The organism is Pseudovibrio sp. W64 (assembly GCF_001623145.1).
In the GTDB taxonomy this organism is placed as follows: Bacteria; Pseudomonadota; Alphaproteobacteria; order Rhizobiales; family Stappiaceae; genus Pseudovibrio.
The window spans coordinates 1-57,380 of sequence record NZ_LMCI01000005.1; the positions used below are offsets into that span (position 1 = coordinate 1).

Sequence of the window (57,380 nt, forward strand, 5' to 3'; positions counted from 1 at the left end):
CTGATGGACGGTCCACCAGCTGCCCGAATACGTGAGCACAACACTGAGAATAAGCGTGGTTGAGGGTAGGGGGATAAGTTTTATCAGATTTTTGCGCAGGACAGGCCGCACACGACTAAGCATAAAACGAACACCAGCTGTGCGAGACAGAGCAAACTCTAGGACACCGACCGTCATATGAGTTTGAAACTCTTTTGTGTGCCTGCTATACCCCTCCACACTATAATTTGAGGGGCTTTCGTAGGCTTGGGGGACGTGATGAGTGACATGCGACTGGTTGTTGTAGGCGCAGCAGGCCGAATGGGGCGTGCACTGGTACGCACAGTGACCGAAATGGACGGGGTTGTGGTGTCAGCCGCGATCGAGCGCAAGCACTCTCAGTTTCTGGGTGCAGATGCTGGCGAACTGGCAGAATGCGGTAAACTCGGCGTTGCAATCACGGACGATCTTGAGGCGGCATTTGCAAACGCAGATGGTGTGCTGGACTTCACCGTACCAGAGGCAACTGTTGGATTTGCAGAAGCTGCAGCGCGTCATTCTATTGCGCACATTATCGGCACAACCGGAATGACGTCTGCCCAATCTACCGAACTTGCTCACGCCGCGACATCAGCCCGCATTGTAAAATCAGGCAATATGAGCCTAGGTGTTAACCTGCTCGCATGCCTCATTAAAAAGGCCGCTGCAGCTCTGGATGAAGATTTCGATATCGAAGTCCTGGAAATGCATCATCGGCATAAAGTTGATGCCCCATCAGGAACAGCATTGCTGTTGGGTGAGGCAGCAGCTGAAGGCCGGGGGATTGATCTTGAAACCCATAGTGTTCGCACACGAGACGGCATTACGGGTGAACGGAAAAGAGGCGACATCGGCTTTGCAACATTGCGAGGTGGATCTGTCGTAGGTGAACATACGGTGATGTTTGCGAGCGAAGGAGAGCGTATAGATCTCTCACATATCGCAACGGATAGACAACTGTTTGCTCGCGGTGCCGTGAAAGCAGCCCTCTGGGCGCACAATCAGCAACCGGGCCTGTACTCAATGGCTGATGTTCTCGGCCTGAATGATGAGTGACACACAATGCATGCTTGCTAGAGCGTGTTCCGCTTGATTGGGTTCAATCAAACGACAAGACTTCGCTCCAACAAAGATGTTGGAGCGCGATGCGCAAACGTACATGAACGCGACGTGCTCTGATGAGCGATGAGCAAGACATGTGAAATGAGACTTGAAACAGTCCTTCCAAGACAACTGTTTTAAGCAAACATAACCTCCTTAGGAGAGCTTAATGGAACGCCTTTTGGTTCTCGTCCGTCACGGACAAAGCGAATGGAACTTGAAAAACCTGTTCACCGGCTGGAAAAACCCAGACCTGACAGAACAGGGTGTTGAAGAAGCAACAACTGCTGGTAAAAAACTAAAAGAAATGAACCTGACATTTGATCTGGCGTTCACTTCTGACCTGCTGCGCGCTCAGCACACTCTTAAGCTGATCCTTGGTGAGCTTGGTCAGGAAGACCTGCCAACATCAAAAGATCAGGCTCTTAACGAGCGTGACTACGGTGACATCACCGGCATGAACAAAGACGAAGCTCGTCAGAAATTTGGTGAAGAGCAGGTTCACATCTGGCGTCGTTCTTTCGACGTTCCTCCTCCAGGCGGTGAAAGCCTGAAGATGACTGCAGAGCGCACCCTGCCTTACTACCGTTCTGACATTCTTCCAAAAGTTCTCGAAGGCAATCGCGTGATTGTTGCTGCACACGGCAACTCCCTGCGTTCCCTCATCATGGAACTTGAAGGACTTTCACCTGAAGAAATCCTCAAGCGCGAGCTTGGCACAGGTAAGCCTGTTGTTTATCGCCTTGATGAAGAAGGTAAGGTTCTTTCTGTTGAGGACTTGGCAGAAGTTTAAGCCACCCTCAAAATTCAGAATCATAAAAAGCGGCTCTTCGGGCCGCTTTTTTATTTGGCTGAGTTGAGCTGCTCTGGAATGGCTGAATTTGAATTGTAAAAATATAAATATTATTCACACAAATAGTCTTTGTTAAAATACTAAGTATGTGAAATTAAATACACTTAAAATTATCAATAATAGATAATGCATGCGTCATTATTATTTGCCTTGCGCTACGTAAGATTCGATGCAAGCCTCTCCATGCATACAGAAAATGTATGACCGCATTAATATATTAATTGAGAGGACAACCTATGAAGTTTTCAGTAGCAAACGACGGTCGCCCAGCATCTGCTCAAGCAAAGCCAGCAAAGTTGAATGGTGGCCTTGCTCCAAAAGATGAAGAGAAAAAACCAAAATAATTTAATGTGTGAGGCAGTTTAGGCTGCCTCGCTTCATTTTTGCAGAGTGTTTTATCTGCGAGGGAATTCCTGTGAAGTTTGTAAGAATGGTCAAATCTGCCCCGGACGTTGTTAAGGCAGATGGAACGAACCTTGGCATGATGCCAGCCCGGGCAATGAAGTATTGTGAACCCCTCCTTACTGCTTCTCGTCAGGGCTACTATGTTTACCCGCCAGTAGATTTTTATCTGATGTGGACCGGATCTGAGGTCCTCTATCGGCTTGGCGCCGACGGCGAGTGGACCCTGCTGGATCGGTTGTATCTTACAGACTTCGTGGAAGACTACCAAAACTCCTGTCCGGAAGGGCTAGAGGACTACTACCCCCCATTTCTGGATGTGTTCCCTGAAGGTGACATCGTTCAGATCGGCGCTGGCTACAGCCTGATCGGTGATGAAGGCCAGTGCCATTGGGTCCGCGGCCCAATCAACCTGCCGTCCAATGCAGGCTATGATTGCTTTGAAGCGATGATTGACTCCAGCTGGTTCTGTTCACCGCTGTTCATCAATATAAAGCTGCGCAAACAGGACGTCCCAATCAGCTTCCCACGCCACCGGCCTTTGTTGCAGGTTTTACAATTGCCCAACACGATCTTGCCGAAAACACCGATTGTCCAACCGGAAATCACCGAGATGGACGGCAGCTCCCAAGAGTTCTGGCAGGCCTGGGCAAGAAGTTACGACAAACGCAATGGCGGACGTTCTGGCAGCTACGCCAGCGAACAGCGCCGCATCAACACCCAATATGCAGTCGCCGACTAGTCGCTCCTGAAAAGGCATCAGAAAGCCGATGATCGTAGCCAAAAAACTGAACCGCAGATTTCGTCAGCACATCGAAGAGCAATCAATGTTCTTCGTCGCAACAGCTGCTGCCACAGGGCACATCAACCTGTCCCCCAAAGGCATGGATACGCTCAGAGTTTTAAGTGACGAGCGCATCATCTGGCTGAACCTGACCGGTATTGGCAATGAGACAGCCACCCACGTGCAAGATGATGGCCGCATGACGCTCATGTTCTGTTCGTTTGGCGAGCAGCGCCTCACGCTTCGGGTGTTCGGAACGGCAAAGGTCATTCATCCAAGAGATGAGGACTGGGCCAAACTGGTCGCTCAGTTCCCCGACCTGCCGGGGTGCAGACAAATCTTCGACCTTGATATCGAACTCATTCAGACCTCATGCGGCTCAACAGTCCCGCGCATGGATTTGGTTGATACGCGCGTTGAAAAAGAATTCCTGCCCTACTACGAGACGATGGATCGTGACGAGTTGGAGAACTACTGGCGCAAGCACAACGCCACAAGCCTGGACGGCCTGCCCACCAACATTCTGGAGCCGGCCTGAAATCATCATTGGATGTTTTAACGAAAGTCGGGTTTAGAGCTGCAATTGAACCTATATAAGACACGCACACAAAGAAGATCTGAGAGGCGTGTTTTATGGGATTGTTGGTGTTGGTGCGCCACGGGCAAAGCGAATGGAATGCGCTGAAGGTTTTCTCAGGACAGGCCAATCCTGAGCTGAGTGCCAAGGGCATCGATGAAGCCCGAAACGCAGGTCGTACTCTCAACTCTCAGGCAATCCAGTTCGATCTGGCCTATTCATCAGGCCTTAGGCGCGCCCGCAAAACACTGGATCTCATCCTTGAAGAAGCTGAGCAATCTCATCTGCATGTCATTGAGGACAAGCTCTTCAATGAAAGGGCCTACGGTGATCTCACAGGCCTTCCTATCGAAAGCGCAGTTCAGGAACACGGCGTGGAGCAAGTGCACCAATGGCGCCATTCATTGCACGCTGTGCCACCCGGTGGTGAAAGTGTGGAGATGACGGCCAACAGAGCCCATGGTGTGTTCAAGCACCGTGTTCTGCCTCAGCTGATGAATGGAAAAAACGTCATCATCTCCTCGCACAGAAATACAATCCGGGGACTGATCTCTAAGATCTGCAAGCTTAATCAAAAAGAGACCGAGCGCATGCACATCGGCACCGCACAGCCGCTCTTCTTTCAGATAAACAGCGCAGAAGATATTCAGCAGTTCTTCCTTTAAAAAAGCAACGGTGTTGCAGGTCAAGCGTTTTCAGCGAGATGGTCTCTCATTTTGGCATTGAGGATGATGATCATCTTTCTCATGACGGCGACCACAGCCACTTTACCCAGTTTGCCGTTGCTTTTGAGCTTTTGATAAAAGGCTTTCATGTTGGGATCAAACCGGATTGCAGGCAGAGCGGCGATGAACAAGGCGTCCCTGATCTGTCGCCTGCCGCCTGCAATCATCTGTTTGCCGCGCATCTGCCCGCTGTCGCGGTTTTAGGGAGCCACTCCAACGAGTTTGGCGATTTGGCCTTTGTTTAAAGTGCCCAGCTCCGGCAGGTCAGCCAAGATAAAACAGGCCGTTTTCAGGCCAACGCCTTTGACAGCTGTGAGCACATCTGCCTTCAAGGCCAGCTCAGCATGATCCTTGAGGCAGCACTCCATGTGCTGAACCACTTGCTCGCGCTGACCTTGCAAAAATGTCAGGGTCTCTTTGATCCACTCTCTTGCCTGTCCTGCAAGCTTCTCCCACCGGTTCTTCTCCTGGACAATCATGTGCGAGAGCTGGCGGTATCGCAGGACAAGTTGTTTTAGCTTTACAAGACCTTCTGAGAGGGAGGGCTGCAGGCGTGTTGGCAGGCGACGACCATAATCGGCGAGAATAAAAGCATCGACCCGATCCGTTTTGGCCAGCTGACCGCACGCGCGGGCAAAGTCGCGCACTTGTCTGGCGTAGACCTTGGCAACCGGCAGGCCAGCCCCCTGCAATGCAATGAGCACACCGTTCTCATAACCACCGGTTGGCTCAAGGATAAGCCGCTCAATGTGCTCATAAGAAGATAAGAAGGCGAGAAAATCGGCAATCCCTTTAGCGCTGTTGGCAAAGGATCTGTACTGCCTTTCAGGTAAGACACAAACGTCAAATGAAGATTTTGATATGTCAATGCCGACAAAACAACTAGTATAAGTCACAGGCTCGGTCCCTCTTATACGCGAGCGTTGCAGCTCTCTCAACGGTTCGACTAAGCCTCAAATGACCAAAGGGTTATGCTTTTTTCCGAACGAGAGTTCAGGGCGGCAAGGCCCAACCACTTTGGTCACCCCATTGCGGTGCGCGATCACCTCAATGAGAAAGAGGCGGGAACATACTACACGATGTTCCCGCCTCTCAATGTATAAGGCCGACCCGCAAGCCGCCTGAATTAATATTTTCAGTTCGCTCGAGCGTATTCCCGAAAAGTGGTCCCGGTTTTCGGATAAGAATACGCATGAAAATAAAGGGCTAGACCTTGAGCGTGAAGCCAGTCTGCTCTGCAATCTGATTAAGCGGCTTTTCAGGGCGCGCACCAACGTGGCTGATAACCTCACCAGCACATAGGCAACCCAGCTCCGCACAATCGCTCAGGCTGAAATCACGCGCCAGACCAAACAGGAAGCCAGACGCAAACAGGTCTCCAGCGCCTGTCAAGTCACGCACACCGCCAATAATAGCGGAAGCTGGCACATGTACAGTTTCCTCGCGAGAAATCGCCATAGCGCCTTCTGAGCCCAATGTCAGCGCGGTCAGTGTGCAATCCTCGCGCACCATCGCAATCGCAGTTTCAATGTCAGAGGTCTGGTAGAGCGCTTTGAGCTCATGCTCATTGGCAAACAGAATATCGACCTTGTCTTCGCGGATCAGTTCCAGAAACTCATCCCGGAAACGATCAACGCAGAAGCTGTCTGACAACGAAAGCGACACCAGCTGCCCTGCTTCATGGGCAACCTTGGAAGCTTCAAGAAACGCATTTTTCGCCGCTTCTTCGTCCCAAAGATAACCTTCCATGTAGGTGATCGCAGAATTGGCAACCACGTCGCGGTCGATATCAAACGCAGTCAGCTTGGTCGCTGCACCCAGATAGGTGTTCATGGTCCGCTCACCGTCCGGGGTGATCAGGATCATGGAGCGGCCAGATGCAAGATCATCACGCAGCGGGCCTGTGTTGAAGTGCGCGCCAATGCTGTTCATGTCATGGCGATAAACGTCTCCAACTTCATCAGCTGCGACTTTGCCGATAAAGGCAGGCGCACCACCAAGCGAAGCGATACCAGCAGCAGTATTGCCTGCACTGCCACCGGAGATGCGGGTTGTTTGACCCATCAGGTCATAAAGGCGCAGCGCTTCGTCTGTATCGACCAGGCGCATGGAGCCCTTTACCAAAGACTGCTCAACGAGAAAGCTATCTTCTACATGAGAGAAGACGTCAGTGATTGCATTGCCGATGCACAATGCATCAAACTTGAATTCAGACATGTAAAGTCCTTGTAACTAGCCCGGATCACAAGCGCCCGGAACGATACATAGGTGACTCACCGTTGGAGCAAGGCCTACAACTGTTATTTCCCTGGTGTAGGACGCAAAGCACGGTTAGCCTCAGGTTCCCGAATTTTTTCGCGGAACGGGCTAGCGTTGTACACCCCAAGAATATTCAGTTCAGTCGAATAAAACGCCAGCTCCTCAAGTGCAAGGGCTACGTTGGGTTCTTCTGGGTGCCCTTCAATATCTGCGTAAAACATGGACGCGAAAAACTGACCTTCAAGCTGATAGGATTCCAGCTTCATCATGTTGACGTTGTTGGTCGCGAAACCGCCTAACCCTTTGTAAAGAGCAGCAGAAACGTTTCGAACACGGAAAATGAAGGTCGTGATGATCGGCTGGCCAGTGTTCGCAGTCTGCTTTTTCTCGCGAGAGAGGATCACGAAACGGGTCGTGTTATGGGCAGCGTCTTCACAATCACGTGCGAGGATATCCAGACCATATACATCAGCCGCAAGTTCTGGCGCAAAGGCCCCGATTGTTTTGTCGCCACCTTCAACAACCTGGCGTGCGGATCCAGCTGTGTCAGCGCCAATAATCGGCTTAAGGTTATGATCGCGAATGAAGTTTCGGCATTGTCCAAGTCCCATGATGTGGCTTTGAACACTCTTCAGCTCTTCCAGCTTGGTGCCTTTGATGCCCATCAGCTGAAACCGAATCGGCATGAAGTATTCGCCGATAATGTGCAGATTGCTGCGAGGAAGCAGGTGGTGAATGTCTGCAACGCGTCCCGCAACCGAATTTTCGATCGGGATCATGCCAAGTTCTGCTTCTCCGGTCTCGATCGCGTGGAAGCAGTCTTCAAAAGTCGCGCAAGGGATAGCTTGGTACTCTGGGTAAACGGCGTTGCACGCCATATGGGAGTTAGCTCCCACTTCTCCTTGAAACACGACTTTGCGCTGATCTGACATCACTATACTCACGGCAATTTAGAAACCTGACACATTTGAGGCTTCGCCAACAGTCGCGAAAAAGCCCCTCGCACAAATTGCCCTAGATGTGAGGGATTGCAAACCTTAATAATACTCAGAGGCGAAACTTAAGGTGAAAAGACCTCAAGAATGAACGCGTTTGCGGTCCTGTTGAGCGCTCTGCAATGAAATCCCCAGATCTAAAAGCGCTTTGGTGTGATATTTTGTCGCATTCTCTTGAGTTCAGGTAAATTGGTTGCGCTGCGCCTTCACTGCAATCTGAATTGGCCTGAGCGGGATATCCTCGAATAAATCAGTAGTTTATAGCCATTTTAAACTGCTGACCGGCGAGAGTTGTTGTGTTCCTTGGTTTTTTGAGCTCTCAAACATCAACCTGTGGTTCACATCACTGCAAAAGACCTAGGAAAAACACTAATTAAATTATGGACAAGTGCCCGAAAATAACTGTAGTTTCCCAGCAAAATACACATATCGAGTTAGGTGCCGTGCCTGCTGCATGAAGGCTAGCCTAACCAAATATTCGGAGCGTGTGAGCTATGAATTCGTTTGAACTGAACAAAATTGCCGGCGCAATTCTGTTCGCCTTGGTTGTATTCATGGGCCTGAATGTTTTGACGGAAGTCATCTTTGCGCCTCATGGAAACGAGAAACGCGGTTTTGAGATTGAAGTCGCTGGTGCCGACAACGGCGCAGGTGATGAAGCTGCGGAAGAAGTCAAGGTCGTCTCAATTGAAGAGCTGCTCACCACTGCTTCTGCGGATGCTGGTGCGAAACAAGCTAAAAAATGTGCAGCTTGTCACACCTTCGATCAGGGTGGAAAAAACAAAGTTGGCCCGGGTCTCTGGGGTGTTGTAGGTCGCGCACCTGCATCTCATGATGGCTTCTCTTATTCCTCAGCGATGCAGGAATTTGCGGCAAACAATCCTGAGTGGTCCTTTGAGCAGCTCAACGAGTTCATCAAAGCCCCTAAGAAACATGTTTCTGGTACATCCATGGGCTACGCTGGTCTGAAAAAAGACAAGCCACGTGCTGACCTGATCGCTTACCTGCGTTCACTTTCAGACAACCCAGTACCGATCAATTAATATTGAATTGATATCCCTCCCGCATATGTGAGGGTAGAATTGTTAAAGAGCCGGGATTTGATCCCGGCTTTTTTATTGTCTGAATTTGCGTGAATGCTAACCTTTTCCTCGTTTCTTCCAGTTAAATTTTTGTCATCTTGGCAAAAGACGTTGTAGCGGAAGTGTTTTCAGCCGTAATCTTAGTTTAAGTTTGGCTGAAAGCTGCAAGAAAAGTTCAATTTTCAGCGCGTGGTGTTTTTTCTACGCTAGAACTACTGATTGTATTTATGGAGGAATGCTGTGCGTACCAGACTATATAGCTCACTGACGGGTTTGGCGCTTGCCATCGCAAGCCTGACATCCTCCGCAGCAATTGCTGAAACCAGTGAGCCTGAATGGCGGTATGCAGACTCCCTCATCAGTGCTCCTCAGATGCCGGAAGGTTTCGCGCACTTCCCCTATGTCAATCCGGACGCTCCCAAAGGGGGCAGGGTGCGGCTCTCGGCAACGGGCACCTTTGACAGTTTGAACCTTGTGGCATCAAAGGGCATTCGTGCAGGTGGACTGGGCCTCATCTACGATACCCTGATGACCCCATCAATGAGCGAGTCCTCGACTGAATATGGCTTGATCGCTGATGCGATGAAATATCCCGAGGACTTTGCGTGGGTGGTCTATCGCTTACGCCCTGATGCACGCTGGCACGATGGCAAGCCAATCACAACAGAAGATGTGGGATGGTCATTCGATCAATGGACCACGCAAGATCCTTCCAGAAAATACTATTATCGTCATGTTACGGGCTACGACATTCTGAGCCCGACAGAGATCCGCTTCAACTTCGATAAACCGGGTAACAGAGAAGCCCCGCAAATCCTTGGTTCGCTCTACATCATGCCAAAGCATTGGTGGAATGAGAAAAATGCCTCTGGAAATGCGCGTGACATTTCCAGAAGTACCTTGGAAGTGCCTCTCGGCTCTGGTCCGTACCGTATTGGAGAAGTCGTACCAGGGCGTTCAATCTCATTTGAGCGCGTTGACGACTATTGGGGGCAAGATCTGAATGTGAATGTTGGCTCCAACAACTTCGACACAATCGCCTACGATTACTACCGCGACGAAACCGTGCAACTTGAAGCCTTTAAGGCTGACCGTTTTGACTGGCGCACGGAAACCACGGCAAAGAACTGGGCAACGGCCTATGATATTCCTGCCGTAAAAGCCAACCATGTCGTGCTGGAAAAATTCCCGCAGACGTATCGTGGTAGTGGCTTGATGCTGGGCTTTATTCTCAACACCCGCAAAGAGAAGTTTCAGGATCGCCGCGTGCGCCGGGCATTGAACTATGCTTTGAATTTCCAGGAAATGAACCGCACGATCTTCTTTGATCAATACAGCCGTTTCACCAGCTACTTCGACGGAACAAAGCTCGCATCTGCAGGCCTGCCAGAAGGGCGTGAGCTGGAAATTCTGAAGTCTTTGAAAGCGCCAGTGCCTGAAGCCGTCTTTACAGAGCCCTACGAGAACCCGGTATCCGAAGATTCCCGTCAGGAGCGTGCCAACCTGAGAAAGGCAATCGGCCTTCTTAGAGACGCTGGCTACGTGCAAAAGCAAGGTAAGCTTGTCAACAAAGAGACTGGCGAACCATTTACAATCGAATACCTGATGAATGGTGGCCGTTTTGAGCGTGTAGCTCTTCGTTATCAGGCCTCGCTGAAGAAGCTGGGCATTGACCTGCAGCTGCGCGTCGTCGATAGCTCACAATATGTCAACCGCGTCCGCAGCCGTGATTTCGGCATGATTTACACCGGCTGGGCGCAGTCTCTTTCTCCGGGCAATGAGCAGAGAGAGTATTGGGGCTCAAATGCAGCAGACAGCGAAGCCTCTCAAAACTATGCGGGTATCAAAAACCCTGCCATCGACGAGCTGATTGATATCATCATCAACTCTGATGATCGTGACGAGCTGGTTGCTGCAACTAAGGCTTTGGACCGTATCCTGATGTGGGAGCAATACGTTGTTCCTGGTTGGACATCTCCATTCAGCCGCGTTGCGCGGTGGGATCGTTTCGCACACCCAAAACAGCTTCCTGAATTCTCCATAGGTTTCCCAACCGTTTGGTGGTGGGACGAAGAAAAAGCCAAGAAGATAGAGGAGGCCAATTGATGACGCTTAGCCAAATCAGTAGACGTAGCTTCCTGCACTTCAGCGCGGCCACTGCGGCAGCCTTTCTGGTGCCCGGTGGAGCCCTGCCGGTTCAGGCGGGAACCTTAAGCCACGGCCTCTCTGTCTTTGGTGATCTGAAGTACCCAAAGGATTTCACGGCGTTTGACTACGTCAATCCGCAAGCTCCGGTTGGTGGCAAAATCGCCATGACTGCGCCGAGCTGGGGCTACAATCAGAACCCGCAGACCTTCAACACGTTCAACACCTTCATCCTCAAAGGAGATGCCCCACCGCGTATGGAGCTCTGTTTTGATAGCCTGATGGTGCGTGCCTATGATGAGCCGGATGCCGTATATGGTCTGGTGGCCGAAAGCGCTCTGGTCTCAGAAGACGGCAACTTCGTCACCTTCAAAATTAGGCCAGAAGCCCGGTTCCACGATGGGTCGATGCTCAATGCAGAAGATGTTGCCTTCAGTCTGAACCTTCTGAAGGAAAAAGGGCACCCGATTATCAGCCAGTCCATCAAGGAAATGGTCTCTGCAACCGCACCGGATGAACACACTGTCACGGTCGCTTTTTCAGGTAATCACAGCAGGCAACTTCCCTTATTGATAGCAACTCTCCCTATCCTCTCAAAAGCGTACTACACCCGCTACAACTTCGAGGCGTCAACACTGACACCGCCGTTGTCCTCGGGGCCATATATGGTCGGACGCTATGAGATTGGCCGGTACATCGAGTACAAAAAGGTAGAGAATTACTGGGCAAAAGACCTGCCGGTCAACAATGGCCACCACAATTTCGAGATCATTCGCCTCGACTTCTTCCGCGATCGACAAGCAACATTTGAAGCCTTCAAGAAAGGCCGCTTAACGTTTCACGAGGAGTTTTCCTCCAAGACCTGGGCGACGGAATACAACTTCCCTGCATTGACAGAGGGACGTGTTGCCAAGAAGGAATTTGCTATCCGCCTCCCATCAGGAGCGCAAGGCTGGTTCCTCAACACGCGCAAAGAAAAGTTCTCCAATCCCAAGGTCCGTGAAGCGCTCGGCTATGCCTTCGATTTTGAGTGGTCAAATTCCGCGCTGTTTTATGATCTGTACACCAGAACCCAGTCGTTCTTCGAAAACTCGGAGATGAAGGCTGTTGGTCTGCCAAGCGATGCCGAACTGGCCCTGCTTGAGCCTTACAAGAAAGACCTGCCAGATGGGGTCTTTGGCGAAGCGATCACGCAACCAGTTTCCAATGGTTCAGGTCAGGATCGCAAACTTCTCAGAGAAGCCTCGCTTCTGCTCAAAGAGGCAGGCTACTACAGACGCGGCGAGCAATTGATCGGGCCTGACGGAAAGCAGCTGCAAATGGAATTCCTTTCCAACTCGCCTGCTTTCGAACGAATTGTACTGCCATATGTCAAGAATCTCAGACTGTTAGGCATTGAAGCAAGCTTCCGTGTCGTTGATCCGGCACAGTTCCAGAAGCGTGTAGATGATTTCGATTATGACATTGTCGGGCACCGTTTTTCTCTGACACCAACACTTGGGCCGAGCATCCGTAACTTCTGGACATCGGCCTCTGCTGAAACCTTCGGATCTTACAATCTCTCAGGCATCAAGGTGCCTGCTGTCGACGATTTGGTGGATAAGGCGCTGAATGCATCCTCGCGTGAGGAAATGATAACCGCTGCCAGAGCATTGGATAGAGTTCTGCGCGCAGGCTATTACTGGGTGCCGCAGTGGTTCAAAGCCTTCCACACAGTAGCTGTCTGGGACATGTTCGGCATTCCGAATGATATGCCGGCATATGCCTTCCCCGTAGAAGCGACGTGGTGGGTGGATTCAGAAAAAGCCGCTCGCATCGGCAAGGAAAATTAGGGACAAAAGAAGCCCATGGGCGCCTATATTCTGCGTAGATTGCTTTTGATGATCCCGACCCTTATCGGCATCATGGCAATCAACTTTGTCATTATTCAGTTCGCACCAGGCGGACCGATTGAGCAAGTTATCGCTCAATTGCAAGGGGATAGTGTATCCGCAACCAGCCGCATTTCGGGTGGTGGAAGTGATTTTGGAAGTTCTGCCGCAGCCAATCAGGGCGGCGGAGACAGTGCAGGATCGAAATATCGAGGAGCACAAGGCCTTGATCCGGAGTTCATCAAGGAACTCGAGGTCCAGTTCGGCTTCGATAAGCCTCCTCTGGAGCGTTTCGGGCGCTTGATTTTGGACTACGCGACCTTCAATTTTGGTGAAAGCTATTTCCGTGACATTGCTGTTGTTGACCTGATCGTCGAAAAGCTACCAGTATCGATCTCACTGGGCCTATGGATGACGCTCATCTCCTATGGCATTTCGATTCCCCTCGGCATTCGTAAAGCAGTAAAAGACGGCACCTCGTTTGATGTCTGGACGTCCAGCATCATCATTGTTGGCTATGCAATCCCGGGCTTCCTGTTTGCAATCATGCTGATTGTTCTCTTTGCCGGGGGCTCCTTCTGGGACTTCTTCCCACTCCGAGGTCTCACCTCAGAGGGCTGGAGCGATATGTCATGGCCACAACGGATTCTCGACTACTTCTGGCATCTGGTCTTGCCATTGACTGCGATGGCGCTCTCCGCCTTTGCAACAACAACGCTTTTGACGAAGAACTCTTTCCTCGATGAAATCCGAAAGCAATACGTTCAAACTGCTCGCGCCAAAGGCCTGACAGAGCGTCAGGTGCTTTACGGTCATGTTTTCCGCAATGCGATGCTCATCGTGGTTGCTGGCTTCCCGGGCGCGTTCATCTCGGCGTTCTTTGCGGGCTCACTCCTCATTGAGACGATCTTCTCGTTGGATGGCCTTGGCTTGCTAGGCTTCGAGTCAGCGCTCAACCGCGACTATGCAGTTATGTTCGCCACGCTTTATATCTTCTCGTTGATGGGTTTGATTGTGAATCTGGTTTCAGACCTCACCTACACCTGGATTGATCCCCGGATCGATTTCGAAAGCCGGGAGGTGTAACGAGCAATGGACACACAACTCGAAAAACGCCTTCAGGATCAGGGCTACGAAACAATCAATCCGCTGCCAGAGCAGACGCAACCGCCTGAAAAGCGGCAAAAGCTGTCTCCTCTCAACCAGCGCCGCCTGCAAAACTTCAAAGCCAACAAGCGTGGATACTGGTCCCTTTGGATTTTCCTCGTCCTGTTTGTGCTCGCACTGGGCGCAGAATTCATCACCAACGACCGCCCAATCCTGGTTTCCTATAAGGGCGAGCTGCTCATGCCGGTCTTTACGGATTACCCGGAGGAAAAGTTTGGCGGTTTCCTTGCAACGACGGACTATCGTGATCCGTTTATTCAGGAAGAGATCGACGCCAACGGCTGGATTCTCTGGCCTCCGATCCGTTATTCCTACCAGACGGTCAACAACGAAATCCCGGTCCCCGCACCAGCTCCCCCAAGCTGGATGATGGATAAGGAGCTGCGCTGCGAGCGTTATGCTGAGGGTGTAAACGATCCAAACTGTACAATTGGCAACTGGAACTGGCTCGGCACGGATGATCAGGGCCGCGATGTCCTCGCTCGTCTTGTCTACGGTTTCCGTATCTCGGTGCTCTTCGGTCTGGCGCTAACACTGGCATCCTCCGTCATCGGCATTGGTGCCGGTGCGGTGCAGGGCTTCTACGGTGGTTGGGTTGACCTCGGTTTACAGCGCTTCATTGAAATCTGGACGGCAATGCCGACGCTCTACCTCATCTTGATCATCTCGTCGGTGCTAACGCCGGGATTCTGGATTCTCTTCTCAATCCTGCTCGCATTCTCGTGGGTGGCCTTAGTCGGCGTAGTCCGGGCGGAGTTCCTGAGAGGCAGGAACTTCGAATACATCTCCGCTGCGCGAGCGTTGGGCGTGTCCAATGGCACGATCATGCGCCGTCACCTGCTGCCAAACGCGATGGTCGCAACGCTTACATTCATGCCGTTCATCCTGAATGGGTCTATCTCCACGCTGACAGCGCTGGACTTCCTCGGCTTCGGCTTGCCTCCGGGCTCCGCCTCGCTGGGTGAGCTGCTCAAGCAGGGTAAGAACAACCTTCAGGCGCCGTGGCTTGGCATGACAGGCTTCTTCGTCCTGTCGATTATGCTCAGCCTGCTGATCTTCATCGGTGAAGCGGTTCGCGACGCCTTTGATCCACGTAAAACGATGAACTGAAGAAGGGAGGATCGCATATGACTGATAATCAAACGCTCCTCTCTGTTGAGGACCTTTCCATCGCCTTCCAACAAGGCGAAAAGGAAAATCTCGCCGTTGACCAGATCTCTTTCGACATCAAGGAAGGCGAGACCGTCGCACTTGTGGGCGAAAGTGGCTCAGGCAAATCTGTTTCAGCACTGTCCGTGCTCAAGCTTTTGCCTTATCCGTCTGCAAGCCATCCAACTGGCAAGATCGTCTATCAGGGCCAAGATCTGATAGCAGCGACTGAAAGCGAAATGCGTAGTGTGCGTGGCAACAAGATCTCCATGATCTTTCAGGAGCCTATGAGTTCACTGAACCCGCTACACACGATCGAACAGCAGATCGCTGAGATTCTGAAGATCCACCGTGGCCTCGGTGAGACGAATGCCCGAAAGCGGGTACTGGAACTTTTGGATCAGGTCGGTATTCCAAATCCGGAAGAACGCCTGAAGTCCTATCCGCACCAGCTCTCCGGTGGTCAGCGTCAACGTGTCATGATCGCCATGGCATTGGCAAACGAGCCGGACTTGTTGATTGCGGATGAACCGACAACAGCACTTGATGTCACGGTTCAGGCGCAAATCCTGCAACTGCTGAAAGACCTGCAGAAGAGCACAGGCATGGCCATGCTCTTCATCACGCACGACCTTGGCATTGTTCGCCGGATCTCTGATCGTGTTTGTGTGATGACACAGGGCAAAATCGTCGAACACGGCGATACCGAAGATATTTTCGAAAGCCCTCAACACGAATACACCCAGCATCTGCTGGCGGCAGAACCTAAAGGGCATCCACCTGCCGGCGATACCAGTCAGCCAATTGTCATGGAAGCCAAAGACCTCAAAGTCTGGTTTCCCGTCAAACGTGGCTTTCTGCGTAAAACAGTCAGCCACATCAAAGCAGTTGATGGCATTGATGTGACCGTTCGCGCTGGGCAGACGCTAGGCATTGTGGGCGAAAGTGGATCTGGGAAGACCACGCTGGGCCTTGCGATCCTGCGTATGATCTCCTCAAACGGTCAGATCAGCTTCAATGGCTCTGATATTCAGGAGCACTCGTGGAAGCAGATGCGACCGCTGCGGCGGGATATGCAAATCGTGTTTCAGGATCCATTCGGCTCCCTGTCGCCGCGTATGTCAGTCTCGGAGATTGTTGGCGAAGGCCTCAAGATCCACATGCCCAATCTCACGGCCAAAGAGCGGGAAGCCAAGGTTGCAGGTGCGCTGGAAGAAGTGGGGCTGGATGCAGCTACGAGGTTCCGTTATCCGCATGAATTCTCAGGTGGACAGCGACAGCGTATCTCGATTGCGCGGGCAATGGTGCTTGAGCCAAAGTTTGTGATGCTGGATGAACCAACGTCAGCATTGGATATGAGCGTTCAGGCACAGGTGGTCGACCTGCTCCGCGATCTGCAAAAGGCTCATGGCTTGGCGTATCTGTTCATCTCGCACGACCTCAAGGTCGTCCGCGCACTTGCCAATGATGTGGTCGTTATGCAGCATGGCAAGGTGATGGAGGCGGGGACGTCAGATGAAGTCTTTGACAATCCGCAGACCGAGTACACCAAGGCCCTGATGGCTGCTGCATTCCGTCTGGAAGCAATTGAGGGCGTCATCAGCTATTGATGCGCTGCTGCTCTGCTCAATGAGCAATAAGAACTTACCCATGGCCGAATGTTCGGCCATGGTCACAGCAAATCTACGGTGGAAGTAAGGAACTAGGTTCCGACAACAACATCCTTGCCGACTTTTAGCGTAACCTTACCACTCGCTTCCATCAGCTGGATTGGCGTCCGCTTTGCAGCTTCCTTCAGTGCTTTTGTGAAGCCACCATCCCCTTTTAAAGATTCAGCCTTGAAGTTCTTAATTTTGGAGTCGTTGTTCACTTCATCCAAAAATTTGCCTTCCGCACGTTTCTTCTTCTGGTTCAGCTCTTTCATGAAAGCATCCTCGGTCTTTTCGTCAACCTTGGCTTTCTTCAGGCTTGCTTTGATTTTGCTGGTTTCTTTGTAAACCTGATCGATATCATCAAACTTCATAAGCACGGCCATCAGGATCTCCCTTTTGTTGTTTCTTTTGGATCAACGGCCAGTATCACGCTAGGGACACTACTTGTGCATTCTTACCATAGGGTAACAAAAGGAAGTGGAGGTTGAAGCATTTAAAGCAAAGCGCTTGTGCATCGTGCGGAGAACTTACATCCAGCGCCGGACGCGTGCTTTGTAGGCAAGGTACTCTTGACCAAAGTTCTCTTCTAAAAGGTCTTCTTCCGGTTTGATCTGGAACAGGGTGATATAGACAGCAAAACCCAGAGCAACTGGAATAGCAAACAGGTTTCCCTGAAAGATGGCCCATCCCAACAGAATGAACTGCAAGCCCAGATACATCGGATTGCGTGTTTTGGAGTAAATTCCGTCAGAAACAATCGCGCTCGCATTTTCAGGATGTGTAGGGCTCGTTGTCGTCCGCGCTCTGCGGAACTCAGAGAGCCCGGTCACTCCAAAATAACCACCAGCTCCGATGCCAATCACAAGAAATGCTGTCTCTGCACCATGCAGATTGATATCTCCGGGAAGCAGTGTTGCAACCATCCAGATGATAACCGCAAAGCTAAAGAAGACAGCCACAGGCGGGAACCTGAGTTTTAAATTTTCCATTGTGTTCCAGTAGTTTGTTGTTCCAGAAATGCAGGAAGCCTATCAGTTCTCAGAGAGTGCCAGCTTAACACCAAGCGCGCCAAACGTAGCTGCAAAACCTCGTTTGAGCCAAGCCATAACTTTTGGGCGGTTGATCACATAATCGCGGGCCAGCGACGCCATTGCGCCGTACCCGATGAAAACAACAAATGTAAGCGCCATAAAAACAAAGGCATGGAAGAGCAGAGCAGATGTTGCATTTTCACTGCCAGGAGAAACGAACTGAGGGAGGAAAGCGAGGAAAAACAGAGACAGTTTCGGGTTCAGCACGTTGAGCAGAATACCGTCGAGTGCAGTGCGATAAAGAGTTCTCTCGCGGCTTTCACCGCTCACTTCCAGCGCGCCACCACTGCGCAAAATGCTCCATGACATGTAAAGCAGATAAGCAACCCCAAGATACTTCAGGATCTGAAAAGCAAGGGCGCTGCTATGAAAGATCGCTGCCACCCCAATAATACTTGCCAAAGCCGCAGGAACAATCCCGAGCGTACAACCAAACGCAGCAGCAACACTTGGCTTAAGCCCTTTCCCAAGCCCGATAGCAATCGTGTAAAGCACACCTGTGCCGGGCAACAGAACAACAATGAAAGAGGTCAGAAGATACTCAAGTGTCATGGAATAGCTCACAAATTGATAGCACGGCAACAGAAGCACCAGTCTATCTGATTGCTCTGGCGTGTCCAATGAACTCGAAGAAAATGAGCTGAAAGTAGGTAGGAGTGGAAAGGCGAAGGACGCCTTCCCAAATCACATAGCTTAGTTAGTCTTGCTCGTGGTCTTTGCCAGCAATCGCTGCTGCAAAGTCTTTTGCTGAGAACGGCTCAAGGTCTTCTACGCCCTCACCAACGCCAATGAAGTGCACTGGCAGGCCGTATTTACGGGCAATCGCCACCAGAATACCGCCGCGGGCTGTGCCGTCCAGCTTGGTCATTACAAGACCAGTTACACCAGCAACCTTGCCGAAAATCTCCACCTGAGAAAGAGCATTCTGGCCTGTGGTCGCATCGAGGGTCAGCAAAGTGGTATGCGGTGCATCAGGAACGCGCTTGCGGATCACACGAATGATCTTCTCAAGCTCATCCATCAACTCAGCTTTGTTCTGCAAACGGCCAGCGGTATCAATCAACAGCACATCAGTATCGTTGCTGAGAGCGGCATCAACGGCATCGTAAGCTAAGCCAGCAGCATCCGCGCCGGTATCGCGCGCCACAACTTCAGCACCAGTGCGCTCACCCCAAATTTTCAGCTGTTCAACAGCTGCAGCGCGGAATGTGTCGCCAGCTGCGAGCATCACTTTCTTACCCTGCTCATGAAGCAGAGATGACAGCTTGCCGATTGTGGTGGTTTTGCCTGTACCGTTTACGCCAACCATCAATACGATGTGTGGTTTATGACCGCTTTCAAGGTCCAGCGGTTTAGCAACAGGTTCAAGGACGCTTTCAATTTCTTCAGCAAGGATGCTGCGGACTTCCTCGCCTGAAATTTCCTTATCATAGCGACCATCAGATACACGGTCGGTAATCGCAATCGCTGTATCAATGCCAAGGTCTGCTTGAATCAGAATATCTTCCAGCTCTTCAAGAGTATCTGCATCCAGCTTGCGCTTGGTGAAGATCGAGCTGATGCCCTCGGATAGGGCATTAGAAGAACGGGAGAGGCCAGCTTTAAGACGCTGGAACCAGCTCGTTTTTACTGGAACATCTTCTCCAGTTTCCGCAATTCCCGGAGTTTCTCCAGCTTCTTCAGCCTCTCGGCTCTCTTCGACCGCTCCAGTTTCCTCGTCTCCTCCGGATCCTCCGCTTTCCCGAACACTTTCAGAGCTTCCTGCTTCTTCAGGTCCTTCCGCTGTTCCTGATGCTTCAGTGATCTCATCTGTGAGAACGGGTTGTCCATCGGCAGTATCCTCAGCAACGGGCGCAGCATCATCGCTGACCTTTGGGGAAAGTATATCTTGCTCAGGCTCAACGTCTGCTGAATTTTCCTCACGCAGATCGTCATTGTCCAGGTAGGCGGTCTCTTCTAGGGCTTTGGTTTCTGCCTCATCCAAATCATGAGGCTTATCAGAAACTTTCTCTTCGGTCTCAGGCTCCAACTCAGGTGTGAGCTCTGGATTTTCCAGATCAAGAGTTTCATCTGCGATTGCTTCAGCCGTTTCTTCAAGGCCTTTAACAGGGTCAAGCGGAACGGATTGAACGCCTTCTAAAGACTCACGCAGCTCTGCACTGTCAGGAGCTTTTTCCTCCTGCAGGCTCTGTGTTTCTTCTGAGGAACCGCCAAACAGGCGACTGAAAAAACCGCGCTTCTTTTCGCTCATGCTGGAAAGATACCTTTGAAATGTAAAAGCTTAAGCTGCTTTGCCAAGTGGCTCTGCAATTAGATGTCTTTCGGTATGCCCTGTAATGCGTGCGGAGACAAGGCTTCCGGCAACATCCGCATCCAGTTCAACCTGAGTAAATTGCTCAGTGCGACCAAGTCCCTCACGCTCAATCAGGATCTCACGCTTCTTGCCCACTTCGGCACGAAGGTGAGCCAGCAAAGCTTCCTGACCTTTTTCACGAAGGCGTGCAGCGCGCTCTTTAATGATCTTGCGATCGAGCTGCGGCATACGGGCCGCTGGAGTGCCAGGGCGTGGGGAGAACGGGAACACATGCAGATGTGTCAGCCCGCACTCATCAACGATGCGCAAGGTGTTCTCGAACATCTCATCAGTCTCAGTCGGGAATCCGGCAATAATGTCAGCGCCAAAGACAACATCAGGACGCATTTTGCGCACGTCTTCGCAGAACTGGATCGTGTCTTCGCGGGAATGACGACGCTTCATGCGCTTCAGGATCATATTGTCGCCAGCCTGCAAGGAAAGGTGCAGATGCGACATCAGGCGATGATCATGCGCGATTACGTCCATCAGCTCATCATCAGCTTCAATGCTGTCGATGGAGGACAGACGCAGGCGCTTAAGATCAGGCACCATCTTCAAAATCTTGGAACAAAGCGTGCCAAGCTTAGGCGTTCCCGGCAAATCAGCACCGTAGGACGTAATATCAACGCCAGTCAGAACGATCTCGCCATAACCGTTGTCGACAAGGCGTTTAATCTGGTCAATGACCACACCCATCGGCACAGAACGTGAGTTACCACGGCCATAAGGGATGATGCAGAAGGTGCAGCGATGATCACAGCCGTTCTGAACCTGAACAAACGCACGAGAGCGTCCTTCCAGTCCATCAATCAGGTGACCTGCAGTCTCGCGCACGCTCATAATGTCGTTAACGCGCACCTTCTCGGTTTCTTCAATGCCAAACTGAGCGACACGGCCATAAGAGGCGCGCTCCAGCTTTTCAGAGTTGCCAAGAACCAGATCCACTTCGCCCATCTCGGCAAAGGTTTCAGATTCTGTCTGCGCCGCACAGCCAGTTACGATAATACGTGCATCCGGATTTTCGCGGCGGGTTTTGCGAATGGTCTGTCGTGCTTGACGGACAGCTTCGTTGGTCACGGCACATGTGTTGATCAGCACGGCATCCTTAAGGCCCGCAGCCTCTGCTTCGCGCTTCATCACTTCCGACTCATAAGCGTTCAGTCGGCAGCCAAATGTCACAACATCAATGCTCACTGTGTAGGCTCCATTGCCGCGTCCCCCGAAGCGGTCTTTGTGTAGGTGAGGGTGTCGAGATTGAGCTCGCCCTCGAATTCAATTGCGGTTTCACCGGTCATCATGATGTGGTCGTTGTCCTCACGCCACTCAATACCCAGCGGTCCTCCCGGCAGATGGACAGTGCACTTACGTCCTGTCCGCCCAGTTCTGGCAGCAGAAACACCCACTGCGCAGGCCCCGGTGCCACAAGCTTTTGTCAAGCCAGCACCGCGTTCCCAGACTTTCATGCGGATCTCGTTTTCGCCAATGATCTGAGCAAGAGAGATATTCGCCTTTTCAGGGAACATCGGATGACACTCAAGCAATGGTCCAAATCGCTCAAGGTCGTGGGCTTCAATATCATCCACCCAGAAAATGGCGTGCGGATTGCCAACATTCACAACACTGGGTGAATGCAGAACCGGTGCATCAATTGGCCCGATCTGAAGCTCAATGGCACGCGTGTCCGCAAACTCTTCCGCAAGCGGGATCTGGTCCCACTCAAAACGCGGAACACCCATATCAACGCTCACCAGCGTCTCTGTGTCAGAAGCATGTGCAATCAGCAAACCAGCGTTGGTCTGAATAGGAACGCTTGGAGTGCCTGCTTCACCCATTAGCAGACGGCCAATGCAGCGTGTTGCGTTACCGCAAGCATCTACTTCGCTGCCATCGCGATTGTGGATACGCATAAAGGCATAAGCATCAGAACTTGCAGGCTCGACCGTAATCATCTGGTCAAAACCAATACCCTTTTCGCGGTCTCCGATAGCTGCAATTTGCGCCGGAGTTAAGACAACCTTCTTTGCGCGGCCATCAAACACCACGAAATCATTGCCTAAACCGTTCATTTTCAAAAAGGGAACCAGCGTATCCGCCATGAGCTTGCTTCCATTCATGCGTAATCCGTCAAGAAGGCACTATATGGATTAAATTACTTTAGATTACTAGGGAAAATGCAGGGAAAAACCTTGTCTGAGACGATTGTGAGGCCAGCTTTAAAGCCTCTCTAATCGAATTCTCTGGTTTTGCACTAATCCGCACAGACTTCCAGCATGTCACCGGGCGCCATTTCCTTCAGGATTTCGCGCATCACTTCCGGATAAACCGCAACGCATCCCTCTGTCGGTAAAAAGCCTTCTCGTGCCACGTGAAAGAAGATTGCGCTGCCTTCGCCTTTGACCGCCGGATACATATTGCAATCCAGCACGACAACAATGTCGTAAAGCCGGTCATCTCGCCACATCTTCTCATGGCTGGGCTCAAACGGCAGATCGACGGGGCGGTTATAAAGAGTATCCTGAGGAGAATCACACCAACCATCGCTTTGAGACAGGGGTGAAACTGGCAAATACGTGACTGGACAAGAGCTGCGATCCGAGCGGTAATACACATTCAGCAGTTCAAAACGCCCAATCGGAGTTGCGCCGTCACCTTCGCGCTTTGTGTGCGTCAAACCAGATCGTCCAAGTGCACACGCAAATGTTACTGCGCCTAGTGTCAGTGTTCCTGAGTGAGGCTCATCACCTGTATGCCGCACAAATAGGGTCTTCTGGGTCTTCTTAAGTAGCTTTGCGGGGGGAGTGGGTACTGCGAGAGGAAGCATCTATGAACCTGTTGTCCTGCGGAAAACACCGGGAGAAACACTCCCAAATAAAGCGGGGGTCACTTACGCGTGAAGTAGATTTTACGAAAAACTTTGAGATTTACCACGTTTTTGCTCGCCTTTTTTTCGGCAACCCTTCATGTATTTATGTGAGATAAGTTTTAGGGCTAGCACCAAAGATTGGTGATTGGGTGAGAATATGACTGCACGTAAAATTCTGCTTGTAGATGACGATAACGATCTGCGCGAAGCGCTCGTTGAGCAGCTGTCGCTTTATGATGAATTTGAAACCACTCAAGCTGACAGTGCTGCGACTGGCATCAAAAAAGCAAAAGAAGATCACTTCGACCTGGTTCTGATGGACGTTGGTCTGCCGGACATTGATGGCCGTGAAGCTGTGAAGTTGCTGCGTAAAGCAGGCTTTGGCGCTCCAGTCATCATGCTCACCGGTCATGATACAGACAGTGACACAATCCTTGGTTTGGAAGCTGGTGCAAACGACTACGTCACCAAGCCATTCAAGTTCGCTGTTCTGCTTGCTCGCATTCGTGCGCATCTGCGTCAGCATGAACAGAGCGAAGATGCTGTGTTCACCATTGGCCGTTATTCCTTCCAGCCTGCTGCAAAGTCCATGCAGGACGATAATGGTGGGAAGGTTCGTCTGACCGAAAAAGAAACTTCTATCCTGAAGTTCCTCTACCGTGCAGGTGAAAAGCCAGTGACACGCGACGTGCTGCTGCATGAGGTTTGGGGCTACAACTCCGGCGTCACCACACACACGCTGGAAACTCATATTTACCGTCTGCGTCAGAAAATTGAGCGTGATCCGTCCAATGCGGAGCTGCTCGTGACAGAAGCTGGTGGATATAAGCTTGTGCCTTGAGGCATAAGCAGCTAATCCAAGAACTATGAGTCTAGCCCGCGACATCGAAATCTTAAGACGCGTTCCTCTCCTCTCGCAATTTTCAGAGGACCAGTTGCGCCTGCTCGCATTCAGTGCGGAAACCATGCAGGTGTCTAAAGGTGGAACGATTTTTAATGAGGGTGAGCGGGCAGACGGTGGCATTGTGCTGACAATCGGCAAGGTGCAGCTGGAAACCGGTATGGGGCGCGACGCGCGTCCCAGAGGCACCTACGGCCCCGGTACTCTGTTCGGCGAAAACGCGCTGATGGCTGAGGGCAAACGTCCGGCCCGCGCTGTCGCACTTGAAAATTGCGAATTGATCCGCGTCCGCCGCGCACTCTTCTCCCGCATGCTGCAGGAATTCCCAGAAACGGCACAAAAGCTTTATGTCGATAAAGCTAACCAGTTTACGACAGCTGCTGCCGCTTTGGCGCGCGTTGGTCGCAAGTTGGACGAAGTGGACGCTCTCAATGAGCGCCATAAACAAGAAGTTGCTGCTAAGCGCAGTTAAGCCAGCAGCCCTTTAAAGCGGCTTCTGCACACGGCTCTCTTTAAAATCATAGATAATCGAGCTTTCGATCTTGGTGATGTAGGCCCGCTTTGTGAACTTCTCAAAGGCAAGGCTTTTCAGGTGATCGATATCGCGAACACGCAGATGGGCGACGATATCGTATGCTCCACTGATGAGCGTGACGGATTTTACTTCCGGTAGCCCAACAACCTCCTGCATGAATTCCTCCACCAGAAGTGCTTCGTGTCTGTCCAGCTGAATGAAGAACATTGCCTCAAAGCCCACTCCATAGGCTTTCGGGTCCACAACCGCATGGCTACTCTGTAAAATACCACTGTCTTTCAAGCGCTTAATACGCTCATGGCAAGCAGATGGGCTCAGGTTAACCTCTGCAGCTACCTGTTTATTGGGAAGCAGTGCATTATTCTGCAAAATTTCCAATATGACGAAGTCTGTTCGGTCGAGATGGTGAGAAGAAGTCATTTTTCGGAATCAATTCGATATTCGGAGGATATGCGCCGCAGTATATTCGGAGAAAATTTGGAATAAAACCTCTCATAAGAAAATACTCTCAATGGCAGCGAATACCCTTCTCTTTTTGATCACCATCCTAAGTCTGATTATCGTGCCCGGCCCGGATATGCTGTATGTCACCAGCAGGGCACTTGCGAGCGGAAAACCCGCTGCCCTCAAAGCATCTCTCGGAATTTCAGCAGGCTATCTCGTGTTTACCGTTTTGGTTGCTGCGGGCTTTCAGTCTCTCTTTCTGGCGGAACCAAGGCTGTTTCAGGCAATCCGCTGGGTAGGTCTGGCCTACCTTATGTACCTGGCCTATCGCCTCTTCTTCGCAAGCGGCATGTGGACTTCAGAAGATGAGCAACAAGCACCAGCAGATACCAATGATCTGAAGTTCGGCTTCCTCACCAGTTTGCTGAACCCAAAGGGAATGCTCTTCTATTTCTCCCTGCTGCCGCAGTTCTATGTGCCGGAGGTTATGCCTTTCTGGCTCTACGCGTTGGTTTTCGGCATGGTGGCAAGCCTGCTCTGCCTGATTGTTTACTACGGCGTTGGCAGCCTCGTTTCCGGCCCTGCCCGCGTGTGGCTGGCAAACAGCAACAACGGCAAACGCGTCTCCATGCTCGCCAGCCTTTGCGTCTTTGCCGTCGGCATCTCTATGGTTGTTGCCGATATCGCGTAAACGCATCTGCACGATCTTTTGAAAAGCGCATTGTAAATCAAGCCGTCAGCTTGTGATATGACTGCATGTCGCCTTCATGCAGTCATAGTTTGCCGCTTTGACTGAGCCAACCAACGTCTCACTCAAAGAGGAAAGTGCTTCCATGCCAAACACAGTCAGTAAAGTACTTGCAGGAGCCGTTGTGGCTACACTGCTCACGTTGGGCGGGCTAAACTCTTCTGCGCTTGCTCAAACTTATACAGAGCAAGACGTTTTTGCTGCAGTAGAGGCGAATGACATAAAGGCATTAGACCAAATCGCAAAAGCCGGAGCGTCACTGGATGCCCGTGATAGCTCTGGTGATACAGCGGTTATCGTTGCAGCCAGACGTGGAGACCTTGAGCTAGTCGAGCACTTGGTCAAACTCGGCGCCGACATCAATCTGATGGATGCCAAAAAGCGTGATGTGCTGAACATAGCGATCACCACGAGTAACCCTGAACTGGCACGGTTGGCTCTGGACTTAGGGATCGACCCTTCCATGGTGACATCTGTCTATGAAGGTTCTGCGCTCATCTACGGAAGCCATCAGGGGGCTGTCGAGATTGTTTCCATGCTGATTGAGGCTGGCGCACCGCTTGATCATGTCAACAATCTGGGCTGGACCGCACTTCTTGAGGCCACCATTCTTGGCGACGGCAGCGAACCTTATCAGACGATTGTCAAGAAACTCGTTGATGCCGGAGCCGACAAAACCATCGCCGACCGCAACGACACCCTCCCAATCGACCACGCCCGCAACAAAGGCCACACAGCAATCGTGCAGCTCTTGGAAGATTGATCAAGCAGTATGGGGGACAACAAAAAAGGGCGCTCAGGGCGCCCTTTGTCTCATCAGCTTTGACATGATGGCTTAGTGCCAAGGATGGCTCAGTCCTAGTTTGTCTTCGTAGCTGTCGATGTGGTCGGTCTTTTGAAAAGTCTGACCAATGTCGTCAAGGCCGTTCAGCAGGCAATGCTTGCGGTGTGGGTCCAAATCAAACTTGATTGAGCCGCCATCCGGGCCGCGCACTTCCTGTTCTTCCAGATCAACAGTCAGGGTAGCGTTTGCGCCGCGGGACGCATCATCCATAAGCTTGTTGAGATCTTCCTGGCTCACCACGATCGGCAGAATGCCGTTTTTAAAGCAGTTGTTGTAGAAGATGTCAGCAAAGCTGGTGGAGATCACACAGCGAATGCCGTAATCCAGCAGAGCCCAGGGCGCGTGCTCACGGGAAGAGCCGCAGCCGAAGTTGTCACCAGCAACAAGGATCTGGGCATTCTCGTAGCTTGGCTTGTTCAGCACAAACTCTTCGTTTCTGGAGCCGTCATCATTGGTACGCATCTCATGGAAAAGTGCAGTGCCAAGGCCTGAACGCTTGATGGTTTTCAGAAACTGCTTCGGGATGATCATATCGGTGTCGATGTTGACCAGTGGCAGCGGCGCAGCAACGCCTGTCAGTGTACTAAACTTTTCCATGGAAGACTCTCCTCGGATCTCTGGAATTCTCTAATTTTTATTAGGCTACAGCGAGATCAATGCTCTCGTACAGGCCCATCATAATATTCAGGTTTTGGACGGCTGCGCCGGAAGCGCCCTTGCCAAGGTTGTCATAGATTGCGACCAGCAGAGCTTGGTGCCGGTCATCATTGGCAAAAACGTGCAGCTGCATTTTGTTTGTACCGTTGAAGATTTCCGGGCTCAGGTCCTCAATTGCGTTGACGCTTTCAAACGGTGCGACCTCCACATCGCCAGCAATGCTGGAGAAATGGTCATCAAGCACAGCGTGCAGGTCTTTGCCTGTCGGTGCGTTACGCAGTTGTCCCAGCTGCAACGGCACAAATGTCATCATGCCCTGCGCATAGTTGCCAACCGCTGGCTGGAACAATGGTGCATGGGCAAGGTCAGCATACAGCTGCATTTCCGGCAGATGCTTGTGTCCAAACTGCAAACCGTAAGGCCAGTAAGAAGACGGCTTGTCGCTGGCTTCATACTTTTCAATCATCTGACGGCCACCGCCAGTATAACCGGAAACTGCGTTCACAGTGAGTGCGTGGGTGGACGGAATAACCCCAGCTTCCAGCAGTGGACGCACAGTCGCGATCACGCCTTGCGGGTAACAACCCGGATTGGAAACGAACCGCGCGTTGGAAATGATCTCCGCCTGATCCTTCGTCATCTCAGGAAAGCCGTAGGCCCAATCTGGATTAACGCGGTGTGCAGAAGATGCATCAATAACGCGGGTGCTGTCATTCTTGATGAGCGACACGCTTTCCAGTGCAGCTGCATCCGGCAGGCACAGGATCGCAACATCAGAAGAGTTCAATAGTTCTGCACGAGCTGCCAGCTCCTTGCGGCGCTCCGGAGCGATGCTGAGGATCTCAATGTCACGGCGCCCGGCCAGACGCTCGCGGATCTGCAGACCCGTCGTTCCGGCTTCTCCATCAATGAACACGCGCACTGACATTTTCGACTCCTTGGAGCTTGTAGTTGGAATTAGGTTCAGGGGTTGTACAACGTCCATCACCCATTGTCACAGAATAGGGCGTGTTTTTTTAGGCCTCTGTCCTCAATTGGCAGTTGAGGGGGGCTCAAGCAACTTCAGGTTCACAAGAAGGGCTTTTCGAATATTACAAGAATTCCCGTATGTCGCTCACATCCGAACACATTCTACTGAAAACGATGTTTTTGCGGGATTCTTGTCGCGTTTCGCATTGAAATATTGAGTAAATGCACCTTAATAGGTTTCAAAGGCATAGGCCGCGTCCATGTGGCATGTTCGCGCAGCCTGTGCCGACTATAATGTTGGATGAGGAACGCCTGAATGTCTGTAACGACAGCCGAGGCTAAAGCTGGGCTTATTGCCGATACCTGTGCACTGCTAATTGACGATAACGAAGACGAAGCAAGGTTTGCTGAAGACCTCTTCTCTCACGCCGATGCAGAAGATCTCCTGAACTATACCCCATCAGAGCTTGCGGTCGTATCGCAGGAAGCCTGGGCTGATTTCGCAAATCACCCGCTGGGGACCCATCGTATTCGTGTGTTCAATCCGCAGCCAAACGCTGACGGCAAGCAACTCGAAGACATTACCATCGTTGAAATCGTCAACGATAACATGGCCTTCCTCGTTTCCTCCGCGATGGGGGCAATCCAGACAGCCGGCTACGAAGTACGCCTCGTACTGCACCCGCTCTTCATCGTAGAGCGTGATGATGATGGCGGCCTGCAAAAGTTCCACGGCACTGTTGGTCTTGGAGGACCATCTGTTCGCCGCGAAAGTCTCATCCACATCCACCTTACACGTTTGAATTCTGATGAGGACATCAAGAAACTCGAAGAGACTCTTGACCTTGTTCTCAATGACGTCCGTCAGGCCGTGCAAGACTGGCGCCCAATGCGCGATAGAATCCAGCTGGCGGTTGAAGAATACCAGCAGGTTCGCGCAAAGGCAGACAACAAGCAGTTTGACGAAGCAATCGCCTTCCTTGAGTGGATGGCGGCTGATAATTTCACCCTCTTGGGGATTCGCGAATTCATTTTTGATGACACCAGCGAAAACAGCGAACTCTCTCTGATCGAAGGTTCAGGTCTCGGCATTCTGACCGATCCGAAGGTTCGGGTGCTCCGCAAGGGCTCTGAATTCGTTGTTATGACGCCGGAAATCAGAGAGTTCCTGCTGAAGCCGGAACCACTGATCATCGGTAAAGCCAACATCCGCAGCCGCGTCCACCGTCATGTTCACATGGACTATGTTGGCGTGAAGCTGTTTGATGATGAAGGCAAGCTTCGTGGTGAACTGCGCGTTGTCGGTCTCTTCACCGCAACAGCGTACACCCGCTCAACCAGCTCTATTCCTTACATTCGCCATAAGACCGCGAAAGTAATGAAGAAGCACGGCTTTGATCCGGAAAGCCACAGCGGTCGTGCACTTCGCAACATCTTGGAAGGTTATCCGCGTGATGATCTGTTCCAGATTGATGTTGAAACCCTCTCCAACTTTGCAGATGCGATTCTTCAACTCAACGAGCGCCCACGTGTCCGTGTTCTGTCCAGAACCGACAAGTTCGATCGTTTCGTATCGATCATCACGTACATCCCGCGTGATCATTTCACCACGAGCATTCGTGAGCGGGTTGGTAAGTATCTGGCAAATGTCTACGAAGGCCGTCTGTCAGCTTGGTACGCAACATTCCCTGAAGGACCTCTCGTCCGCGTCCATTATATTGTTGGCCGTTATATCGGCGATACGCCTCAGCCGTCTCAGGCAGAGCTGGAAGCCTCCATTCAGGTCATTGTCCGTACCTGGACAGACAGCCTGCGAGAAGCGCTCCGCTCAGTCTATGGCAACGCCATCTCTGGCGCACTGCTGAAGCGGTATGGCTCTGCGTTTGATGGTGAATACACCTCCGCGACACCAGCGGTGACCGCGACCAAGGATATTCGCCGCGTTGAACAGCTGGGTGAGAAGCGCCCGCTTGTCATCAGCTTCTACAAGCGCGAGCGTGAAGGTAAGGGCCAGATTTCTCTGCGTGCCTACCACCTCAACAAACCGATTCCATTGTCCGCTCGTGTGCCGATGCTCGAAAATCTCGGGTTCCGCGTCATCAACGAGAGAACCTATCGGATTACGCCGTCAGATCGCGAACTTAGTTATCTGCACGACACCACGCTGCATCTGGACGAAAATCGCTTCCGCAACTTCACAGAAGCCGATATTGAACGACTCGGTGCATTGTTCCTGGCAGTCTGGAACAAACAGGCTGAAAACGACGGTTATAACGCCCTTGCACTGACAGCAGGATTGGCATGGCGCGACATCGCTATGATCCGCGCACTCTCCCGCTACTTGCGTCAGGCTGGAATCCTCTATTCTGAAGATTATATGTGGGGAACTCTTAACCGCTATCCACAGATCGCTCAGCAGCTCGTTCACCTGTTCCATACACGCTTCGATCCTACACTCGGAACGTTTGAACGTTCGGGTAAGGAGGGGCGTCTGATTGATGAGATTTCCGCAAGCCTTGATGAAGTAACGAGCCTGGATGACGACCGTATTCTCCGTCGTTTCCAGAATCTGATCCTGGCAACATTGCGCACCAACTTCTTCCAGCTGGATGATGCTGGCCAGCCAAAACCAACCTTCGCATTCAAACTTGACCCACATAAAGTGGAAGGCCTGCCAAAGCCGCTGCCGTACCGCGAGATCTTTGTGTACAGCCCACGCGTTGAAGGCGTGCACATGCGCTTTGGTCCGGCTGCTCGTGGTGGCCTGCGTTGGTCAGACCGTGCTCAGGATTACCGTACAGAAGTGCTGGGCCTTGTGAAAGCACAGCAGGTCAAAAACGCTGTGATTGTTCCTGTTGGCTCAAAAGGTGGTTTCCTGCCGAAACAGCTTCCAAAAACAGGCAGCCGTGACGAGTGGATTGCGGAAGGAACTGAAGCCTACAAGATCTTCATCTCCTCCCTGCTGGATCTGACAGATAACCTGGACGCTGACCTCATCCTGCCACCAGAGCTGGTTGTTCGTCACGATCAGGACGACCCATACCTCGTTGTGGCAGCTGATAAAGGCACCGCGACTTTCTCAGACACCGCAAACGCGATCTCAGAAAGCAAAGGCTTCTGGCTGGGCGATGCATTTGCGTCCGGCGGCTCCGCTGGATATGACCATAAGAAGATGGGCATCACCGCACGCGGCGGTTGGGAAGCTGTGAAACGTCACTTCCGCGAAATGGACCGTGACATCCAGAAAGAGCCATTCACCGCATGTGGTGTTGGTGACATGTCTGGAGACGTGTTCGGCAATGGTATGCTGCTTTCAAAGGCAACCAAACTCGTTGCTGCCTTCGATCACCGCGATATCTTCCTTGACCCGAACCCGGATCCAGCTGTGACCTGGGAAGAACGCAAGCGTATGTTCGATCTGGGGCGTTCGTCCTGGCAGGACTACAACAAGGAACTGCTCTCAGAAGGCGGCGGCATCTACCCACGTTCTTCCAAGTCTATTCCTCTGACCATTCAGGTTCAGAAGATGCTCGGCCTCAACAAGTCGAAAGCATCTCCTCAGGAAGTCATGACCGCTATCCTGAAGATGCAGGCAGACCTGCTGTGGTTCGGTGGTATCGGCACATACATCCGTGCTTCTGATGAAAACAACAGCGATGTGGGCGATCGCGGCAACGACGCAATCCGTATCACAGCAGCTGAAGTCGGTTCGAAAGTCATCGGTGAAGGTGCAAACCTCGGCATCACTCAGAAAGCTCGTATCGAGTTCTCTCGTGCCGGTGGTCGCTGTAACTCCGATGCGATTGATAACTCTGCTGGTGTGAACTCCTCCGATATGGAAGTGAACATCAAGATTGCGCTGGGCGCTGCAGTTAAGAAGGGTACACTGACCACTCCGGACCGCAACGTTCTGCTGGCGGATATGACAGACGAAGTTGCTCAGCTGGTGCTGCGTAACAACTACCTGCAAACTCTGGCAATCTCACTCTGTGATCGTCGTGGTCTTGAAGATTTGGGCTATCAGGTCCGCATGATGCGTCAGCTCGAATCTCAGGATCTGCTGGATCGTGTTGTTGAAGATCTGCCAGATGATGTGACCATTGAAGAACGTGAAAAAGCAGGTCACCACCTGTCTCGTCCAGAACTGGGCGTGCTGCTGGCATATGCTAAACTCACGCTCCATGATGAGTTGCTGGACAGCTCCGTTCCTGATGATGCCTACCTCGCGAAAGAGCTGTACCGCTACTTCCCGAAACAGATGGCAGAGACCTACACTCAGGAAATTGAAGGACACCGTCTGCGTCGCGAAATCATCGCAACAATGCTGGCGAACTCCATCATCAACCGGGGTGGTCCCGCATTCCTGACCCGCATCATCGATCAGACCGGCGCGTCTGTCGCTGATGTAGCCCGTGCCTTCGCTGTGGTGCGTGATGCCTTTGGGCTGACCCAGCTGAACGAAGAGATCGACCGTCTCGACAACACCATCTCCGGTGATTTGCAGCTAGAGCTCTATACTCTGGTTCAGGATTTGGTGCTGGGTATGGTGATCTGGTTCCTGCGCAACGTCTCCTTCGAAGACGGTTTGGAAGCAGCGATCAACCGCTTCCGCGATACCGTCAAGCGTCTGTCTCCACGTCTGGAAACATTCCTTTCCGAAGAACGGGCAGCAACGCTCAAAGCGGAAACAGATCGTCTGGTGGAAGCTGGTGTTCCAATCATGATCGCGGCTCGTATCGCCCGTCTCATCGGCGAAATGGTGATCCCGGATATCGTTCTGGTCTCTGAAAAAGCCAACCGTGACGTGGATGAAGTTGCAGCCTCCTACTTCCGCGTGGCCGAGCACTTCAAGTTTGGTGCGATTGAAGAACTGGCTCGTGAGTTTGTCATTCGTGATTACTACGACGGATTGGCACTCGACCGTTCCCGCTCCATCCTGGCAAATGCTCTGCGTGATCTGGCTGCTCAAGCCCTTGCGGATGAAAAAGGCTTTGATGGTTGGCTGGAACGTAATGGCGGTAAAGCTGAAAGAACACAGCAGGCAACCAACGAGATTCTGGAGAAGAACCTGTCGGTTTCCAAGTTCTCTGTGGCAGCTGGCATGCTGGCAGAGCTTGCAAACTAAGCTCTGTAAACAGTACAAAAAACAAAACCCCGGTGCAGCACCCTGCACCGGGGTTTTTCTTTGCCTGAGATCAGAATTATCTGTTCTTGGCGTTCTTCTCTTTTTCCATCGCCAGTCGCATTTCAAGGTCGGAGATATGCTTCATCGCGGCCTTCTTGTCCTCGTCGCTGGAGGCAGCGCGGTACTTCTCACGCGCTGCAGCAATGTCATGGGTCAGCTGCACTTCGCGAGGGGCGGCAGCACGATCAAGTACGCTCTTGTCTACACCTTCGATGCGCTCTTCTTCGACCTTGGTTCCTGACTTTGAACGGAGCGCTTCCAACTGCGCTTTGAGTTCTTGTTGGGCGGCGGCGTTCTTATTGTTTTTATTGAGGTCGAACATGCTGGTTCCTTCTCACGTGTCAAAACATATCCTCCCCATAGATATGAATTTAAACCAGCGTCTCTGTCTATTACGTCCCGAAAGGTGTGCTGAACCTGAGCTTAATGCTGTGGGCCTCTATCTATTCAAATCCGACACATTCTGTGCGCGACCTCATTTATAGATCAGCTTGGCAGTCACAATCGCACCAACCGCGATAATGGAGATGATATTGCCAATAACAAGCGGCCAGGCCTCCATCATGATGCCATAGACAAACCAGAGCACCACAGTGCTCAGCACAAGAAGGTTTGCAGCAAGGGAGAGGTCTTTTGTTTCGCGAGACCGCCACGTTTTCACGGTCTGCGGAAGCCAGCACAAGGTGCCAATAATGGCAGCGAGATAGCCGATGTAATCTGCGTAAACGAGCATAGTGATAATCGCATTTGTAATGTGAGATAAGAAAAGCTTGGGTAGGTGAAAACAGAGTAGCACAACAGGAAATCTAGCGTAATAGGTGCATGTGCGGCAGGTCTTCGCACAAAAAAAGCCTCGGGCGCACCGAGGCTTCATCATCATTAGGTCGGCTAAGAGGCCGTTAAAAGACTCGGACCTCTTCTCGTGCAACCAGTTCGGACAGCGTTTTGATGCGTGCACCATTTTCCTTGAAGTTCGCAGGCGAAAGCCATTTTTCAAAGGAGGCACGCAAAACGGGCCATTCGCTATCAAGCACCGAGAACCAAGCCGTATCCAGGTTCTTGCCTTTGACAACGGATGCCTGACGCAATGTTCCCTCGTAGCTGAAGCCAAGGCGCACAGCTGCTTTACGAGACACTTTGTTCAAGGCATTACACCGCCATTCGTAACGACGGTAGCCCCATTTATCGAACACTCGCTGCATCATCAGGAACATCGCTTCCGTACCGCCGCACTTGCGTTGCAGCAGGGGAGAGAAGTGGATGTGCCCAACTTCGATGCTGCCAGTTTCAGGCACAATGTTCATGTAACTCGCAACACCAAGAGCTTTCCCGCCTTCTTGTTCAATGATAGCAAATGAAAACGGGTCGTTCCCGGCAGCCAACTCCTTGATGTATTGCTCAAAGCTTTCAAAGTCTAGAAAAGGGCCTTCATCCAGATAGGTCCAGTTCCGGCCTTCTGTATCGACACTGAACGCCTCATACAGGTCTTGCGCATGCTTTTCGGGGTCCAATCGCTCCAGTCTGCAAAAGTGACCGACCATCGTCTCGTCTGTCGGCAGCTGAGCCGGAGCCCAATCCAACATATCTTCGCCCACGACCTGCCCCAGTTCGTTCTGGTTTTGAGAGGGATCCTTTTCGGATTTCTCTGCGGATTTCAGTGCAGCTAGATATGCAAGCATTTTAGGCCTCCTCGGAATGTCCCGATCTGGAAAGTTTAAAGCACCAAAATGACAAAACCCCGACCTTTCAGTCAGGGTGTCATCATCAGGTATTAAAGGCGTTCAGAAGGATCGTTCTTTCTTACAAGAGCAGAACTTCCGCGTTCATTGTCGTCCTCGTCTTTCCTCGAAGACGTAAACGCCCAGAAACTCCGCTTAATGTCACCTTTGGCAAAACAGTCGTAAAAGTCGCGACGTCCATACATGGAGTTCTTGCTACAGCCGTAGCCGTACCAGTAGCAGGTATCGCTTTTCTTCACTTCAATGTGGCCGTGGCGATTGCGTTTGTCGCGGTTATAAACGCAGATCGAGCCATCTGGCGCACGATCAGGGCTGCTCACGCGCAAGCGTTTGAAGCCATATTTCGGGAGAGCCTTGATCGCCATGTAAGCCGAGCCACCCGGAATGTAGGTGTCTACCAGACCTTCAGAAATCAGATGCTTCTTCACATAGCGGTAGCAGTAGGTCATGCCGCGGCGGCGACGAGCGGAGCGAACACGGCCAGAGCTTGCGGCCAGCACAGCGCCAGCATAACCAATGTAGCTGTCTTCTTCGCTACCGGCGATCTTGTCTGCTTCGTCACGGCTGAGTTTGGCAACTTCAGTCAGCGTGTAGGTCGAAAAATCTGCTTTGGAAACGTAAATGTCAGCGGTGATGCTGCCGTCTTCGTCCGGCTGGTCAACACCCAGACGAACCAGCTCGCCTTTGGTTGGGTCAGTCGCCCAGTCCAGCACGCTCAGCTGTGCGCCGACAGGTAGGATTTGTTGAAGAGAGGAGCCTGCCTTGCCGTCTTCAGCTGTCGCCCAGCCTTTAGCAAGAATTGGCTTGGCAACATTATAGTTGCCGGAAGTGGTCATCTTGTTTTGCGGAAGAGTATCTTTGCCGGAGAGCAGAGAAACTGGCTCCTCAGACAAAGATAGGTCACCAAAAGAAGCGTTTGGCCCTGCAGCAACTGCTGTAGTGAGAACCAGAAAACTAAACCCTGCATACGCGGATACTTTTGCAAGCTGTAGCATAATTCCTCCGAAAGCCTTTTTTAGGCACAGCGGCACCGGTTCCCGCGCGCGTTGCATGCGAGATTGCTGGAACTTGGCAATAAGAAACGGTCGAGGCGCTCACGCGCTTCGTGGTTCATGCCAGTCTGATGATGGTGCGCAGCTGTCGTTTTACTGACGCAAGCTCCTGCACGGGGGCATCTTGCACGCCGGCAGGCAAAACTTTCCAGCAAGCTTTCCGGGGAAGGCCTGCAGGCACTCAACGCTCAAACACATGCAATACAGGCTGGCGCCGGCCTCTCGGTGCCAGTCTGTCAGACAGCAATGTAAGAGCGCGTTTGCTCGTTTAGATCTTGCGCAGCGCCACGGTTTCGATGCTATGGTCTGTTCCCTTTGTCAGGATCAGATCAGCGCGTGGTCGCGTCGGCAAGATGTTCTGGCGAAGGTTCTCCAGATTGATGTTTTGCCAAAGGTCCTTCGCGATCTCTTGCGCCTTATCATTCGAAATTGTGGAAAATTTATGGAAATATGAACCGGGATCTCGGAATGCCGTCTCACGCAGACGCATGAAACGCTCCAGATACCAGCGTTGCAGCACTTGCTCTTCCGCATCAATGTAGATGGAAAAGTCAAAGAAATCAGAGACAAAGGGCACTGCCTTTGCCGCTTTTGGCTGATGCGAAGTCTGCAAAACATTCAGCCCTTCGACGATCAAAATATCTGGCTGTTCGACTGTGACATGCTGTCCCGGCATCACATCATAGAAGAAATGAGAGTAAATCGGGGCACGAACTTTGCGCTCTCCGCCCTTGATGTCTGTCAGGAACTTGAGCAGTGCAGAGCGGTCATAACTCTCAGGAAAGCCCTTCCGACGCATCAATCCTTCTGTTTCCAGAACAGAGTTGGGATACAAAAAACCATCAGTGGTGATCAGGTCCACTTTCGGGCTTGCAGGCCAGCGTGAAAGCAGTGCCTGCAACAGGCGGGCCGTCGTTGACTTGCCGACAGAGACCGAACCCGCAATACCAATGATGAACGGCGTTCGGGTCAGCTGCATGCCCAAAAAGCGCTTCGTTGCAAACTGAAGGCTTTGGGAAGCTTCCACGTAATAGGCAAGCAGACGAGACAGTGGCAGGTAAATATTCTTCACCTGCTCCTGAGACACAAAGTCATTGAGCGATTGCAGGTCTTCAATTTCCTGCATGCTCAACGTCATTGGTGTACCTGCGCGTAAAGACGCCCATTCAGTCTCTGTAAAGACAGAGTAGGGGGACAGGTCCAGCTCTTGCACTGGAGCGATTTCTTTATGCATAGCGTTAGCGCTCAAGGCCCCTCGTGCCTCCCACTTCGCGTGACAGGAAGAAAACTAGTCGTCCGTACGAGACGCTTTTTCTTCCAGTCCGGTTTGGCCGGTGCGTGCTGCAAGCTTAGCTAGAACTTCATCCAGCGACACATCGGAAACCTTCATAACAACAAGTAGATGATAAAGCAGGTCAGCTGCTTCAGAAGCAACGCCGTCTCTATCACCTTCTACGGCTGCAATCGCAGTTTCAACGGCTTCCTCTCCAAGCTTCTGTGCACACTTGGAAACGCCCTTTGAAATGAGTTTGCGGGTATATGACATTTCATCGTCACTGTTCGCACGTGCAGCAACAATAGCCTCTAGGTCCGAAAGGGTAAAATTGGTCATTTGGCTAGCCTTGTTGAGGCCGCTTCAGGATTACTCTGAATACCTGAGCGAAATTTACTTATCCAGACGCATAGGAATTCCAGCATCTGCCATGTGTTGCTTGGCTTCTTCAATGCTGTAAGTCCCAAAATGGAAGATTGAAGCAGCAAGCACAGCAGTCGCGTGTCCATCACGAACACCCTCAACCAGATGATCCAGAGTTCCAACCCCACCGGAAGCGATCACAGGTACATGTACAGCATCCGCAATTGCACGGGTAAGCGGCAAATTGTAGCCCTCTTGCGTGCCGTCACGATCCATTGATGTAACAAGCAACTCACCAGCGCCAAGGTCCACTGCCTTACGCGCAAATTCAACAGCATCAATGCCGGTTGGTGTACGGCCACCATGGGTGAAGATCTCAAAGCGCTCTTCTTCGCCTTCAGCAGAAACGCGCTTAGCATCAATGCTGACAACAATACATTGGCTGCCGAATTTCTGGGCTGCTTCCCGAATAAATTCAGGATTTTTCACCGCTGCGGTGTTGATTGAAACTTTGTCAGCTCCGGCGATCAGCAGCTTGCGGATGTCTTCAACAGTGCGCACACCGCCTCCAACAGTCACTGGCATAAAGCAAGCTTCAGCAGTGCGTCGCACAACATCATAGATCGTGTCGCGATTGTCGCTGGAGGCTGTGATGTCAAGGAACGTCAGCTCATCTGCACCAGCTGCGTCATAAGCTTTGGCTGCCTCAACAGGGTCGCCAGCATCAATCAGGTCAACAAAGTTGACGCCTTTCACGACACGGCCATCCTTCACATCAAGGCATGGAATAATGCGAGCCTTCAGGGTCATGCGAGGCCCTCACGGCTTTTCTTGATCAGATCAAGCGCTTCAGCAGGGTCAAGACGACCATCATACAACGCACGACCAGAGATCGCGCCCTCAAGAATATCGCAGTCTGTTTGCACCAGACGCTCAATGTCCTTGATATCTGCCAAGCCACCGGAAGCAATAATCGGAATGCTCACTGCATTCGCCAGCTCCAGTGTACTCTCAATGTTCAGGCCCTTCAGCACACCATCACGGTCAATGTCGGTGTAGATGATCGCTGCAACGCCAGCATCTTCAAACTGCTTCGCCAGCTCAATCACGGTCAGCTCAGAAGTCTCTGCCCAACCTTCAACAGCAACCTTGCCACCTTTTGCGTCGATACCAACAGCAATGCGGTCAGGGTACTTCTTGCAAGCTTCCTTCACCAGCTCAGGGTCACGGAGAGCCACGGTACCAAGAATGACGCGTGCAACGCCTTTCGCCAGCCAGTTGTCGATGTGTTCCATGCTGCGGATACCGCCGCCCAGTTGAACCGGGTTGGTGGTGTTGGCAAGGATCGCATCAACAGCTTCGCCGTTCTTAGTCTCACCGGCAAACGCACCATCAAGGTCAACAACGTGCAGCCATTCAAAGCCCTGGTCCTGAAACGCCTTCGCCTGTGCACCCGGATCATCGTTAAACACGGTTGCCTGATCCATGTCGCCCAGTTTCAAACGAACGCACTGGCCACCTTTAAGGTCAATCGCTGGAAAAATAATCATAATTCTGTCCTTGGACTTGTCTGTGTCACTGAAAGCGGGCAGCCGTTACGGCGCCCAGCTCAGGAAATTGGAAATCAAAGAGAGACCGAGCTTCTGGCTCTTTTCCGGGTGAAACTGCGTACCAACCATGTTGTCTCGTCCCACCATCGCAGTGAACTCACCCGCATAGTCAAAGCTTGCCAAACGGTGTTCAGGGTTCTCGGTCGCAAAGTGATAGGAGTGCACGAAGTAAGCGTGCAGGCCATCACCGCCGGTTTTGATGCCTTCAAGCACCGGATGTTCATCGCCGATGACGTTGATGGTGTTCCAACCCATGTGAGGAATTTTCAGCTCAGGATTAGCTGGTTTCATCGCGGTGACATCACCACTGATCCAGTCCAGCCCTTCCGCCTTCTCAAATTCAAGCCCACGAGTCGCCAGCAACTGCATGCCTACGCAAATCCCCATGAAGGGCTTGCCGTTGGTGAGCACAGCTTCCGCCAATGCCTCTTCCATGCCATCCAGTGCCAGCAGGCCACGGCGACAATCTGCAAATGCACCAACACCGGGCAGAACGATACGGTCAGCCTTGGCAACAACTGAAGGATCAGAAGTCACCGTAACCTCATGAGCATGATGATGGTTATGGGCTGCATGCTCAAACGCCTTTGCCGCGGAGCGCAAGTTGCCAGAACCATAATCAATAATTGCCACACTCATGAAGAAACTCCTGTTATCGCTTGAGTGTCATTCCAACGACGTCAGTGTCGCTGGTGTGTGGGGCCACTGGCCCCTGTGGAAGCCGCACTTCACTTTTAGTTTTGGAAATGCGGTCGAAGAAACGAATTTCTGCCTCATCCAGATTGGCAGCAGAGATAAACCCGACAGTCTGCCAGTTTTTGCGGCGCAGGCTCCAGCTTTTCAGGAACCCGGCTTCCATCGCAAAAAACAAAGTGGCGAGCACGGTGATAAAGCCGCCAGTGGTAGACCCAAAGGCTTCAGCTACAAACACCAGTGCAATGATAGCTGCCAAGTAACCGAGGAAGACCAGCCACATCCGGTTGTACAAAGACCAGAGCAGCGGGAAGAGCATCGCCCACCACGAGAAACCGTCTTTCACGAACTTGATGTTTCGTGCGTCCTCGTCCTTCAGGTGGTCAAGTGAAACCCCTGGTTCGGTCATGACATAATAGACAGCCAATTGCATTCTCCCTGAACAAGCAGAGCTGCGGGCCGAAAAGGTTAGCCGCCAAGCTGACCTTTTGTAGTTGGCACGCGTCCACTCTGACGTGGATCTGGTTCGATAGCTGTGCGTACAGTACGCGCAACTGCTTTAAAGCATGTTTCCGCAATATGATGGCAATTGGTGCCATAAAGGTTTGCAATGTGCAGAGTAAAACCTGCATTCATGGCAAACGCACGGAAGAACTCCTCAAAAAGCTCAGTATCAAACGTGCCAACCTTGTCCCGTGGGAAATCAACCTGCCAGACAAGGAAAGGACGACCGGAGACATCCAGAGCCACACGGGTCAGGGCTTCATCCATCGCAAGGTGCGTGTCTGCATAGCGGGTGATGCCACTCATGTCGCCAAGCGCTTCTTTAAACGCTTGTCCCAGAGCAATGCCCACATCCTCGGTGGTGTGGTGGTCGTCAATATGGGTGTCACCATCTGCGCGGATCGTCATGTCCACGAGCGAATGTCGGGAAAGTTGTTCCAACATATGATCAAAGAAACCAACACCGGTTTTGATGTCGTACTTGCCTGTGCCATCCAGATTGATGGAAACAGAGATCGTCGTTTCTTTTGTGCCGCGGGCAATAGTGGCCTGACGCATGGGATGTCCCTTGATAAGTTTATAGTCCTTATACTCATGCAAAACCCCTGCACAAGCATTTAAAGACGCGCCGTTTTAACAGGCTAAGGGATCGCTGAAAATACCCAAAGATGAAAAAGCTAGGATCTGCTACTCCCTCTGGTATTTCTCGGCACAAACTGTTAGGAACTGAGCCGTTTATCTAGCAGATATTTGGAGCCTCGCATGTCTTATCGCCCAGCAAGTGCAGTCGATCGCCTGATCCTCCCTCTGGATGTTCCAACAGTTGATGAGGCCCGCCAGCTCGTCAAACAAACACAAGGACTTGTCGGCACTTACAAAATTGGCATGCAACTCCAGTTCGCAGGTGGTCTTCAGTTTGCTGAAGAGATGGCGAAGGAAGGGCATTCCATCTTTCTGGATGTGAAGCTTCTGGATATCGACAACACCATCACCAGCGCAGTGAAAAACGTTGCAAAAATGGGCATGAAGTTCATGACCGTGCACGCTTACCCGAAAAATATGCGCGCAGCCGTAAAGGCACTGGAAGAAGTCGGCAACAAAGACCTCTGCCTGCTGGGTGTCACCGTGCTCACTTCGATGGATGAGCAAGACCTCAAAGACGCGGGCTACGTCGGCCCTACAGCAACCTTGGTGGATCAGCGTGCGCTTGATGCGGTAGCTGCTGGCGTCGGTGGCATCGTCTGCTCGCCAATGGAATCCGCCGCCATGCGTGCCAAAGTTGGCGACAAGCTCTGCATCGTGACACCAGGCGTACGCCCTAAAGGCGCAGATGCAGGCGATCAGCGCCGTGTGATGACACCTTACGACGCCATCAAAGCTGGTTCCGACTACCTCGTCATCGGCCGCCCAATCTACCGCGCCGAAGATCCACGCGCAGCAGCCGAAGCTGTCGTGGCAGAAATTGAAAGCGCTCTATAAAGTCACAAACTAGGGAGCCTCTGTCATGCAGAGGCTCTTTTTGCTTCATCTGTCTTTGTCTCTTGAACAAAGGCTTAAGCTGCTCTGGGTACCATTTGCGCGATCTGAACGAGAGGGAGCGCATTTTATGGAAACCATTCTCATCACAGGCTTTGGCGCCTATGCCAATACGCCCACCAATCCGGCAGAAAAGCTTGCGCTGGCACTGGATGGTGAAGAGATCGCTGGTGCTAAAATCGTCTCCCGCATCGTCTCTGGCAGCTATTTTCACTGCATAGAAGAAACCGTTGCTGCCATGGAAGAGCTGAAACCCAGCTCTGTCCTCATGCTGGGCGAATATGGTGGTCGCTCCATGATCACTCTGGAGCGCCTCGCACAAAACCTCAACGACTGCGCTCGCTATGGCGTAACCGATACCGCAGGTGTCACACTTCAAGGTGAGCTGACCGTGCCAGATGGGCCAGTTGGCTACTACGCAACGGTTCCTCTTCGGGCTATGACGCAAGCCATGCGTGATGCTGGGGTGCCAACGGATATCTCGGATTCAGCTGCCACGTTCTGCTGCAATCATCTCATGTACGGCGTCCTGCACCACATCGCGAAACACAATCTCCCGGTTCGGGCCGGTTGGGTGCATCTGCCTCATTTGCCGGAGGTTGCCGCCATGATCCAGAACCTCGGCGCACCAAGCATGTCAGTCGACACTCTGGTCAAAGGTATGCGAGCCGGAATTGAGGCGTTACAGGCCAATCATCAGGACCAGAACATCAACATCATCTCCAAGATGCTGATCTGAAAAGGACACACCCGAGCACCAAAAAAATGACACATCGGGCATAAAAGCGTCTCTCAACACTTATCCATACCCTCTGACGCCGAGTTCAGCAGATGTGATCAAGTTGGGTTGTGTTTTGCAAATTTCACAACTCATATGACTGCCTTCGCAGTTTTGCGGGTCAGCCCAGATCACAGCGGCGTTATTTAGGTGGTAAGACTGACGATTTCTGCACGCACATCACGGCTTTGTGTCTCATAGAAGACAGTTTCTGCCCTTATTCCAATTCATAGTGGTCACTGGAACTTCCTGCCTCAAAAACGGGGAGCTCTTAGGAGAATATTCGATATTTTCCGCCACTATAGAAACAAATGGATTGGATGGTTTGTCTTGCAGAATATGACACCGCAAACACTTATGAATAAGGTTGCATCGGATGGCGGCATGGAAGCGCCTGTCTTTAATACAGACGGTGAGTGTACGCTGAATGCTGATGATATTGAGATCCACATGCGGGCCTGCGACAAGCGCCTGAAGATGATGGCTTACCTCTCAGAGGATGCCGATGTACCGCAACATGTCATGGTTCAGATGCTGCACGAGAACCATACCGCAAAGAACCGCTTTACCTTCATTCGTGTTGCCCTTGGCCAGCCTGCCGTTGTTTCCTGCATCGCTCTTGAAGAGCTTGATGCCACAGAACTCAAACTGTTCCTTGCAGAATTCAAAGAAGTTGTCCGTGCGTGGAGGCCAAAGTTCACCCCTGCCTCCCAACGTCTGTGCGAGCGCAAAATGAAGCGCGATGGTGTTTGTCACTCGCAAGATAGCGCCAAGGCAAAGTTGGAACTGCATTAATCAGCAGCCCAAGCTGACAATCCATCCCCCACCAAAAAAGAAAAGGGCAGAAAACTGCCCTTCGATGGATCAATCCAGCTGCGCCAACCATCCCTTAATGTCGGTGATGACCTGCTCGACCATGCTTTCCCCTCCAGCTCCTTCAAAGGAGTGGGTCATGTCTGGGTAGGATTTGTAAGTAATATTGGTCTTACTCAGCTCCGTGAGTTTCGCAATCTGTTGATCAACAGCTTCAGGTGAAACGCTTTGGTCTTGCCCACCTTGCACAATCAATAAAGGGTTCTCAACCTGAGCCAGAATCTCTAACTGATCTAGTTTCAGCATAGCGTTCCACCAGCTATAGCCGTGCCCGCTCATGTTGACGTCAAACGGTTTGCTTGTGGTGATCTGCTGTGCAAAGCCTTTGAACCCAGCAGAGGCTTCTTTAAACGCCTCATTAGGCATGCCGCTGGACTTCATGTTGTGCAGGATATCATCAATAAAGTGACGCCCTCCACCATTCAGAGCAACACTGGCCGTCACAAAATCAGTTTTTGCAGCAATCATATTGGCAACCACAGCACCTTCACTGCCGCCCAACAGAAACACCCGCTCGTAAACCCCGCCTTCTTTCAGCTGATTGATAGTCTTGATGTAATCTGCTGTTCGACGTTCCGGTGAGTCGTTCTCGATGTAATCCGCTGGGCAATCTGGCCGTTCATCATTACGATCCCAGGAAAGATCCGAAGTGATGCCGTATTTTTCAACGGTCAACACATCCGCTTCCGGCAGCACCTGCGAGAATTCCTCATTGATCAGAGTATTGTGAGCAACGCTGTTGCAGTCTGAGCCTTGAATGAGAACAAGGAGGTCGGTCGCGTCCTTCGGGCTTTGGGATTTCAGATAGATTGTGATCTCACTGCCGTCTTCACGCACAAGATAAAGGCCTGATGCAAAAGCGGCCTGAGCAGTGAAGAGAACAGAACACCCAATAGCAACACGAAGCAAACTAGATTGCATAAATTCCCCCATGAGCAGACACAGCAAGCGCACAGAGCCATACAGAAAAGCCTGTCTTGCTGAGCCTCACACTCAACGTGATCTGCCCGTAATATAAAATAGAAACACCGAACTGGTGCAAGGAAAAGTGTGCTGCAATCATAAGGCGAGAGTGTGGCGCCTAAGATATATAATTATAGTTTCAGGCAAGCTGCGTAACAGGATCTAATCCGTTGTCTATAAAAGTACTTTAGATTATTCTAAAGAGAAGGTCACATTAGTCATGGCTACATTGAAGGAGCATCAGAAATGCCGGAAATCTCATCCCTCCCGGTCCCTCAATTGGTTGCTCCACGCGAAGAGCTTAACTTCTATCACGTCAATTCTCTGAAGATAAACGCACAACCAACCGCATTTGAAGTCTACCGTGCGTTGTTCAGCAAACGCTCCGCTTGGCTCAGCGCTGCGTTTTGGGTGAGAGACCAAATCTCCGCATTAGCGGGCGTCACAAAGATAAAAGGATTTGGAGACAAACGTACAGCCACACCGCCAGATGTGGGAGATCATCTAGACTTCTTTTTGGTGGAACATATCGAGGATCGCGAGTTAGTGCTCACCTCAAGAGACAAGCACCTCTCAGTCATGACCACCATCAGTGTCGACGCTGCAAATGAAGGGGCGCTGGTCCGCATCACGTCCTCAGTCATCACCCACAACTGGTTCGGCGACCTCTACATGCTGCCCGTTGGTCCGGCCCACAAGTTCATTTCCTGGCGCATGCTACGTAACGTAAGTCGTGCATTTTCCTCAGCTAAGTAAAACGCTTAATCAGAATGTATTAATCTCTTGAATGAGGCGTTTTATTTCGAATCTCTGCTCTGATTTAAGTTTGTCTGCGAGTAATTGTTGACCTGATTAATCAGTTTACTGATATATCTAATGTTTGTTTTTAAAGAATATATGAAATAACTAATGTTTTTTATCTGATTAACAAAAGGACTTCATTTCCAGAAAAAGAATTTCTGAACAAGGCTCTATCAAAAGTGCAGCTTTCACACGATTCCAAATGCTACTCGCATGCATGAAATCGGCCCTGTATCGTTAACTGGCCGTAAATCAACAAGGGAAAATGCTTAGCTAGATTTCATCGGACCCATATTATCATGTTTGCATATTTAGCTAAGCTCAGAATTGTTCATACCATAACACTGCTCTCAATTATTCCCAGTATTGCAGCTCTCGTTTTTCTCTATCAGCTCATCAAGGTGGATACCGAGGACGAGCAGAAGCTGGCAGCACTGTCTCAGCTCACGCGCCTATCGGTCAAAATAGGCAGTCTGGTGCATGAGCAGCAAAAAGAGCGCGGAGCCACTGCCTTGTTCCTCGTCAGCAAAGGCCAGCAGTTTGCGGTTGACCTGAAAGAGCAGCGCCGGGCAACCGATACAGCGCGCATCGACTACCTGCAGTTTCTAAATGGCTTTGACCTGACCATCTATCAGTCAGAATTTGCAGCAGGCCTGGAAGGCATCAACGCGCAACTGCAAAAGACACCAGCCATGCGTTCTAAAGTAGATGACCTCAACGTGCAGATTGGAGAGGCTGTCAGTTTCTACACCCAACTAAACTCCGAGAAGTTGGATATCATCGGTTCCATGAGCGAGCTCAGCCCCAACGCGGAAATTGTAGATCGAATTGTGAGTTATCATGCCTTCCTTCTGGCAAAGGAGCGGGCAGGGTTGGAGCGGGCGGTTGGTGCTGCTGGCTTTGCAAGCAACGCGTTCCCACCTGCAGCTATGAAGAAGTTTCAAAAGCTGATCGTGGAACAAGAGGCCTTTACCCATATCTTCCAGACCTATGCCACACGTGAAATCTTTGCAGACTTCACAAAGGTGCAGGAAGGGGCTGCCAACACGAAGCTGAACACCTACCGCGACATCGCGCTGGGTGGTGCAAACTCCACAACTGGCTTGCAAGCAATAAGCGGTCCGGAGTGGTTTGAAACGGCCTCTCAAAAGATCAATCAGCTCAAGACACTGGAAAACACCATCGCCGCAAGCCTGATCACAGATACGGAGCATCTTCAGGCCGATGCCAACGGACGCTTGACCCTGCACATGAGCATTGCTGCGGTTGCCTTCCTGTTGGTGTTCTTGATGTCCCTCATCCTTATCAAATCCATCCAACGTTCCTTCGCAGGTATCATTGAAGCCATGGAGCAACTTGCGAGTGGCAATCTGAACATCCAACTGCCGGAGCCTGCTAAAAACGAAGTGGGCCAGATGATCGAGGCGGTATCCGTATTCCAGGAAAATATGATCCTGGCGTGTGATCTGAAGCACGAGCAAGACACTCAGCACGCAGCCCAGCTTGAGCGTGGTGAGTTTCTGGAAGGGCGTATCGCTGATTTTGAGCAGGCTGTCTCATACGTACTGGAGACCATGGGCCGCAATTCGCAGACCATGCAGCTCTCCTCTCAGGAAATGTCGAATATCTCCGAGCTCACAAGCTCCCAATCCAAAGCCGTGGCTTCCGCAGCTGAAGAAGCGTCCCGCAGCGTCCAGTCCGTCGCCTCAGCAACGGAGGAACTCGACAGTTCCGTCGCCGAAATCGGCAATCAGATGCACCATTGCCGAAAAGCAGCCTCAGAGGCCGTAGAGCAAGTGCACAGCGCTAATTCCGACGCAGCAGAACTGCGCAAGGCTGCGCAAAGTGTGGGGGATGTGGTCAGCATCATCACAGATATTGCCGAACAAACCAATCTGCTTGCGCTCAACGCCACAATAGAGGCCGCGCGGGCAGGGGTGGCAGGCAAAGGCTTTGCTGTGGTGGCAAGCGAGGTGAAGTCGCTGGCAGAGCAGACATCTCAGGCCACCGAGCAGATCCGCAACGAGATTGCAGATATCCAGCGCGCAACAGAGGGCTCTCTCACGGCAATGGAAGACATCGACAAGATCATTCGTGAGATCGACGAACGTGCCAGTGCTGTCTCCAGTGCAATCAGTGAGCAAAAGTTCGCCACGCAGGAAATCGCAACCAACGTCAGCGAAGTTGCAGGTGGAACGGCGGAGGTCACGGAAAACATCTCCAAGGTCAACGAGGCCGCCATCCAAACCGGCGTAACCTCCAAGCAAGTCCTCATCGCTTCCGAAGAACTCCGCACAGAAGCTGACCACCTCCGCACGGAAATCGACCAGTTCCTTGGTGACATAAAAGCGGCTTAGGGAGACTGAAACAACAAACCAAAGGCAGTTTGCGCATCAGTGTAGGCTGCCTTTTTCACTGCTCAACACATCATGAAAACCGCCTGCACAAAAACTGCACAAATCTGCACGCGATCTCATGTGTTTTGCCCAACTCCCTGCAATCGAGGTCTCTAGATCTCCCCCAACTTCATTCTTTCAAGTGATTTTGGGGCAAAATCAATGTTATCGACCTCTCGCAAACAACTGCCATGGATGCCTGTCCTTGGCATTCAGGCGCGTCTTATCCTCGGTCTGGGGCTCTGCCTGCTCGCAGATTTCTTATTCTTTGGCCACCGCGCAGAAATCGGCTTCAGCGTCTTCATCGTGGCCGTTGCCTTTGCAATCATGCTGGCAGGTGCGGGCAGGGTAAGTGCTCACCGTGCATGGATCGCTGGACTGACAGTGATTGCTGGCGTTGCACCAAGCGTGCTCCAGTGGGATTTCCTCAGCGGCCTTATTGCGATCCTATCACTAGCCACAAGCGCACTGATCATGAACTTGCGCATAAACGCCTTCGACCTGAAGTTAATAAGAGTGCTGCTCGTTTTCCTGCGCCGCTGGCCGCTGGGCTTTGTAAAGGACATGATCACCCTAAGTCGCGTGAAGCGTCGCAAGCGGCCATTCTCCAACTACGCAAAACTGGCGTTCACCTGGTTCTTGCCGCTAACGCTGTTCCCGGTCTTCCTCTACCTGTTCAGCTCATCAAACCCGGTCATTGAGCAGTGGTTGCTCAACATCAATCCTGGAAAGTTCTTCGAAAAACTGAACATGGCACGCATCGTGTTCTGGTCCATTGCCTTTGCTCTGGTCTGGCCGTTTCTGCGGGTCAAGTTCAGAAAAAAGCTGAAGAAAGAGAAAACTACTGTGCCGAGTGTCAAAACACCGGAGCAGGAAGTCGTTCAGGCCTATCAATCAGTGATGGATGATCTCTTTGGCTACAAGGCAGTGGTTCGCTCACTGGTCCTCTTCAACGGCCTCTTCGCCCTGCAAACGGTGTTGGATGCTGTCTACCTGTGGGGTTCTCAAGAACTTCCTGCAGGAACCACATACGCCAATTACGCACACTCAGGCGTTTATACGCTCATCATCGCCGCTCTGCTTGCTGCAATTTTCGTGCTGTTTGCCAGCCGTTCAGGGGCTGCGACCGCAAAATCCAAGCTTGTGCAGGTACTGCTGCTGGCATGGACAGTTCAAACCACTCTGCTTGTGGTCTCCTGCCTTGCTCGCCTCGGCAACTACGTCAGCGAGTATTCAATGACTTACCTGCGCTTTTACGCTTTGATCTGGGTGATGCTGGTGCTTATCGGGGTGCTTAGCATTGTTGTGAAGCTCGCGCTGAAGCGTGACAACAGCTGGCTTGTTCGGGTGAACATGCTTGTGGTCGCGGTGATCCTGTATTCCCTCAGCCTCACAAACACTGCCGCTTTGATTGCAGACTACAACGTGACTTACGCCGAGGGCACCAAGTTTGACCATTGGTATCTGATAAAACTTGGTCCGCAGGCGATCCCTGCAATTGATGCGAAGATCAAAAGCGAGCTGGACCGCGGTGTTGAAGGCAAAAATGGGAGATTGATAGAGTTGCAGTCCTCCCGGCGTTACATGGCTCTCCACGTGCGGCTCGACGCAAGGGACTGGCGCCTTTGGAGCCTTAGAAATCAGTTGCTGCTCGATTATCTGCAAGAGAATGAGGTCCCGGTCGAATTGCAAACCCCGACTGAGTTGCAAACGGCACCAAGCGACAGTAAAACTCGATATCGTGACGATCCGGGCCTCTGAAAATGCAAAATATTCTCGTAGTTGATGATGACGCTCATATTCGCGACGTCATCACCTTCGCAATCGAAAAAGCCAATTACAAAGCAAGCGTTGCTCAAGATGGGTTCGATGCTGTCGCCCGTTTCAGGAACGAGCCGGTAGATCTGATCGTCCTCGATATCGGTATGCCTGAAATGGATGGTTTTGAGGTTTGCCGGGAAATCCGCAAGCACTCAGAAGTGCCAATCCTGTTCCTGTCAGCGCGCGATGAAGAAATTGACCGGATCCTCGGTTTGGAGATGGGCGGTGATGACTACGTCACCAAGCCATTTAGCCCTCGGGAACTGGTCGCGCGTATTGGCGCAATTTTGAAAAGGACAAAAGGCTCCAAGCTCGCAGAACCGGCAAGCTCTGCTCAACGAGAAGCCGGAGGCGTGCAACTGGATGCCGCGTACCGATCTGTGACGTATCGCGGGCAACCTGTGGAGCTGACATCTATCGAGTTTGAGATCCTGAAACTGTTTCTCGACCGTCCAAGAATGACGTTTTCGCGCGACAAAATTATAGATCTCGCATACCCGCCGAATATCCATGTCTCCGACCGCACCATCGACAGCCACATCCGCAATCTGCGCTCGAAGCTGACAAATGCAGGGGCTCCCAACCTCATCGAAACCGTTCATGCCGTCGGGTTTCGGTTAGCAGCCATGTCTGCTGCAACATGAAGGCTGCCACAACCCGCAAAAAGTGGCGCCCGACCCTGAGCATGGTTGTCATTGCTGTGTTGCTAAGCGTGCTTCTGCTGCCATTCGCCATCATCCTGTTCTTCCGCATCTTTGAGCACCAGATTTTCCAGCAAACAGAAAATGCACTGATCGCCCAAAGCGCTGTCCTGTCTGCAGTCATGTCACGCATGGTCGCAGAGCAAGAGGAGATAGAGCTCGGTGAGTTTGCAGCCGTTGAACAAACCATCTCCATTGAAAATGGCCCCTACAAACCCATCACCCCCCGCACCTATCTGTTTTCTGCAAAAACATACCCACGCCGGGCAAAAGCGCGTCCTTCAGGTGATCCATCGAGCGACATTATGCAAGAGATCGGGAGCCGCTTGTCTCCCTTGCTCGTAGAAACTCAAAAGGTCACTTTGGCCGGTTTCCGGGTGCTGGACCACAAAGGAAATGTCATCGCTGGGCGCAGCGAACTGGGGCTCTCTCTAAGCCACATTGAAGAGGTTCAGGCAGCTCTTTCGGGTGAATACAAGAGCGTTTTACGAGAACGCATTTCAGATGAACCCGCTCCAGCTTTCTCATCCTTAAGCCGCGGAACGGCAACGCGTATTTTCTCCGCAATGCCAGTCATCTTGCACAACAAGGTTGTCGGCGTGATTTATGCGTCCAGAACCCCAAGCAACACAATGCGACAGCTCTTCAAGCAATGGGAAATTGTTGCCATAGCAAGCGCATTCACATTGCTGGTGACAGCGCTGATTGGCTTTGTCTTTCTGCGGGTAATCACGAAGCCAATCCATGAGCTCATAGAGCGCACGCAGCGAATCAGTACGGGTGATGCAAACGCAATCGCCCCGCTCAAACACAACGGCACACGTGAGTTTGCATCGCTGGCAGATAGCTTTCTGTCTATGGCGCGCAAGATATCCGAGAGAGCAGATTACATCTCAACATTTGCCTCACACGCCGCGCATGAACTGAAGTCTCCGATCACAGCAACCAAGGGCGCGGTAGAGCTGCTCATGGAGTCTGGTGAGGACATGTCGAAGGAACAGCGAAACCGCTTTCTTAATAATATACTCAAAGACTCCGACAGGGTAACAGCTCTGCTGGATCGCTTGCGTCATCTGGCGCGTGCAGATAACCCGAAATCAACGGGCCAGCTGGATCTGGAAAACCTGCTCGACCACCTTCAAAATCAATACGCTAGTCTTGAAGTGAACTGTAAGAGCCAATCTTCGGTCCAAGTGCCGATCACGCTTGAAAATGCAGAAATCATCTTCTTCAACCTGGTGGACAATGCGATCAACCACGCGGCCACAAAAGTTACTATCCAAATCGAAGAAACGCCGACAACACTGCGATTCTACATTTGCGACAATGGAAGCGGTATTTCTGAGGGGAATGCAGGGAAAATTTTTGACCTGTTCTTCACAACCCGCCGCTCAGAAGGTGGGACCGGAATGGGCCTTGGCATCGTGCAGTCCATGGTGAAATCTCACTACGGCTCTCTCACCTTTTTAGCGGATCGTGCAGAAACAACCTTCTGTGTTGAGCTGCCCAAAGTCCTGCCACAGGACGCATAATCCCGAATCTGTGCGTGACTTCCCCCTGCTTCGCGGGGAGCGTCTAGCCTAAAAAAAAATCTTGCGCTGTTCTTTATAGGACAGCTTGTTTCATGGATCCGCGCGACACTCATCTAAAGCAGCTGCAAAAACAAGGCTGCCACACCGAGTACGGTATTGCAGCACTGCATTCGGTTAAAAAATAGGTGAGCGTCACCACTTCGGTCAGACAGCAAATTTACCGAGTGGATAAGCCTCCCGAGGTCTTTGAAGTTGCCTCAACACAACAACACTTCAAAGACATCTGGCCGACCTGCGGAAACTGCCAAATTCGTGGGTCGGCTCCCCCTTGGAAATATAAAAAAACGCAAGAAACCGCCCTTATGCACTCCCGCAAACTTACATCACGGGAGTGCATGTCATGAGTGTCAGGCGTCGCCTTTCATGTGTCGGTTACCGCTTTGCACGCGTTTGATCATTTTTGAGAAGTTTTTTGAACGGGACCGGGACTGCGCAACAGTCTCAGTGTTGTATCGCTCTTCCCGCACCAGCTTCTGCCAGCGTTTCAACCGGGCAGCATCCAGCTCACCCGACTCAATCGCAGCTTGGATGGCACACCCAGGCTCTGCATCATGGCTGCAATCACCAAACCGGCAGTCCTCAGCAAGATTAACCAGATCCTGAAACACCGCCGAAACGCCTTCGGAAACCTCATAGAGCCTCAGGGCACGCATACCCGGCGTGTCCATAAGCCAGCGGCCTTCACCAATCGGGTAAAGGCAGCGTGCCGTCGTTGTATGCCGGCCTTTGGCATCATCTTCACGAATGCCAGAGGTTTTGGCGGAAGACCCGCTCAAGCTGTTGAGAATGGTAGACTTACCAACACCAGACGACCCGACCAAAGCTGCCGTCTGTCCGGCTCTCCACCAGTCAAAGAGCGGCGTGATTTGAGAGGCATCGCGGGTATCAAGAGCTATGACCGGCAACAAAGGATCGATCTTTTGCACCTGCACTTCAAAGTCCCGCGTGTCCTCCACTAAATCGGCTTTTGTCAGCAGCACAACAGGTTGAATGCCGGCTTGCTGGGCAACAGCCAGATATCGCTCAAGGCGCGCAATGTTGAAGTCTTTGTTGCAGGAGGTGGTTATGAACAGCACATCCAGATTAGCCGCAATCAGCTGCGTGCGTGCATCTTCGCCTGCGGCCCGTCGTTCCACGACAGTAAGGCGGTCAAGAACACGCGTAACCTGAAACTGAGAATCATAGATAACCCAGTCACCAACGGCATAAGAGCCGGTAGAGCCATGGCCTGGGACGCTCAAAGAAAACTCTCCCTCACTGCTGATGGCGACCATCTGGTTCCTATGAACCTGAGTAATGCGCGCAACAGAAAGGGTTTGCAGCTCGTCATCACGAAGCTGCATCATAAAATGAGCCGACCAACCCAGCTCAATCAATTTATGGGACATTTATCTGCCTGAAATAGAACAGCACCAAAGGGTCGCCGTAGCCATCGCATACGGACCCCAAAGTGGGTCAGGCAGGTAAGGCGTGTTGCCTATTTAAACGAACCTGCCTGAGGCACCTTTATTACAATCATCAAACACCTCCTTTGGTTACGTTTCGGGCATCACACTCTTGTGCAACATCTATGAGCTTATAGAGCTACCGGGTGTTTGGCAAGCAGGATTCCCGTGCGGCATAATGGCCAAAGCGCGTTGTGTCTGATTGGCTTCAGTCAAACTACAAGAAGTCGCTGCACTAAAGATTTTGGAGCGCGATGTGCTCTAAGAGTTCGACCTGGCTTCGAGCGCCAGATGGATCATTTTCGCCACGTCCAGCACGTCATCATTCAGCGCTTGCTCAACCAAGCTGATGTCCACCGTCATGTCATAAAGCTCGCCAAAATCGTCTGTAAACGGACTGTTCTTGTATGTGTGGCTGACAACAAATGCACACGGGGAGCTGACCTTCAGCTCGCACGCCTTCTTTTTCTTCTTCAAGCTGATGAAGAAGCCATGCCCCCAGTCATTGGTAAAGGGAAACACGATTTGCCCCCGCAGCTTGGTATTGAGATAAAGCTGGGCCGGGATCGTTGTTGTGCCATAGCAAAGGTAGACCCGATCTAACGGCGCGCCTTTGTAATCTGCATGAACGTTCGCAATGGACGCCAGATTCTCGCGACACGGATCATGCAGTTTGTCATGCGGTTCATCGAAGTAGACAACGCCTTCAGCGCCAACCACATGAGCAATGATGGCAGTGAAATAGCCAAGGCCAGAACCTGACTCAAAAACCGCCATACCCGGCTTGAGGTCTGACCAGTTGAAGATCTGCGCCCATAAAGACGGCTGACCAGTATTGATATTGGCCTCGTGCACAAGCTCTACCAGCATGTCCTGATAAAGGTCCTCTGGATCCTCCAGAACCGCCCTGCGGCCATACCCTTGCGTTGTGATAGCGACACGCCAGGGAGGAGGAAAGAGGAAATCTTCTTTGCGAACAGTGGCAAACGCATCCATCAGCAATGCCCGGTTCCCACCGCGCAAATTGTAACAAACTTCTTGCGCGTATGCGTTTTCAGACATCGCAGAAAAACCGCCGCCTCAAGAGAAGAGAGAAAGTATGACCCATGCGACCGGATTCAATCAAACCGCATCGGTCTACTCAAATCAAATATTAGAGCGCAGCACGTGAGTGCCACAAACTCCAGGACAGACTAACTTTTCCCAAGAGCAATTGAAGACCAGTTGAAATAAGGGTCCAAACTTTAACGGAGCCCTATTGCGCGGAGCTGGTTACGGATTGATGTGCGTTTCTCGGAAGGAGGAGCGAGCCAGATCATAAGAAAGGCATAAAGCGCAAAAGGTACGTAGGCCGCCTTAGTAAACCAAGGATAAGCTGCAACCAGTACCCTGAGCTTTTCTGGTGAGACCAGATAAATGATCAGCATCCAATATAAAACGACAACACCCCAGGTGCAGAGATACCGGGTTAGGAAGCCTAAAATATTAAAGCGTCTCGGCCATAAAACGGCAGCTAAAACAAGGTATCCGCCAAGATAGATTGAATTGATGAACAAGCTATCTTGAGCAGTGGCGTCAACCAACTTACTTACATACGGATAAGAGGCATAGAAGACCACAAAGCTCAGATACTTGCGTATGAGACCAAAGCGCGTCAGCGGCATTGAATCCGGATCAAAGAGTTCCTGCTCAGAATATTGACCACTATATCTTTTATAAAAACTGATGGCTTTGTTTTGCATAAGTGCGCCGCGCATAAAACGATTTCTCGTTTATTCGCATAGAGATAAAGCCAACGCAACCAAGCTTCCACAGAGATCACAGTATAGTGTTGTTCGCCTTGTTCTTTGCTGCAGGAGCTCGCCAGGTCATGATGCCTGCGTAAATTGCCGGGGGGATGTAAACCGCATAAACGATCCATGGGAAGGATTTTAGAAACGTGGCAAACTCTTCGGCGGTGATTGTGAATGCAATTGGCAGCAAAATGACTGCGCTATACACCATCGCGAAGAGAACGATACCAACATACCGCCCAATGAGTTCCAGCGCTTTCACCTCACGCGGCCAGATTAAAACGGCAACCACAACAAGTGCACATGTAACGGCATAATTGAAGACCAGCAAATCCCGCATGCTTGTAGCATAGCCACTCATGAGAAAGGTGGAAGAGATATAGAATAGCAGGTAGCTCAGATATTTGCGGGCAACTCCAAGGCGCGTCAGAGGCTCTGGAGTTTTCTTGTACGGATCCTTGCCGTGGTACTTCTTGTAGTATTTCCGATAGAAGTTGGCGTCTTTGATCTGCATACCAGCCCCGTGCAACCGACAGAATGCTCCGTATTTTGCACAATGCTTACTTGGGTACAATATGGAGTTTCTTATCTAGGCATTTCATAGCTGTAAGAAGCGCAGAAATTGGATTGGCTTTCCATGCCTTCTACCGTCATAGGCGGCATATCACCGTCAAAAACATCGATTGCCAGCATGTTCTTGCTTGGGTAGCTGAGAACGAGATAGCCATCTGTCGTGTCTGGTAAACAGAGATTGTTGTTACGGATCAGCATGAGCATATCAGCGCCCGTAAAGCGGTAGAGATTGGGAACTTCGCTGGTTACAGGCTTAATATGCAGTACACTTCCTGTTGCCATCGTGATTGAGGTCATCCCCACGACGATGTCACCGGTAATACTGGTCGCGGTGGTGCTGGAGGCACCCCATTTTTTATCAGGAGCCTCGCCAGCATAAGCAAGCGGAATGGAAGCAAGAGACAAGCCCAGAAAGACAGAAGTAATCTTGATTTTCATTTGGAACTACCTTGATTGAAACAGTCAGGGCGTAGGTTGCCCTACGACTTGTTGTAGGTAAACGAGCCGCAGAACCCGGCTTGCTGATCAACGCTCTTGCCAGCTTCAGGCGGTACATCACCTCCGAAGACATCAATCACGAGAAAATCTGGCTGCGACCGGTCGATGATCATGAAACCTTTATCGACGTCTTTCTCGCAGAAAACTTTGCCCTCTGGCAGGTCGAGAGACGTTGCACCAGTGAAGGAGAAGAGGTTGGGGGTATACCCTTCAACGCCCGTGATTGTCAGAATTCCAGATTTGCCCATCTCGATCGTCCCGGGAGCCAGAATAATGTCTCCGGTGATCTGCTCAGCTGAAAAGCTGTAGGCGTGCCAGTCTTCCGGGCCGGCAATTTCCGGCTCGTCCTGAGCAAGGGAACCAACAGGTGTCATCATGAGGGCAACAATGCCCAGAGCACCAGCGATACTTCGTAAGTTTGGATGCCGCATCTTAAGTCTCTTGAGGCCTCTCTCCGTTTATCGCGGAGATCCTAGGCGGCGAACATAAATATCTTCCTAGATCGAAATATCGAATTGCAGGCAAAACAAAAGCCACGCTGGAATCCAACGTGGCTTTGTCAAAGTACCGACGGAATGCCGGAAACTTAAAATTCTTAGTTTGGCTTCGCTTCGCCGTTTTCGCCTGCAGCAGGTGCCTGCTGAGCAGCAGCAGCCTGAGCGAGGTTCTGACGGTACAGAGCTGCAAAGTCGATTGGATCGAGCAGCAGTGGTGGGAAGCCGCCATTGCGTGTGGTGTCTGCAAGGATGTTGCGAGCAAACGGGAACAGCATGCGTGGGCACTCGATCAGGATGAACGGGTGCATATGCTCCTGAGGAACACCGGTGATCTGGAATACGCCACCGTAAACGAGTTCAACAGCAAACAGAACCTGCTCAGGAGTGTTCGCTTTTGCGTTCAGAGTAATAATAACTTCGAACTGGTCTTCGCCAATTGGGTTCGCACCAACGTTTACGTTGATGTCCAGCTTTGGCTGTTCACCTGGCTGAAGAGACTTTGGAGA

55 protein-coding genes and 1 pseudogene (1 of these 56 running past the window's edge) are annotated in these 57,380 nt (G+C 51.6%); 24 read left to right on the plus strand and 32 right to left on the minus strand.

Annotated elements, in window-relative coordinates:
• The first annotated feature begins 258 nt into the window (after positions 1-258).
• The 5 genes from dapB to PsW64_RS02780 all read left to right on the plus strand — a co-directional run bounded on the left by dapB (position 259) and on the right by PsW64_RS02780 (position 4,400).
• Positions 259-1,074, plus strand: a complete 816-nt coding sequence (gene dapB / locus PsW64_RS02760; RefSeq protein WP_063302627.1) for a 4-hydroxy-tetrahydrodipicolinate reductase — start codon at positions 259-261, stop codon at positions 1,072-1,074.
• Between the two features lie 214 nt (positions 1,075-1,288).
• Positions 1,289-1,912: a 2,3-bisphosphoglycerate-dependent phosphoglycerate mutase gene (locus PsW64_RS02765; protein WP_057463063.1), complete on the plus strand. Its 624-nt coding sequence runs from the start codon at positions 1,289-1,291 to the stop codon at positions 1,910-1,912.
• 490 nt (positions 1,913-2,402) lie between these two features.
• Complete coding sequence (locus tag PsW64_RS02770) at positions 2,403-3,116, plus strand: hypothetical protein (protein ID WP_063302628.1); 714 nt, start codon at positions 2,403-2,405, stop codon at positions 3,114-3,116.
• Positions 3,117-3,144: 28 nt separating this feature from the next.
• Entirely contained in the window at positions 3,145-3,696 is a 552-nt protein-coding gene (locus PsW64_RS02775) for a pyridoxamine 5'-phosphate oxidase family protein (RefSeq protein WP_063302629.1), read from the plus strand.
• 95 nt (positions 3,697-3,791) lie between these two features.
• Positions 3,792-4,400, plus strand: coding sequence for a 2,3-bisphosphoglycerate-dependent phosphoglycerate mutase (locus tag PsW64_RS02780; protein WP_063302630.1), 609 nt, complete (start codon positions 3,792-3,794; stop codon positions 4,398-4,400).
• A gap of 20 nt (positions 4,401-4,420) precedes the next feature.
• Here the strand turns inward: PsW64_RS02780 and PsW64_RS02785 are convergent.
• From PsW64_RS02785 to PsW64_RS02795, 3 genes and pseudogenes are all read right to left on the minus strand, one after another.
• Positions 4,421-5,356, minus strand: a pseudogene (locus tag PsW64_RS02785) (IS110 family transposase).
• A 310-nt stretch (positions 5,357-5,666) separates the two neighbouring features.
• The gene (locus tag PsW64_RS02790) at positions 5,667-6,677 is read right to left on the minus strand and encodes an adenosine kinase (RefSeq protein ID WP_063302631.1); all 1,011 of its coding nucleotides are present in this window, start codon (positions 6,675-6,677) and stop codon (positions 5,667-5,669) included.
• A gap of 83 nt (positions 6,678-6,760) precedes the next feature.
• Positions 6,761-7,651, minus strand: coding sequence for a prephenate dehydratase (locus tag PsW64_RS02795; protein WP_063302632.1), 891 nt, complete (start codon positions 7,649-7,651; stop codon positions 6,761-6,763).
• A gap of 557 nt (positions 7,652-8,208) precedes the next feature.
• Here PsW64_RS02795 and PsW64_RS02800 point away from each other — a divergent pair.
• The 6 genes from PsW64_RS02800 to PsW64_RS02825 all read left to right on the plus strand — a co-directional run bounded on the left by PsW64_RS02800 (position 8,209) and on the right by PsW64_RS02825 (position 16,738).
• Positions 8,209-8,757 carry a c-type cytochrome gene (locus PsW64_RS02800; RefSeq protein ID WP_063294296.1) on the plus strand — a complete coding sequence of 183 codons (549 nt, stop codon included), beginning with the start codon at positions 8,209-8,211 and terminating at the stop codon, positions 8,755-8,757.
• Positions 8,758-9,036: 279 nt separating this feature from the next.
• On the plus strand, positions 9,037-10,902 hold the full coding sequence (locus PsW64_RS02805) for an extracellular solute-binding protein (RefSeq protein WP_063302633.1): 1,866 nt from the start codon (positions 9,037-9,039) through the stop codon (positions 10,900-10,902).
• Positions 10,902-12,773 carry an ABC transporter substrate-binding protein gene (locus PsW64_RS02810; protein ID WP_063302634.1) on the plus strand — a complete coding sequence of 624 codons (1,872 nt, stop codon included), beginning with the start codon at positions 10,902-10,904 and terminating at the stop codon, positions 12,771-12,773. The genes PsW64_RS02805 and PsW64_RS02810 overlap by 1 nt, the downstream gene beginning before the upstream one ends.
• Positions 12,774-12,788: 15 nt before the next feature.
• A complete protein-coding gene (locus tag PsW64_RS02815) occupies positions 12,789-13,898 on the plus strand; it encodes a microcin C ABC transporter permease YejB (protein ID WP_063286361.1) in 1,110 nt (369 codons plus the stop codon).
• A 6-nt stretch (positions 13,899-13,904) separates the two neighbouring features.
• Positions 13,905-15,089, plus strand: coding sequence for an ABC transporter permease (locus PsW64_RS02820; protein WP_063294293.1), 1,185 nt, complete (start codon positions 13,905-13,907; stop codon positions 15,087-15,089).
• A gap of 17 nt (positions 15,090-15,106) precedes the next feature.
• Positions 15,107-16,738, plus strand: a complete 1,632-nt coding sequence (locus PsW64_RS02825; protein ID WP_063302635.1) for an ABC transporter ATP-binding protein — start codon at positions 15,107-15,109, stop codon at positions 16,736-16,738.
• A 92-nt stretch (positions 16,739-16,830) separates the two neighbouring features.
• Here the strand turns inward: PsW64_RS02825 and PsW64_RS02830 are convergent, their stop codons facing one another.
• The 7 genes from PsW64_RS02830 to PsW64_RS02860 all read right to left on the minus strand — a co-directional run bounded on the left by PsW64_RS02830 (position 16,831) and on the right by PsW64_RS02860 (position 22,982).
• Positions 16,831-17,163: a hypothetical protein gene (locus PsW64_RS02830; protein WP_057463051.1), complete on the minus strand. Its 333-nt coding sequence runs from the start codon at positions 17,161-17,163 to the stop codon at positions 16,831-16,833.
• Positions 17,164-17,307: 144 nt separating this feature from the next.
• Complete coding sequence (locus PsW64_RS02835) at positions 17,308-17,769, minus strand: methyltransferase family protein (protein ID WP_057463050.1); 462 nt, start codon at positions 17,767-17,769, stop codon at positions 17,308-17,310.
• 42 nt (positions 17,770-17,811) lie between these two features.
• A complete protein-coding gene (locus PsW64_RS02840; RefSeq protein WP_063302687.1) occupies positions 17,812-18,423 on the minus strand; it encodes a LysE family translocator in 612 nt (203 codons plus the stop codon).
• A 145-nt stretch (positions 18,424-18,568) separates the two neighbouring features.
• Positions 18,569-20,122: a signal recognition particle-docking protein FtsY gene (ftsY, locus tag PsW64_RS02845; protein ID WP_063302636.1), complete on the minus strand. Its 1,554-nt coding sequence runs from the start codon at positions 20,120-20,122 to the stop codon at positions 18,569-18,571.
• A 30-nt stretch (positions 20,123-20,152) separates the two neighbouring features.
• Entirely contained in the window at positions 20,153-21,421 is a 1,269-nt protein-coding gene (mtaB, locus tag PsW64_RS02850) for a tRNA (N(6)-L-threonylcarbamoyladenosine(37)-C(2))-methylthiotransferase MtaB (RefSeq protein ID WP_063286366.1), read from the minus strand.
• Positions 21,418-22,323, minus strand: coding sequence for a diaminopimelate epimerase (dapF, locus tag PsW64_RS02855; protein ID WP_063302637.1), 906 nt, complete (start codon positions 22,321-22,323; stop codon positions 21,418-21,420). The genes mtaB and dapF overlap by 4 nt, the downstream gene beginning before the upstream one ends.
• Positions 22,324-22,475: 152 nt before the next feature.
• The gene (locus PsW64_RS02860; protein WP_244271704.1) at positions 22,476-22,982 is read right to left on the minus strand and encodes a L,D-transpeptidase family protein; all 507 of its coding nucleotides are present in this window, start codon (positions 22,980-22,982) and stop codon (positions 22,476-22,478) included.
• Between the two features lie 265 nt (positions 22,983-23,247).
• On the opposite strand from PsW64_RS02860, the gene PsW64_RS02865 reads away from it, so the two are divergent.
• Both PsW64_RS02865 and PsW64_RS02870 read left to right on the plus strand, forming a co-directional pair.
• Positions 23,248-23,931, plus strand: coding sequence for a response regulator transcription factor (locus PsW64_RS02865; protein WP_063286368.1), 684 nt, complete (start codon positions 23,248-23,250; stop codon positions 23,929-23,931).
• Between the two features lie 94 nt (positions 23,932-24,025).
• Entirely contained in the window at positions 24,026-24,463 is a 438-nt protein-coding gene (locus tag PsW64_RS02870; RefSeq protein WP_208980539.1) for a cyclic nucleotide-binding domain-containing protein, read from the plus strand.
• Between the two features lie 12 nt (positions 24,464-24,475).
• Here PsW64_RS02870 and PsW64_RS26995 read toward each other — a convergent pair whose 3' ends face one another.
• Positions 24,476-24,946: an Lrp/AsnC family transcriptional regulator gene (locus PsW64_RS26995; RefSeq protein WP_082596803.1), complete on the minus strand. Its 471-nt coding sequence runs from the start codon at positions 24,944-24,946 to the stop codon at positions 24,476-24,478.
• Positions 24,947-25,037: 91 nt separating this feature from the next.
• Between PsW64_RS26995 and PsW64_RS02880 the strand changes: the two genes are divergently transcribed.
• Positions 25,038-25,661, plus strand: a complete 624-nt coding sequence (locus tag PsW64_RS02880; protein ID WP_057463043.1) for a LysE family translocator — start codon at positions 25,038-25,040, stop codon at positions 25,659-25,661.
• A 142-nt stretch (positions 25,662-25,803) separates the two neighbouring features.
• Positions 25,804-26,481: an ankyrin repeat domain-containing protein gene (locus tag PsW64_RS02885; protein ID WP_063302638.1), complete on the plus strand. Its 678-nt coding sequence runs from the start codon at positions 25,804-25,806 to the stop codon at positions 26,479-26,481.
• Between the two features lie 72 nt (positions 26,482-26,553).
• Here PsW64_RS02885 and leuD read toward each other — a convergent pair whose 3' ends face one another.
• Together leuD and argC are read right to left on the minus strand one after the other, a co-directional pair.
• Positions 26,554-27,159, minus strand: coding sequence for a 3-isopropylmalate dehydratase small subunit (gene leuD / locus PsW64_RS02890; protein ID WP_063302639.1), 606 nt, complete (start codon positions 27,157-27,159; stop codon positions 26,554-26,556).
• Positions 27,160-27,199: 40 nt separating this feature from the next.
• Positions 27,200-28,147: an N-acetyl-gamma-glutamyl-phosphate reductase gene (argC, locus tag PsW64_RS02895; RefSeq protein ID WP_063302640.1), complete on the minus strand. Its 948-nt coding sequence runs from the start codon at positions 28,145-28,147 to the stop codon at positions 27,200-27,202.
• A gap of 357 nt (positions 28,148-28,504) precedes the next feature.
• Between argC and PsW64_RS02900 the strand changes: the two genes are divergently transcribed.
• Positions 28,505-33,313 (plus strand): NAD-glutamate dehydrogenase, encoded by a 4,809-nt coding sequence (locus PsW64_RS02900; RefSeq protein ID WP_063302641.1) that lies wholly within the window; start codon positions 28,505-28,507, stop codon positions 33,311-33,313.
• A 76-nt stretch (positions 33,314-33,389) separates the two neighbouring features.
• On the opposite strand, the gene PsW64_RS02905 is transcribed toward PsW64_RS02900, so the two are convergent.
• The 11 genes from PsW64_RS02905 to hisB form a co-directional block, all read right to left on the minus strand.
• Positions 33,390-33,695, minus strand: coding sequence for a hypothetical protein (locus PsW64_RS02905; RefSeq protein WP_057463039.1), 306 nt, complete (start codon positions 33,693-33,695; stop codon positions 33,390-33,392).
• A gap of 153 nt (positions 33,696-33,848) precedes the next feature.
• The gene (locus PsW64_RS02910; RefSeq protein ID WP_063302642.1) at positions 33,849-34,106 is read right to left on the minus strand and encodes a SemiSWEET family sugar transporter; all 258 of its coding nucleotides are present in this window, start codon (positions 34,104-34,106) and stop codon (positions 33,849-33,851) included.
• 166 nt (positions 34,107-34,272) lie between these two features.
• The gene (locus tag PsW64_RS02915; RefSeq protein ID WP_063302643.1) at positions 34,273-35,052 is read right to left on the minus strand and encodes a GNAT family N-acetyltransferase; all 780 of its coding nucleotides are present in this window, start codon (positions 35,050-35,052) and stop codon (positions 34,273-34,275) included.
• 92 nt (positions 35,053-35,144) lie between these two features.
• The gene (locus PsW64_RS02920) at positions 35,145-36,107 is read right to left on the minus strand and encodes a hypothetical protein (RefSeq protein ID WP_063302644.1); all 963 of its coding nucleotides are present in this window, start codon (positions 36,105-36,107) and stop codon (positions 35,145-35,147) included.
• 325 nt (positions 36,108-36,432) lie between these two features.
• The gene (coaA, locus tag PsW64_RS02925; RefSeq protein WP_057463035.1) at positions 36,433-37,398 is read right to left on the minus strand and encodes a type I pantothenate kinase; all 966 of its coding nucleotides are present in this window, start codon (positions 37,396-37,398) and stop codon (positions 36,433-36,435) included.
• 54 nt (positions 37,399-37,452) lie between these two features.
• The gene (locus PsW64_RS02930; protein WP_057463034.1) at positions 37,453-37,776 is read right to left on the minus strand and encodes a phosphoribosyl-ATP diphosphatase; all 324 of its coding nucleotides are present in this window, start codon (positions 37,774-37,776) and stop codon (positions 37,453-37,455) included.
• A 54-nt stretch (positions 37,777-37,830) separates the two neighbouring features.
• The gene (gene hisF / locus PsW64_RS02935; protein ID WP_063302645.1) at positions 37,831-38,610 is read right to left on the minus strand and encodes an imidazole glycerol phosphate synthase subunit HisF; all 780 of its coding nucleotides are present in this window, start codon (positions 38,608-38,610) and stop codon (positions 37,831-37,833) included.
• The gene (hisA, locus tag PsW64_RS02940; RefSeq protein ID WP_063302646.1) at positions 38,607-39,350 is read right to left on the minus strand and encodes a 1-(5-phosphoribosyl)-5-[(5-phosphoribosylamino)methylideneamino]imidazole-4-carboxamide isomerase; all 744 of its coding nucleotides are present in this window, start codon (positions 39,348-39,350) and stop codon (positions 38,607-38,609) included. The genes hisF and hisA overlap by 4 nt, the downstream gene beginning before the upstream one ends.
• A gap of 45 nt (positions 39,351-39,395) precedes the next feature.
• Entirely contained in the window at positions 39,396-40,049 is a 654-nt protein-coding gene (gene hisH / locus PsW64_RS02945) for an imidazole glycerol phosphate synthase subunit HisH (protein WP_063302647.1), read from the minus strand.
• Positions 40,050-40,062: 13 nt separating this feature from the next.
• Complete coding sequence (locus PsW64_RS02950; RefSeq protein WP_063286375.1) at positions 40,063-40,536, minus strand: DUF2628 domain-containing protein; 474 nt, start codon at positions 40,534-40,536, stop codon at positions 40,063-40,065.
• A gap of 35 nt (positions 40,537-40,571) precedes the next feature.
• A complete protein-coding gene (gene hisB, locus PsW64_RS02955) occupies positions 40,572-41,165 on the minus strand; it encodes an imidazoleglycerol-phosphate dehydratase HisB (RefSeq protein ID WP_063286376.1) in 594 nt (197 codons plus the stop codon).
• Positions 41,166-41,369: 204 nt separating this feature from the next.
• On the opposite strand from hisB, the gene pyrF reads away from it, so the two are divergent.
• The 3 genes from pyrF to PsW64_RS02970 all read left to right on the plus strand — a co-directional run bounded on the left by pyrF (position 41,370) and on the right by PsW64_RS02970 (position 43,716).
• The gene (pyrF, locus tag PsW64_RS02960) at positions 41,370-42,086 is read left to right on the plus strand and encodes an orotidine-5'-phosphate decarboxylase (protein WP_063302648.1); all 717 of its coding nucleotides are present in this window, start codon (positions 41,370-41,372) and stop codon (positions 42,084-42,086) included.
• 127 nt (positions 42,087-42,213) lie between these two features.
• Entirely contained in the window at positions 42,214-42,882 is a 669-nt protein-coding gene (gene pcp, locus PsW64_RS02965; RefSeq protein ID WP_063294275.1) for a pyroglutamyl-peptidase I, read from the plus strand.
• Between the two features lie 396 nt (positions 42,883-43,278).
• On the plus strand, positions 43,279-43,716 hold the full coding sequence (locus PsW64_RS02970) for a type III secretion system chaperone (RefSeq protein WP_153042330.1): 438 nt from the start codon (positions 43,279-43,281) through the stop codon (positions 43,714-43,716).
• A gap of 69 nt (positions 43,717-43,785) precedes the next feature.
• On the opposite strand, the gene PsW64_RS02975 is transcribed toward PsW64_RS02970, so the two are convergent.
• Complete coding sequence (locus PsW64_RS02975; RefSeq protein WP_063302650.1) at positions 43,786-44,715, minus strand: alpha/beta hydrolase family protein; 930 nt, start codon at positions 44,713-44,715, stop codon at positions 43,786-43,788.
• Between the two features lie 288 nt (positions 44,716-45,003).
• Here PsW64_RS02975 and PsW64_RS02980 point away from each other — a divergent pair, with 288 nt between their 5' ends.
• The 5 genes from PsW64_RS02980 to PsW64_RS03000 all read left to right on the plus strand — a co-directional run bounded on the left by PsW64_RS02980 (position 45,004) and on the right by PsW64_RS03000 (position 52,008).
• On the plus strand, positions 45,004-45,513 hold the full coding sequence (locus PsW64_RS02980; protein ID WP_063302651.1) for a DUF2867 domain-containing protein: 510 nt from the start codon (positions 45,004-45,006) through the stop codon (positions 45,511-45,513).
• 344 nt (positions 45,514-45,857) lie between these two features.
• Positions 45,858-47,915 carry a methyl-accepting chemotaxis protein gene (locus PsW64_RS02985; RefSeq protein WP_063302652.1) on the plus strand — a complete coding sequence of 686 codons (2,058 nt, stop codon included), beginning with the start codon at positions 45,858-45,860 and terminating at the stop codon, positions 47,913-47,915.
• Positions 47,916-48,116: 201 nt separating this feature from the next.
• Positions 48,117-49,715, plus strand: a complete 1,599-nt coding sequence (locus tag PsW64_RS02990; RefSeq protein ID WP_208980541.1) for a DUF4153 domain-containing protein — start codon at positions 48,117-48,119, stop codon at positions 49,713-49,715.
• A gap of 2 nt (positions 49,716-49,717) precedes the next feature.
• Positions 49,718-50,419, plus strand: coding sequence for a response regulator transcription factor (locus PsW64_RS02995; protein ID WP_063302653.1), 702 nt, complete (start codon positions 49,718-49,720; stop codon positions 50,417-50,419).
• Positions 50,416-52,008 (plus strand): sensor histidine kinase, encoded by a 1,593-nt coding sequence (locus tag PsW64_RS03000; RefSeq protein ID WP_063302654.1) that lies wholly within the window; start codon positions 50,416-50,418, stop codon positions 52,006-52,008. Before PsW64_RS02995 ends, PsW64_RS03000 begins: the two co-directional genes overlap by 4 nt.
• Positions 52,009-52,415: 407 nt before the next feature.
• On the opposite strand, the gene rsgA is transcribed toward PsW64_RS03000, so the two are convergent.
• The 7 genes from rsgA to secB form a co-directional block, all read right to left on the minus strand.
• Entirely contained in the window at positions 52,416-53,456 is a 1,041-nt protein-coding gene (rsgA, locus tag PsW64_RS03005; protein ID WP_063302655.1) for a ribosome small subunit-dependent GTPase A, read from the minus strand.
• Between the two features lie 318 nt (positions 53,457-53,774).
• Positions 53,775-54,575: a protein-L-isoaspartate O-methyltransferase gene (locus PsW64_RS03010; RefSeq protein ID WP_063302656.1), complete on the minus strand. Its 801-nt coding sequence runs from the start codon at positions 54,573-54,575 to the stop codon at positions 53,775-53,777.
• A 182-nt stretch (positions 54,576-54,757) separates the two neighbouring features.
• Positions 54,758-55,270, minus strand: a complete 513-nt coding sequence (locus tag PsW64_RS03015) for a hypothetical protein (protein WP_063302657.1) — start codon at positions 55,268-55,270, stop codon at positions 54,758-54,760.
• Between the two features lie 61 nt (positions 55,271-55,331).
• Complete coding sequence (locus PsW64_RS03020; protein ID WP_063302658.1) at positions 55,332-55,820, minus strand: hypothetical protein; 489 nt, start codon at positions 55,818-55,820, stop codon at positions 55,332-55,334.
• Positions 55,821-55,891: 71 nt separating this feature from the next.
• A complete protein-coding gene (locus PsW64_RS03025; protein ID WP_063302659.1) occupies positions 55,892-56,317 on the minus strand; it encodes a hypothetical protein in 426 nt (141 codons plus the stop codon).
• Between the two features lie 41 nt (positions 56,318-56,358).
• Entirely contained in the window at positions 56,359-56,808 is a 450-nt protein-coding gene (locus PsW64_RS03030) for a hypothetical protein (RefSeq protein WP_063294264.1), read from the minus strand.
• Positions 56,809-56,972: 164 nt separating this feature from the next.
• A protein-coding gene (gene secB / locus PsW64_RS03035; protein ID WP_063294263.1) for a protein-export chaperone SecB crosses the window boundary here: on the minus strand, positions 56,973-57,380 show its 3' portion. Its footprint extends 102 nt past the window's final position; the window shows 408 of its 510 coding nt (coding positions 103-510); its start codon lies beyond the right edge, outside the window; the stop codon is at positions 56,973-56,975.

Bases quoted from the DNA above. Each gene is read 5' to 3' on its own strand.
- PsW64_RS02980 (WP_063302651.1), top strand. From the start codon at position 45,004: ATGCCGGAAATCTCATCCCTCCCGGTCCCTCAATTGGTTGCTCCACGC.
- dapF (WP_063302637.1), bottom strand. From the start codon at position 22,323: ATGGCGGATACGCTGGTTCCCTTTTTGAAAATGAACGGTTTAGGCAAT.
- pyrF (WP_063302648.1), top strand. From the start codon at position 41,370: ATGTCTTATCGCCCAGCAAGTGCAGTCGATCGCCTGATCCTCCCTCTG.
- PsW64_RS03030 (WP_063294264.1), bottom strand. From the start codon at position 56,808: ATGCGGCATCCAAACTTACGAAGTATCGCTGGTGCTCTGGGCATTGTT.
- PsW64_RS02905 (WP_057463039.1), bottom strand. From the start codon at position 33,695: ATGTTCGACCTCAATAAAAACAATAAGAACGCCGCCGCCCAACAAGAA.
- PsW64_RS02815 (WP_063286361.1), top strand. From the start codon at position 12,789: ATGGGCGCCTATATTCTGCGTAGATTGCTTTTGATGATCCCGACCCTT.
- PsW64_RS02835 (WP_057463050.1), bottom strand. From the start codon at position 17,769: ATGGAAAATTTAAAACTCAGGTTCCCGCCTGTGGCTGTCTTCTTTAGC.
- PsW64_RS02810 (WP_063302634.1), top strand. From the start codon at position 10,902: ATGACGCTTAGCCAAATCAGTAGACGTAGCTTCCTGCACTTCAGCGCG.
- PsW64_RS02865 (WP_063286368.1), top strand. From the start codon at position 23,248: ATGACTGCACGTAAAATTCTGCTTGTAGATGACGATAACGATCTGCGC.
- hisF (WP_063302645.1), bottom strand. From the start codon at position 38,610: ATGACCCTGAAGGCTCGCATTATTCCATGCCTTGATGTGAAGGATGGC.
- hisA (WP_063302646.1), bottom strand. From the start codon at position 39,350: ATGATTATTTTTCCAGCGATTGACCTTAAAGGTGGCCAGTGCGTTCGT.
- leuD (WP_063302639.1), bottom strand. From the start codon at position 27,159: ATGGAAAAGTTTAGTACACTGACAGGCGTTGCTGCGCCGCTGCCACTG.
- PsW64_RS02970 (WP_153042330.1), top strand. From the start codon at position 43,279: ATGAATAAGGTTGCATCGGATGGCGGCATGGAAGCGCCTGTCTTTAAT.
- PsW64_RS02770 (WP_063302628.1), top strand. From the start codon at position 2,403: ATGGTCAAATCTGCCCCGGACGTTGTTAAGGCAGATGGAACGAACCTT.
- PsW64_RS02825 (WP_063302635.1), top strand. From the start codon at position 15,107: ATGACTGATAATCAAACGCTCCTCTCTGTTGAGGACCTTTCCATCGCC.
- rsgA (WP_063302655.1), bottom strand. From the start codon at position 53,456: ATGTCCCATAAATTGATTGAGCTGGGTTGGTCGGCTCATTTTATGATG.
- PsW64_RS02950 (WP_063286375.1), bottom strand. From the start codon at position 40,536: ATGCAATTGGCTGTCTATTATGTCATGACCGAACCAGGGGTTTCACTT.
- ftsY (WP_063302636.1), bottom strand. From the start codon at position 20,122: ATGAGCGAAAAGAAGCGCGGTTTTTTCAGTCGCCTGTTTGGCGGTTCC.
- PsW64_RS03025 (WP_063302659.1), bottom strand. From the start codon at position 56,317: ATGAAAATCAAGATTACTTCTGTCTTTCTGGGCTTGTCTCTTGCTTCC.
- PsW64_RS26995 (WP_082596803.1), bottom strand. From the start codon at position 24,946: ATGACTTCTTCTCACCATCTCGACCGAACAGACTTCGTCATATTGGAA.
- PsW64_RS03015 (WP_063302657.1), bottom strand. From the start codon at position 55,270: ATGCGCGGCGCACTTATGCAAAACAAAGCCATCAGTTTTTATAAAAGA.
- PsW64_RS02820 (WP_063294293.1), top strand. From the start codon at position 13,905: ATGGACACACAACTCGAAAAACGCCTTCAGGATCAGGGCTACGAAACA.
- PsW64_RS02765 (WP_057463063.1), top strand. From the start codon at position 1,289: ATGGAACGCCTTTTGGTTCTCGTCCGTCACGGACAAAGCGAATGGAAC.
- PsW64_RS02780 (WP_063302630.1), top strand. From the start codon at position 3,792: ATGGGATTGTTGGTGTTGGTGCGCCACGGGCAAAGCGAATGGAATGCG.
- PsW64_RS02995 (WP_063302653.1), top strand. From the start codon at position 49,718: ATGCAAAATATTCTCGTAGTTGATGATGACGCTCATATTCGCGACGTC.
- PsW64_RS02840 (WP_063302687.1), bottom strand. From the start codon at position 18,423: ATGACACTTGAGTATCTTCTGACCTCTTTCATTGTTGTTCTGTTGCCC.
- PsW64_RS03000 (WP_063302654.1), top strand. From the start codon at position 50,416: ATGAAGGCTGCCACAACCCGCAAAAAGTGGCGCCCGACCCTGAGCATG.
- PsW64_RS02910 (WP_063302642.1), bottom strand. From the start codon at position 34,106: ATGCTCGTTTACGCAGATTACATCGGCTATCTCGCTGCCATTATTGGC.
- dapB (WP_063302627.1), top strand. From the start codon at position 259: ATGAGTGACATGCGACTGGTTGTTGTAGGCGCAGCAGGCCGAATGGGG.
- PsW64_RS02795 (WP_063302632.1), bottom strand. From the start codon at position 7,651: ATGTCAGATCAGCGCAAAGTCGTGTTTCAAGGAGAAGTGGGAGCTAAC.
- PsW64_RS02800 (WP_063294296.1), top strand. From the start codon at position 8,209: ATGAATTCGTTTGAACTGAACAAAATTGCCGGCGCAATTCTGTTCGCC.
- PsW64_RS02900 (WP_063302641.1), top strand. From the start codon at position 28,505: ATGTCTGTAACGACAGCCGAGGCTAAAGCTGGGCTTATTGCCGATACC.
- argC (WP_063302640.1), bottom strand. From the start codon at position 28,147: ATGTCAGTGCGCGTGTTCATTGATGGAGAAGCCGGAACGACGGGTCTG.
- PsW64_RS02990 (WP_208980541.1), top strand. From the start codon at position 48,117: ATGTTATCGACCTCTCGCAAACAACTGCCATGGATGCCTGTCCTTGGC.
- pcp (WP_063294275.1), top strand. From the start codon at position 42,214: ATGGAAACCATTCTCATCACAGGCTTTGGCGCCTATGCCAATACGCCC.
- hisB (WP_063286376.1), bottom strand. From the start codon at position 41,165: ATGCGTCAGGCCACTATTGCCCGCGGCACAAAAGAAACGACGATCTCT.
- PsW64_RS02775 (WP_063302629.1), top strand. From the start codon at position 3,145: ATGATCGTAGCCAAAAAACTGAACCGCAGATTTCGTCAGCACATCGAA.
- PsW64_RS02915 (WP_063302643.1), bottom strand. From the start codon at position 35,052: ATGCTTGCATATCTAGCTGCACTGAAATCCGCAGAGAAATCCGAAAAG.
- PsW64_RS03020 (WP_063302658.1), bottom strand. From the start codon at position 55,820: ATGCAGATCAAAGACGCCAACTTCTATCGGAAATACTACAAGAAGTAC.
- PsW64_RS02985 (WP_063302652.1), top strand. From the start codon at position 45,858: ATGTTTGCATATTTAGCTAAGCTCAGAATTGTTCATACCATAACACTG.
- hisH (WP_063302647.1), bottom strand. From the start codon at position 40,049: ATGAGTGTGGCAATTATTGATTATGGTTCTGGCAACTTGCGCTCCGCG.
- PsW64_RS02830 (WP_057463051.1), bottom strand. From the start codon at position 17,163: ATGGCCGTGCTTATGAAGTTTGATGATATCGATCAGGTTTACAAAGAA.
- PsW64_RS02790 (WP_063302631.1), bottom strand. From the start codon at position 6,677: ATGTCTGAATTCAAGTTTGATGCATTGTGCATCGGCAATGCAATCACT.
- coaA (WP_057463035.1), bottom strand. From the start codon at position 37,398: ATGCATAAAGAAATCGCTCCAGTGCAAGAGCTGGACCTGTCCCCCTAC.
- PsW64_RS02930 (WP_057463034.1), bottom strand. From the start codon at position 37,776: ATGACCAATTTTACCCTTTCGGACCTAGAGGCTATTGTTGCTGCACGT.
- PsW64_RS02880 (WP_057463043.1), top strand. From the start codon at position 25,038: ATGGCAGCGAATACCCTTCTCTTTTTGATCACCATCCTAAGTCTGATT.
- PsW64_RS02885 (WP_063302638.1), top strand. From the start codon at position 25,804: ATGCCAAACACAGTCAGTAAAGTACTTGCAGGAGCCGTTGTGGCTACA.
- PsW64_RS02975 (WP_063302650.1), bottom strand. From the start codon at position 44,715: ATGCAATCTAGTTTGCTTCGTGTTGCTATTGGGTGTTCTGTTCTCTTC.
- PsW64_RS02920 (WP_063302644.1), bottom strand. From the start codon at position 36,107: ATGCTACAGCTTGCAAAAGTATCCGCGTATGCAGGGTTTAGTTTTCTG.
- PsW64_RS03010 (WP_063302656.1), bottom strand. From the start codon at position 54,575: ATGTCTGAAAACGCATACGCGCAAGAAGTTTGTTACAATTTGCGCGGT.